41 protein-coding genes and 1 pseudogene (1 of these 42 only partly in view) are annotated in these 43,628 nt (G+C 60.8%); 20 read left to right on the top strand and 22 right to left on the bottom strand.

The window, feature by feature from the left end; all coding sequences use genetic code 11:
- Nucleotides 1-215: 215 nt before the first annotated feature.
- The 4 genes from KGA82_RS06550 (at nt 216) to KGA82_RS06535 (ending at nt 5,149) form a co-directional block, all read left to right on the top strand.
- Complete coding sequence (locus tag KGA82_RS06550; RefSeq protein WP_223449983.1) at nt 216-1,574, top strand: 8-oxoguanine deaminase; 1,359 nt, start codon at nt 216-218, stop codon at nt 1,572-1,574.
- 351 nt (nt 1,575-1,925) lie between these two features.
- Entirely contained in the window at nt 1,926-3,008 is a 1,083-nt protein-coding gene (locus KGA82_RS06545) for a BMP family ABC transporter substrate-binding protein (RefSeq protein WP_223449982.1), read from the top strand.
- A 140-nt stretch (nt 3,009-3,148) separates the two neighbouring features.
- Nucleotides 3,149-4,114 carry an isopenicillin N synthase family dioxygenase gene (locus KGA82_RS06540; protein WP_223449981.1) on the top strand — a complete coding sequence of 322 codons (966 nt, stop codon included), beginning with the start codon at nt 3,149-3,151 and terminating at the stop codon, nt 4,112-4,114.
- 81 nt (nt 4,115-4,195) lie between these two features.
- Nucleotides 4,196-5,149, top strand: coding sequence for an adenosine deaminase (locus KGA82_RS06535; protein WP_008031333.1), 954 nt, complete (start codon nt 4,196-4,198; stop codon nt 5,147-5,149).
- A gap of 118 nt (nt 5,150-5,267) precedes the next feature.
- Here the strand turns inward: KGA82_RS06535 and KGA82_RS06530 are convergent, their stop codons facing one another.
- Both KGA82_RS06530 and KGA82_RS06525 read right to left on the bottom strand, forming a co-directional pair.
- Complete coding sequence (locus KGA82_RS06530; protein WP_008038764.1) at nt 5,268-6,002, bottom strand: ArsR/SmtB family transcription factor; 735 nt, start codon at nt 6,000-6,002, stop codon at nt 5,268-5,270.
- A gap of 316 nt (nt 6,003-6,318) precedes the next feature.
- Complete coding sequence (locus KGA82_RS06525; RefSeq protein ID WP_008038763.1) at nt 6,319-7,248, bottom strand: LysR family transcriptional regulator; 930 nt, start codon at nt 7,246-7,248, stop codon at nt 6,319-6,321.
- Nucleotides 7,249-7,366: 118 nt separating this feature from the next.
- Between KGA82_RS06525 and KGA82_RS06520 the strand changes: the two genes are divergently transcribed.
- The 3 genes from KGA82_RS06520 to KGA82_RS06510 all read left to right on the top strand — a co-directional run bounded on the left by KGA82_RS06520 (nt 7,367) and on the right by KGA82_RS06510 (nt 9,008).
- On the top strand, nt 7,367-7,660 hold the full coding sequence (locus KGA82_RS06520; RefSeq protein ID WP_008038762.1) for a putative quinol monooxygenase: 294 nt from the start codon (nt 7,367-7,369) through the stop codon (nt 7,658-7,660).
- 29 nt (nt 7,661-7,689) lie between these two features.
- On the top strand, nt 7,690-8,703 hold the full coding sequence (locus tag KGA82_RS06515) for a zinc-binding alcohol dehydrogenase family protein (protein WP_008031324.1): 1,014 nt from the start codon (nt 7,690-7,692) through the stop codon (nt 8,701-8,703).
- A 134-nt stretch (nt 8,704-8,837) separates the two neighbouring features.
- Nucleotides 8,838-9,008, top strand: coding sequence for a hypothetical protein (locus KGA82_RS06510; RefSeq protein ID WP_008038760.1), 171 nt, complete (start codon nt 8,838-8,840; stop codon nt 9,006-9,008).
- A gap of 8 nt (nt 9,009-9,016) precedes the next feature.
- Here the strand turns inward: KGA82_RS06510 and KGA82_RS06505 are convergent, their stop codons facing one another.
- Both KGA82_RS06505 and KGA82_RS06500 read right to left on the bottom strand, forming a co-directional pair.
- Nucleotides 9,017-10,213, bottom strand: a complete 1,197-nt coding sequence (locus KGA82_RS06505) for a multidrug effflux MFS transporter (RefSeq protein WP_223449980.1) — start codon at nt 10,211-10,213, stop codon at nt 9,017-9,019.
- A 233-nt stretch (nt 10,214-10,446) separates the two neighbouring features.
- Nucleotides 10,447-10,644 carry a cation transporter gene (locus KGA82_RS06500; RefSeq protein WP_008031318.1) on the bottom strand — a complete coding sequence of 66 codons (198 nt, stop codon included), beginning with the start codon at nt 10,642-10,644 and terminating at the stop codon, nt 10,447-10,449.
- Nucleotides 10,645-10,791: 147 nt separating this feature from the next.
- Here KGA82_RS06500 and KGA82_RS06495 point away from each other — a divergent pair, with 147 nt between their 5' ends.
- From KGA82_RS06495 to cueR, 3 genes are all read left to right on the top strand, one after another.
- The gene (locus KGA82_RS06495) at nt 10,792-11,175 is read left to right on the top strand and encodes a hypothetical protein (RefSeq protein ID WP_008038759.1); all 384 of its coding nucleotides are present in this window, start codon (nt 10,792-10,794) and stop codon (nt 11,173-11,175) included.
- Between the two features lie 205 nt (nt 11,176-11,380).
- Entirely contained in the window at nt 11,381-13,774 is a 2,394-nt protein-coding gene (locus tag KGA82_RS06490) for a heavy metal translocating P-type ATPase (protein WP_223449979.1), read from the top strand.
- Complete coding sequence (gene cueR / locus KGA82_RS06485) at nt 13,771-14,184, top strand: Cu(I)-responsive transcriptional regulator (protein WP_008031313.1); 414 nt, start codon at nt 13,771-13,773, stop codon at nt 14,182-14,184. Before KGA82_RS06490 ends, cueR begins: the two co-directional genes overlap by 4 nt.
- Here the strand turns inward: cueR and KGA82_RS06480 are convergent.
- Entirely contained in the window at nt 14,138-15,388 is a 1,251-nt protein-coding gene (locus KGA82_RS06480) for an MFS transporter (protein WP_223449978.1), read from the bottom strand. The two genes, cueR and KGA82_RS06480, sit on opposite strands and share 47 nt — an antisense overlap.
- Nucleotides 15,389-15,562: 174 nt before the next feature.
- On the bottom strand, nt 15,563-16,456 hold the full coding sequence (locus KGA82_RS06475) for a PA4780 family RIO1-like protein kinase (RefSeq protein WP_008038756.1): 894 nt from the start codon (nt 16,454-16,456) through the stop codon (nt 15,563-15,565).
- A gap of 444 nt (nt 16,457-16,900) precedes the next feature.
- On the opposite strand from KGA82_RS06475, the pseudogene KGA82_RS29445 reads away from it, so the two are divergent.
- Both KGA82_RS29445 and KGA82_RS29440 read left to right on the top strand, forming a co-directional pair.
- A pseudogene (locus KGA82_RS29445) lies at nt 16,901-17,989 on the top strand (cache domain-containing protein); the annotation flags it as partial.
- Between the two features lie 90 nt (nt 17,990-18,079).
- Entirely contained in the window at nt 18,080-18,847 is a 768-nt protein-coding gene (locus KGA82_RS29440) for a methyl-accepting chemotaxis protein (RefSeq protein WP_390959830.1), read from the top strand.
- 105 nt (nt 18,848-18,952) lie between these two features.
- Here KGA82_RS29440 and KGA82_RS06465 read toward each other — a convergent pair whose 3' ends face one another.
- Both KGA82_RS06465 and KGA82_RS06460 read right to left on the bottom strand, forming a co-directional pair.
- The gene (locus KGA82_RS06465) at nt 18,953-19,744 is read right to left on the bottom strand and encodes an AraC family transcriptional regulator (RefSeq protein WP_192226990.1); all 792 of its coding nucleotides are present in this window, start codon (nt 19,742-19,744) and stop codon (nt 18,953-18,955) included.
- Between the two features lie 196 nt (nt 19,745-19,940).
- On the bottom strand, nt 19,941-21,218 hold the full coding sequence (locus KGA82_RS06460; protein WP_223449977.1) for an acetyl-CoA C-acetyltransferase: 1,278 nt from the start codon (nt 21,216-21,218) through the stop codon (nt 19,941-19,943).
- A gap of 261 nt (nt 21,219-21,479) precedes the next feature.
- On the opposite strand from KGA82_RS06460, the gene KGA82_RS06455 reads away from it, so the two are divergent.
- The 4 genes from KGA82_RS06455 (at nt 21,480) to KGA82_RS06440 (ending at nt 25,972) form a co-directional block, all read left to right on the top strand.
- A complete protein-coding gene (locus KGA82_RS06455; RefSeq protein ID WP_223449976.1) occupies nt 21,480-22,832 on the top strand; it encodes a 3-oxoacyl-ACP reductase in 1,353 nt (450 codons plus the stop codon).
- A gap of 2 nt (nt 22,833-22,834) precedes the next feature.
- Nucleotides 22,835-23,689 carry a MaoC family dehydratase gene (locus KGA82_RS06450; RefSeq protein WP_223449975.1) on the top strand — a complete coding sequence of 285 codons (855 nt, stop codon included), beginning with the start codon at nt 22,835-22,837 and terminating at the stop codon, nt 23,687-23,689.
- Between the two features lie 115 nt (nt 23,690-23,804).
- Nucleotides 23,805-23,987 carry a hypothetical protein gene (locus KGA82_RS06445; protein ID WP_223449974.1) on the top strand — a complete coding sequence of 61 codons (183 nt, stop codon included), beginning with the start codon at nt 23,805-23,807 and terminating at the stop codon, nt 23,985-23,987.
- Nucleotides 23,984-25,972 carry a sensor histidine kinase gene (locus KGA82_RS06440; RefSeq protein ID WP_223449973.1) on the top strand — a complete coding sequence of 663 codons (1,989 nt, stop codon included), beginning with the start codon at nt 23,984-23,986 and terminating at the stop codon, nt 25,970-25,972. Before KGA82_RS06445 ends, KGA82_RS06440 begins: the two co-directional genes overlap by 4 nt.
- Before the next feature lie 150 nt (nt 25,973-26,122).
- On the opposite strand, the gene KGA82_RS06435 is transcribed toward KGA82_RS06440, so the two are convergent.
- Genes KGA82_RS06435 through KGA82_RS06420 form a run of 4 tightly spaced genes read right to left on the bottom strand, consistent with a single transcriptional unit; the run spans nt 26,123 to nt 28,413 of the window.
- Entirely contained in the window at nt 26,123-26,680 is a 558-nt protein-coding gene (locus KGA82_RS06435; protein ID WP_008031292.1) for a DUF4136 domain-containing protein, read from the bottom strand.
- A 54-nt stretch (nt 26,681-26,734) separates the two neighbouring features.
- Complete coding sequence (locus KGA82_RS06430; protein ID WP_008038742.1) at nt 26,735-27,349, bottom strand: DUF4136 domain-containing protein; 615 nt, start codon at nt 27,347-27,349, stop codon at nt 26,735-26,737.
- Between the two features lie 12 nt (nt 27,350-27,361).
- On the bottom strand, nt 27,362-28,111 hold the full coding sequence (locus KGA82_RS06425; protein ID WP_008038741.1) for a methyltransferase domain-containing protein: 750 nt from the start codon (nt 28,109-28,111) through the stop codon (nt 27,362-27,364).
- On the bottom strand, nt 28,111-28,413 hold the full coding sequence (locus tag KGA82_RS06420; protein WP_223449972.1) for a MazG-like family protein: 303 nt from the start codon (nt 28,411-28,413) through the stop codon (nt 28,111-28,113). Before KGA82_RS06420 ends, KGA82_RS06425 begins: the two co-directional genes overlap by 1 nt.
- Nucleotides 28,414-28,682: 269 nt before the next feature.
- On the opposite strand from KGA82_RS06420, the gene KGA82_RS06415 reads away from it, so the two are divergent.
- Both KGA82_RS06415 and KGA82_RS06410 read left to right on the top strand, forming a co-directional pair.
- Nucleotides 28,683-28,976 (top strand): hypothetical protein, encoded by a 294-nt coding sequence (locus KGA82_RS06415; RefSeq protein ID WP_008031285.1) that lies wholly within the window; start codon nt 28,683-28,685, stop codon nt 28,974-28,976.
- Between the two features lie 165 nt (nt 28,977-29,141).
- Entirely contained in the window at nt 29,142-30,491 is a 1,350-nt protein-coding gene (locus KGA82_RS06410) for an MATE family efflux transporter (RefSeq protein ID WP_223449971.1), read from the top strand.
- Here KGA82_RS06410 and KGA82_RS06405 read toward each other — a convergent pair.
- From KGA82_RS06405 to KGA82_RS06360, 10 genes are all read right to left on the bottom strand, one after another.
- Nucleotides 30,485-31,270: a DUF4123 domain-containing protein gene (locus KGA82_RS06405; protein WP_223449970.1), complete on the bottom strand. Its 786-nt coding sequence runs from the start codon at nt 31,268-31,270 to the stop codon at nt 30,485-30,487. The genes KGA82_RS06410 and KGA82_RS06405 overlap by 7 nt on opposite strands.
- Nucleotides 31,267-32,583, bottom strand: a complete 1,317-nt coding sequence (locus KGA82_RS06400; RefSeq protein ID WP_223449969.1) for a contractile injection system protein, VgrG/Pvc8 family — start codon at nt 32,581-32,583, stop codon at nt 31,267-31,269. The genes KGA82_RS06405 and KGA82_RS06400 overlap by 4 nt, the downstream gene beginning before the upstream one ends.
- A gap of 233 nt (nt 32,584-32,816) precedes the next feature.
- Nucleotides 32,817-34,730: an arginine decarboxylase gene (speA, locus tag KGA82_RS06395; protein ID WP_008031279.1), complete on the bottom strand. Its 1,914-nt coding sequence runs from the start codon at nt 34,728-34,730 to the stop codon at nt 32,817-32,819.
- Nucleotides 34,731-34,947: 217 nt separating this feature from the next.
- Nucleotides 34,948-35,319: a translation initiation factor Sui1 gene (locus KGA82_RS06390; RefSeq protein ID WP_008031278.1), complete on the bottom strand. Its 372-nt coding sequence runs from the start codon at nt 35,317-35,319 to the stop codon at nt 34,948-34,950.
- Between the two features lie 291 nt (nt 35,320-35,610).
- The gene (locus KGA82_RS06385; protein ID WP_223449968.1) at nt 35,611-36,168 is read right to left on the bottom strand and encodes an NUDIX hydrolase; all 558 of its coding nucleotides are present in this window, start codon (nt 36,166-36,168) and stop codon (nt 35,611-35,613) included.
- Between the two features lie 3 nt (nt 36,169-36,171).
- A complete protein-coding gene (locus tag KGA82_RS06380; protein ID WP_008031276.1) occupies nt 36,172-37,239 on the bottom strand; it encodes a DUF2333 family protein in 1,068 nt (355 codons plus the stop codon).
- Nucleotides 37,240-37,392: 153 nt separating this feature from the next.
- On the bottom strand, nt 37,393-37,869 hold the full coding sequence (locus tag KGA82_RS06375; RefSeq protein ID WP_192226978.1) for a hypothetical protein: 477 nt from the start codon (nt 37,867-37,869) through the stop codon (nt 37,393-37,395).
- Entirely contained in the window at nt 37,866-38,372 is a 507-nt protein-coding gene (locus KGA82_RS06370) for an Hcp family type VI secretion system effector (protein ID WP_223449967.1), read from the bottom strand. Before KGA82_RS06370 ends, KGA82_RS06375 begins: the two co-directional genes overlap by 4 nt.
- A gap of 15 nt (nt 38,373-38,387) precedes the next feature.
- Nucleotides 38,388-39,071: a hypothetical protein gene (locus KGA82_RS06365; protein ID WP_223449966.1), complete on the bottom strand. Its 684-nt coding sequence runs from the start codon at nt 39,069-39,071 to the stop codon at nt 38,388-38,390.
- Nucleotides 39,068-40,219, bottom strand: coding sequence for a DUF2515 family protein (locus KGA82_RS06360; protein ID WP_223449965.1), 1,152 nt, complete (start codon nt 40,217-40,219; stop codon nt 39,068-39,070). Before KGA82_RS06360 ends, KGA82_RS06365 begins: the two co-directional genes overlap by 4 nt.
- Before the next feature lie 315 nt (nt 40,220-40,534).
- Between KGA82_RS06360 and gcbA the strand changes: the two genes are divergently transcribed.
- On the top strand, nt 40,535-42,205 hold the full coding sequence (gene gcbA / locus KGA82_RS06355; protein WP_008031270.1) for a diguanylate cyclase GcbA: 1,671 nt from the start codon (nt 40,535-40,537) through the stop codon (nt 42,203-42,205).
- 52 nt (nt 42,206-42,257) lie between these two features.
- Nucleotides 42,258-43,628, top strand: the 5' portion of a protein-coding gene (locus KGA82_RS06350; RefSeq protein WP_008038730.1) for a methyl-accepting chemotaxis protein. The gene runs 576 nt beyond the window's last position; 1,371 of the gene's 1,947 nt are visible here — the first part of the coding sequence; it begins with the start codon at nt 42,258-42,260; its stop codon lies beyond the right edge, outside the window.

The following is a 43,628-nucleotide window of genomic DNA, read 5'->3' as shown; positions in this document are numbered from 1 at the left end:
ATGCAGGCGCCTCGGTCTTTCAGTGATACCGAGGCGATGCTATCGCCAGCAAGCCGGCTCCTACAGATTATTCGTCGTCCTGTCGGGGTGGGCTTGCCCGCTGCACGGTTTTGTTTGAAACTGCGCACCTCGTCCTCGCGGCGACCCTGGATCAGCAGACAGGGTAATCACTGAGCTGGCTAACCTGAACCCAACTTTCAGAGGAGCCGGCCAACATGCCTGCGACCCGTACCTGGTTAAAAAACCCCCTCGCGATCTTCACTGCCAATGGCCTCGATGCCCGTGGCGGCCTGGTTGTGCAAGACGGCTTGATCGTCGAAGTGCTCGCCGCCGGCCAGCAACCGTCCGCCCCCTGTGGACAAGTATTCGATGCTCGCGAGCATGTGATCCTGCCGGGGCTGATCAACACTCATCACCACTTCTATCAAACCCTGACCCGCGCCTGGGCGCCGGTAGTCAATCAGCCGTTGTTCCCTTGGCTGAAAACCCTGTACCCGGTCTGGGCACGCCTCACCCCTGAAAAACTCGCCCTTGCCACGAAAGTCGCGCTGGCCGAGTTGCTGCTGTCCGGCTGCACCACCGCCGCCGATCACCATTATCTGTTCCCGAAAGGCCTGGAAAATGCCATCGACGTGCAAGTCGAAAGCGTCCGCGACCTTGGCATGCGCGCCATGCTGACGCGCGGTTCCATGAGCCTGGGCGAGAAGGACGGTGGCCTGCCCCCGCAGCAGACCGTACAGGAAGGTGAAGTGATCCTCGACGACAGTCAGCGCCTGATCGCCGAGTACCACGAGCGTGGCGCTGGCGCGCAAATCCAGATCGCCCTGGCGCCGTGCTCACCGTTTTCGGTGACCCCGGAGATCATGTCTGCCAGCGCCGAACTGGCAAACAAACTCGACGTGCGCCTGCACACGCACCTGGCGGAAACCCTCGACGAAGAAGACTTCTGCCTGCAACGCTTCGGCCTGCGCACCGTGGATTATCTGGACAGCGTCGGCTGGCTCGGCCCGCGCACCTGGCTGGCGCATGGCATCCACTTCAACCCGGATGAAATCACCCGCCTCGGCGCGGCCGGCACTGGCATTTGCCATTGCCCGAGCTCGAACATGCGCCTCGCGTCCGGCATCTGCCCGACGCTGGAGCTGACCGCCGCCGGCGCGTTGCTGGGCCTCGGCGTGGATGGCTCGGCGTCCAACGATGCGTCGAACATGATGCTCGAAACCCGTCAGGCGCTGTACATCCAGCGGCTGCGTTATGGCGCCGAGAAGATCACGCCGGAATTGGTGCTGGGGTGGGCGACCAAGGGTTCGGCGAGTTTGCTCGGGCGCACCGATATCGGTGAACTGGCGGTGGGCAAGCAGGCGGATCTGGCGTTGTTCAAGCTGGATGAGCTGCGGTTTTCCGGTAGCCATGACCCGGTTTCGGCATTGCTGTTATGTGGTGCGGATCGGGCGGATCGGGTGATGGTAGGAGGCAAGTGGCGAGTGATCGACGGGCAGGTTGAGGGGCTGGATCTCAAAGGCTTGATCGCCGATCACAGCCAGGCGGCCCGGCAGTTGATCGCAGGCGTCTGATCGGACGCCTTCGCCGGCAAGCCGGCTCCTACAGGTTATGCGCGATAACTGTAGGAGCCGGCTTGCCGGCGATGCTTTTTAAAGCCCCAATGGCGATGTTGACCACCGACTGACTGCGGGCGTTTCGTGACGCCTTAGCGCACCAGTGGATGGCAACCTTGCATGGCCATGCACTTTATTGGCCTTGTGGGCCTCTTCGCGGGCAAGCCTCGCTCCTACATGTCGGCGTTGCTTTTGTAGGAGCGAGGCTTGCCCGCGAAGGCCATCGTACGGCTTTGGATATTTGTTGTCCTGTTGGTCAGTAATTTGCATTACCCCCTCCAACCTCAAAAAAAAATGGAGTGGGAATTCATGCATAAACGTCCGTTGAAGAAGCTGCTGTGCGCCGTCGCTGCAACCCTCGGTCTGAGCGCCAGCCTGACCGTCAGCGCCGCTGACCCGCTGAAAGTCGGCTTCGTCTACATCGGCCCGATCGGTGATCATGGCTGGACGTATCAGCATGAACAGGGACGCAAGGCGCTGGCCGAAAAATTCGGCTCGCAGATCACCACCCAGTACGTGGAAAACGTCGCCGAAGGCGCCGACGCCGAGCGGGTGATCCGCAACATGGCCAAGGACAACTACGACCTGATCTTCACCACCTCCTTCGGCTACATGAACCCAACCCTGAAAGTCGCGAAACAGTTTCCCAAGGTGACCTTCGAACACGCCACCGGCTACAAGCAGGACAAGAACCTCGGCACCTACCTGGCGCGCACCTATGAAGGTCGCTACGTCGGTGGCTTCCTCGCGGCGAAAATGACCAAGACCAAAAAGATCGGCTACGTCGCCTCGTTCCCGATTCCGGAAGTGATCCGCGACATCAACGCCATTCAACTGGCCCTGAACAAATACAACCCCGGTACCGAGATCAAAGTGGTGTGGGTCAATTCCTGGTTCGACCCGGGCAAGGAAGCCGACGCCGCCAACGCGTTGATCGATCAAGGCGTGGATGTGGTGTTCCAGCACACCGATAGCCCGGCGCCGATCCAGGCCGCCGAGCGTCGCGGGGTGTATGCCGTGGGCTACGCTTCGGACATGGCGCACTTCGGGCCGAAAGCGGTGTTGACCTCGATCGTCAACGACTGGGCTCCGCACTACATTCAGGCGACCCAAAGCGTGATCGAGCATGCGTGGAAGTCGCAGGATTACTGGGGCGGTTTGAAGGAAGGCACGGTTGAATTACCGATCAGCGACCTCGTGCCGGCGCCGGTGAAAGCCGAGGCCGAACAGATCATCGCGGACATCAAGAGCGGTGCGCTGCATCCGTTTACCGGGCCGATCAAGGATCAGGCAGGCGTGGAGAAAATTGCGGCGGGCGCGACGGCGAGCAACGCGGAACTGGCCTCGATGAATTACTACGTTGAAGGCATGAAAGCCGAGATACCAAAGTAACCCTCAGCCCAACACAACCCCCTGTAGGAGCCGGCTTGCCGGCGATGAGGCCATAAAATTCAACATCAATGTTGAACAGGACGCCGCCATCGCTGGCAAGCCAGCTCCTACAAAAGCTCATTCCATCTCAGGAACGCAGTATGAACAGCCTCCCCATCATCGACATCGCCCCGCTCTACAGCGATGACCAGACCGCCTGGCAATCCGTCGCCACACACATCGACCAAGCCTGCCGCGAGTGGGGCTTTTTCTACATCAAGGGTCACCCGATCAGTGCCGCACGCATCGACGCCGTGCTTGATCACGCCCGACGCTTCTTCGCCCTGCCCACCGCCGAAAAGCTCAGCATCGACATCACCCAGACCCGACACCATCGCGGCTACGGCGCCATCGCCACCGAACAGCTCGACCCGAGCAAGCCCAGCGACCTGAAAGAAACCTTCGACATGGGCCTGCACCTGCCGGCCGATCACCCGCAAGTGCTGGCAGAAAAACCGCTGCGCGGCCCCAACCGTCATCCCTCGATGCCCGGTTGGGAAGCGCTGATGGAGCAGCACTACGTCGACATGCAGGCGCTGGCTCAAACCCTGTTGCGCGCAATGACGATGGCGCTGAACATCGAGCGCGACTTCTTTGACACGCGCTTCCATGAACCGGTCAGTGTGCTGCGGATGATCCACTACCCGCCGCGCCACACCGCCAGCTCCGCAGATCAGCAAGGCGCCGGCGCCCACACCGATTACGGCTGCATCACCCTGCTGTATCAGGACGCGGCCGGCGGCCTGCAAGTGCGTAACGTGCAAGGCGACTGGATCGACGCGCCGCCCATCGAAGGCACTTTCGTGGTCAACCTCGGCGACATGATGGCGCGCTGGAGCAACGACCGTTATCTGTCGACGCCGCACCGGGTGATCAGCCCGCTGGGTGTGGACCGTTACTCGATGCCATTCTTCGCCGAGCCGCACCCCGACACGCGCATCGAATGCCTGCCCGGTTGTCAGGATGCCCTTCACCCGGCGAAATACCCGGCCACCACCTGCGCCGAATTCCTGCTCTCACGCTTCGCCGACACCTATGCTTATCGGCGAGAGCAAGAGGCAGGGTAATGAACCTCTTGGTCAGGTTTTACCAATTGTTGCAGTCAGCACCTGTAGAATGCCGGCATTGCACCTGATGAGATTTCAACAATGTACGATTGGCTGAACGCCCTGCCCAAGGCAGAACTGCACTTGCACCTGGAGGGTTCGCTGGAGCCCGAGTTGCTGTTCGCCCTGGCCGAACGCAACAAGATCGCCCTGCCGTGGAGCGATGTCGAAACCCTGCGCAAGGCGTACGCCTTCAACAACCTGCAAGAGTTTCTCGACCTGTATTACCAGGGCGCCGACGTGCTGCGCACTTCGCAGGATTTCTACGACCTGACCTGGGCCTACCTGCTGCGTTGCAAGGCGCAGAACGTGATTCACACCGAACCGTTCTTCGACCCGCAGACCCACACCGACCGTGGCATCCCGTTCGAAGTGGTGCTCAACGGCATCGCCGCCGCACTGAAGGATGGCGAGCAGCAACTGGGCATCACCAGCGGTTTGATCCTGAGCTTCCTGCGTCACTTGAGCGAAGAACAAGCACAAAAAACCCTCGATCAGGCGCTGCCGTTCCGCGATGCGTTTGTGGCCGTCGGCCTGGACAGTTCGGAAATGGGTCACCCGCCGAGCAAGTTCCAGCGCGTGTTTGATCGCGCCCGCCACGAAGGCTTCCTGACCGTCGCCCACGCCGGTGAAGAAGGCCCGCCCGAGTACATCTGGGAAGCCCTCGACCTGCTGAAAATCCAGCGCATCGACCATGGCGTGCGCGCCATCGAAGACGAGCGCCTGATGCAGCGGATCATCGACGAGCAGATCCCGTTGACCGTCTGCCCGTTGTCGAACACCAAGCTCTGCGTGTTCGATCACATGTCCCAGCACAACATTCTCGACATGCTTGAGCGCGGCGTGAAAGTCACGGTGAACTCGGACGACCCGGCGTACTTCGGTGGGTATGTGACCGAGAACTTCCATGCGCTGTACACCGATCTGGGCATGACCCAGGATCAGGCCAAACGCCTGGCGCAAAACAGCCTGGATGCGCGGTTGGTCAAACCCTAAGCCTCAACGAAAAAACCTGTAGGAGCTGGCTTGCCGGCGATGGTCTGTCAGCCAAATTGATGTCGGCTGACACACCTTCGCTGGCAAGCCAGCTCCTACAGGGTCCACGTGCCGTGTACTACAACGCCATTTCCAGCTCGGTTTCCTTGGCAAAGCGATGGATTTCACGCTGCCCCGTCGCGGTGACGTGCAAGGCTCGCGAATCGTTCGGCAAACTCAGCCAACCGGACTGCATGAACAATTGCAGCAACGCCGCGCCGAGTGAACCGCCCATGTGCGGACGTCTTTCGCTCCAGTCGGGGCAAGCGCAAGCGGCTCGACGGGTGCTGTGCGCCAGCGCCTGGACGTACACACCGCGCTTGGCCAATTGCGTGGCGCCCTTGTGAGTGATCGACACCCGCTGCTCGAACTGTTCGATCCAGCCCGTATCCAGCAAACGCTGGTAAAGATCGGCGGCCAAAGTGCCCCCCAAATGATCGTCGCAGAGTCGTGCGCGCAACAACGACGAAGGTGCCGCCTGAGGTTTGGAGAGAGGTGCGGCGCGTTTGAAAACGTCCGGCATGCCCCGGGGCGTACTGGCAATCGTCGCACTGGCCAGTGCTTCTATCGCAGCGCCGACTTCAGGTGCGGCCAGGCGAAAAAACCGCTTGCGGCCACGGGTTTCGACTTTCAACAGACCTCCGGCGGACAAACGCCCCAGGTGTGCACTGGCCGAAGACGGTGACAGGCCGGCCAGCAAGGCCAACTCTTCGGTTTGTCGCGCTGAGCCGTCCATCAAGGCCCACATCATTGCGCTGCGCTTTGGGTCAGCCAGCAACGTGGCGATCTGGCTGATGCAAGGTGCATGTTCCATGTATTCACTCCCTGTTGAATCGTTTCGTCTACTGCTCAGAGACATCTTGACCAGTAATGTGTCGTCGGCCAAGACGCGGAAACCGCGACAACCCGGGCAAAGCCACCCACTCACACAAGCCATTGCCTTGAGGGTTTTGCAAAGGCTCGGCGATCGACTGCGGGCCTGGCCGACTCGAACGCGGACTCGCCAAGGCGAGATCGACCGTGCGTACCTGAGGCGAGCGCTAGTATATGCGTGTTAACCGTCGGTTCCTGCCCTCTGAAAACCCTTGGTGGTGATAGTTCCTGAGTGAAATTTCGCTTTTTACCTGCGACTAATGATCGGTGACCGCCAACACGGGAAATTGACTACTTAAACCGGCGCATCGGCTGGCGAGCATTTCCCGCAAAAGGTTCACCGGCTTACTCAATTGTGCGCGATGGGCGCACAGCAAATTCAGCGGTGCGCGCTCACAGATCAGCTCCGGCATCAGCACTTTCAAGCGACCGGCCAACACATCGGCGGCAACATCCAGCCAGGATTTGTAGGCGATCCCGGCACCCGCCACGGCCCACAGGCGCACCACATCGGCATCATCACTGAAACGGTCACCGCTGACGGTCAGGCTGACTTCGCGTTTGCCGTCGTGAAAACTCCAGTGATCGTGAACCCGGCTGCCAAGCATGAACAGCAGGCAATTGTGCTGCGCCAGTTGCTCCAGTTGCCGGGGCTCGCCGTGTCGGGCCAGATAGCTCGGCGCGGCACACAGCACGCGGCGGTTGTTCGGTGCGATGGGCAGCGCCACCAGGCTTGAGTCTTCCGGCTCGCCATAGCGCAGGGCAATGTCCACCGGCTGGCGGAACAGGTCGGCGATGCGGTCGCCCAGCAGCAGGCGCACCGTGAGCTTCGGATGCTCGCGCTGGAACTCGTCCAGCCACGGCAGCAACAGGTTGCGACCGAAATCCGACGGTGCCGACAGCTGCAACACTCCGCTGACCTGGTCCTGACCGCTGGCCAGCAAGCGGCGACCTTCATCGAGGTTGCTCAGGGCCGCCCGGGCGTATTCGAGAAACCCCTCGCCCTCGGCGGTCAGGCGCAGGCTGCGGGTGGAACGGGCGAGCAACCGCGCACCGAGTTGCTGTTCGATGCGCTTCAACGCCGCACTGGCCACCGCCGCCGACATGTCCATCCCCCGCGCCGCCGCCGACAGACTGCCCAGGTCCGCCGCCCGGACAAACAACTGCAAGTCATCGAAACGCAGCATTTCCAGCCTCGATTATCAAAAAAATATTGAAAGAGACTGCTCTTTTAGCGGGTTTTATCTTGCAGAGAAATAGCCAATCATCTGCCCCATCGAAATCACCCCGTTATCGGAGTCGAACATGTCCCAGCCGTTTACCGCCATTGCCACCCTGATCGCCAAAACCGGTCAGCAGGACGCCCTCGAACAGCACCTGCGTGCACTGCTGGAACCGACCCGCGCCGAAGCCGGTTGCAGTCAATACGATCTGCATCAGGACCTGGCCAATCCGCAGGCCTTCTACATGATCGAGCAGTGGAGCAGCGACGAAGCGCTGCAAGCCCATGACGCCAGTGCACACATCCAGCACTTTCGCGCCACGGCCGGCGACCTGATCGAGCATTTCGATCTCAAACGCCTGCGCGTCGTGGCCTGATTTTCTTAAATACTATTGCGGAGCCTTTCATGAAAGCCATTGCCTACTACGCCTCGTTGCCGATCAGCGACGCCAACTCCCTGCAAGACATCGAATTGCCAGAGCCGGTTGCCGGCCCACGCGACCTGTTGGTGGAAGTCAAAGCCATCTCGGTCAACCCGGTGGACACCAAAGTCCGCCAGAACGTGCAGCCTGAAGGTGGCGCGGCCAAAGTGCTGGGCTGGGACGTGGCCGGTGTGGTCAAGTCGGTCGGCAGTGAAGTGACGTTGTTCAAGGCCGGCGACAAGGTGTTCTACGCCGGCTCCATCGCCCGCGCTGGCGGGAATAGCGAGCTGCACGTGGTGGACGAACGGATCGTCGGCCACATGCCGAAAACCCTCGGTTTCGCCGAAGCCGCCGCGCTGCCGTTGACCGCGATCACCGCGTGGGAATTGTTGTTTGAACGCCTGCAAGTGCGCGAAGGCAACACCGATGAAGGCCAGAGTTTGCTGATCGTCGGTGCGGCCGGCGGTGTCGGTTCAATCCTTACGCAACTGGCCAGCCAGCTCACTGGGCTGAAGGTCATCGGCACCGCGTCCCGTGCGCAAACCCAGAGCTGGGTACGTGAGCTGGGCGCCGATCTGGTGATCGATCACAGCCAACCGCTGAGCGAAGAGCTCAAACGTGCAGGCGTGAACTCGGTGACCCACGTCGCCAGCCTGACCCAGACCGATCAGCATCTGGATCAATTGGTCGAGGCGTTGGCGCCGCAGGGCAAACTGGCGCTGATCGATGACCCGAAGGCGCTGGACGTGACCAAGCTCAAGCGCAAGAGCCTGTCGCTGCACTGGGAGTTCATGTACACCCGCTCGCTGTTCGAAACCGCGGACATGATCGAGCAACACAAACTGCTCAACCGCGTGGCAGCGCTGATCGATGCCGGGACACTGAAAACCACGGTGGGCGAGCACTTCGGAACGATCAACGCAGCGAATTTGCGGCGTGCGCATGAGCTGCTGGAGAGCGGCAAATCCAAGGGCAAGATTGTCCTCGAAGGCTTCTGAAACAGATTGATACAAGTGTCGTCCGAATGGACGACACCGTCAGTCCGAAGGTTGACCGCTGTCATCATTGTGGTCGTATTCGGGTCTACAATCGTGTCCTCTGCGATGCAATCTTTTAACCGAGGAGGTCAGCAATGAAGATCCTGATAAAAGAATTGGCAAAATCCCAGTGGCAGGTCCGCCTGGACCAACACGCGGTGACGTTCCGTAGCGAAGCCGAAGCGCGCGAGTTCACCCGAACCCTCGAAGCACGATTGCACGCCCCTCATCAGATTCCCGTCCAGCAGCAACGCGCTGCCGGCTGAGACCTTCCTCACACCTGGGCTTTCACCAATGCCCGGGCATTTTGCAGACGCCGGGTGAGCATCGCTATGCTCACCACCAGAACTCCGCACAGGCTGATGACCATGGCCATCGGCATGGCGCTGCCGTCGTACAAAATACCCACGAGCGACGCGGCTCCGGCGGCGACGCTGAATTGCAGGCAACCGAGCATTGCCGACGCACTGCCGGCGCGCGCGCCCTGCCCGTTCATGGCGCAAGCCGAGGCGTTGGGCAGGATGCAACCGAGGCTGGCGATGCAGATAAACAGCGGAATCAGCAGCGGCCACAATTGCTCGGTGTGCAGCGAACTGACCGCGAGCAGCGTCAGGCCCGCCGCGAGGTAGATCCATACGGTGCGCGCCAGCAGGAACGCCGGGCCACGCTTGGCCAGCAACCGTGCGTTGACCTGCGCCACCAGAATGAACCCCGCCGCATTGGTGCCGAACAACCAGCCGAAGTGCTCGGCCGGCACGCCGTAGAGTTTGATGAAGACGAACGGCGAACCGGCGATGTAGGCAAACATCCCGGCGATGGCGATGCCACCGGTCAGGGCGTGGCCGAGGTACACCGGGTCCGACAACAGCCGACCGTACTGACGCAGCGCGCCCGACAAGGGCTGACGCGGCACATTCGCCGGCATGCTTTCCGGCAAGCCGAGCGCCACGGCCAGCCCGGCCAGTGCACTGAAACCGGTCAGCACCAGGAAGATCGATTGCCAGCCCGTGGTGTTGACCAGCAACCCGCCGAGCATCGGCGCGAGAATCGGTGCCAGGCCCATGACCAGCATCAGTTGTGAAAAGACTTTCGCCGAGCCCACCGCATCGCATTTGTCACTGACGATCGCCCTTGAAATCACCATCCCCGCACAACCGCCCAGCGCCTGGACGAACCGCGCACCGAGCAGCCATTCCAGGTTCGGCGCATAGGCGCACGCCAGGGAAGCGACGGTGAACAGACCGACACCCGTCAGCAACGGAATACGCCGACCAAAACGATCCGCCACCGGGCCGTACATCAGCTGACCGATGGACAAACCGAGGAAATACGCCGCCAGCGTCAGTTGAACGTGCTGTTCATCGGTGCCGAACGCCAGCGCCATGGCCGGAAACGCCGGCAGATAGAAATCGATTGCCAGCGGGCCAAAAGCGCTAAGTGCGCCAAGAATCAAAATGGTACGGAAGTTCATCGGGTATCCAGTGGGACGGAGGTCGGCGGGCACACAGTCTAGCCGCGCATCGACGCCTTGAACATTCCGATAGCTCGCTAACTATTAAAAACCTAAAAAACGCCGGCCCTTGTAGGAGCAGAGCTTGCTCCGGGCGGCGTTCCGACGAAGGCGGTGGGTCAGCCACGTCAATGCCGTCTGACAAACCGCATTCGCGAGCAAGCTTCGCTCCTACAGTGGTTTTGCGTTTGGCCTTAAGCGACTTTCACTTCGTAGCCTTCTTCGCTGATCGCGGCGATTACTTGATCCGCGGTCAACGCACTTTCGACGCCGACTTCCTTTGCCGCCAGATCGACCCGCACGCTGGCCGCAGGATCCTTGGCTTGCAACGCTTGAGTGATGGCTTTGACGCAGTGACCGCAGGACATGCCTTGAACGTTGAACACTTGCATGGAATGACTCCTTTAGTGAGGTTGCGAACAGTCTCGAGCTTGCCACCATGGCAAGGTCAAGTTCTGAAATGAGCTGCCGGGCTGGCAATCGGCGTCGCGCTCGGCCAAGCTGCGTGCATCTATGACTCGATCTCAGGAGATTCAGCCATGCGCTGGTCAGCTCTCAGCCTGTTTGGCTTCCTCAGCCTTTTCGCCGCCGTGCCCTCGGTCAATGCTGCCGGGGAGGATTACGGCGTATTGATCATTTCCCGCGAGCGCCTGGAAGTGTCGACCAACTGCGAAATCGGCGTGTACATCCAGGATCAACTGTCGGCGCGGCTGTTTCAGGAACAAAGCACCTCCTTCAACCTGCCGCCAGGCAACGTTTCGCTGCGCCTGAAATTGCTACCGGGCCAGGCGCCGGGCTGCAACCCAGGCATGCTGGCGCCGGGCTCGCAGAACATCAGCCTCAAGGCCGGGGATGTGCTGAAGTTCCGGATTGCGATGACGCAGGAAGGCATGTACCTCAAGCCGACAGCCCTCGATTATTGACCCACCTCCAACCTGTAGGAGCGAGGCTTGCCCGCGAAGGCGGTATTTCAGACACATCCTTGTCAACTGATACGACGCCTTCGCGGGCAAGTCGGATCGCCGCACCGCTCGCTCCTACAGAGGATCACCACGCCAATCTTTGCGCTTGACCTTGCCAGCATGGCAAGGTTGATCCTGTAGCCATCTACTACAGGGAGTGCGACCGATGTCCGAATCCACCACGTTTGATCTGCCGATTGCCGGCATGACCTGCGCCAGTTGCGCCGGGCGTGTCGAGCGTGCCTTGAGCAAAGTCATCGGCGCCACGGCGGTCAGCGTTAACCTGGCCACCGAGCAGGCGCGGGTTCAAGCGCCCAGCGACAGCCTGCCGGCGTTGATGGACGCGGTGCAGCAGGCTGGTTACAGCGTGCCGCAGCAGAGTCTGGAATTGAGCATCGACGGCATGACCTGCGCGTCCTGCGTCGGTCGGGTCGAACGGGCGCTGGCCAAAGTGCCCGGCGTCAAAAGCGTCAGCGTCAACCTGGCCAACGAACGCGCCCACCTCGAACTGCTCGGGCAGATCGATCCGCAAACCCTGATCGCGGCCGTGACCAAGGCGGGTTACAACGCCAGCGTCTGGGAAGTCGAACACCCGTCAACCGACACGCAACATCAGCGCCTGCACCGCGAACGCTGGGTGTTGATCATGGCCATTGCCCTCGCCTTGCCGCTGGTATTGCCAATGCTGCTGCAACCGTTCGGCGTGCACTGGATGCTCCCGGCCTGGGTGCAATTCACCCTGGCCACACCGGTGCAATTCATCTTCGGTGCCCGTTTTTATGTGGCGGCATGGAAAGCCGTACGCGCCGGTGCCGGCAACATGGACTTGCTTGTAGCCCTCGGCACCAGCGCCGGTTATGGCTTGAGCCTCTACGAATGGGCCACCGCCGCCGGGCGCATGCCGCACCTGTATTTCGAAGCCTCTGCGGTCGTGATTGCGCTGGTGCTGCTGGGCAAATACCTCGAAAGCCGCGCCAAACGCCAGACCGCCAGCGCCATCCGCGCCCTCGAAGCCTTGCGCCCGGAGCGGGCGATTCAAGTCATCGACGGTCGCGAACAGGACGTGGCGATCAGCGCCCTACGCCTGAATGATCTGGTGCTGGTCAAACCCGGCGAACGTTTCCCGGTGGACGGCGAAGTGGTCGAAGGGCAAAGCCATGCCGACGAAGCTCTGATCAGCGGCGAAAGCCTGCCGGTGCCGAAACAACCCGGCGACAAGGTCACCGGCGGCGCCATCAACGGTGAAGGTCGCCTGTTGGTTCGCACCCAGGCCTTGGGTGCGGAAACCGTACTGGCGCGGATCATCCGCCTGGTCGAAGACGCGCAAGCGGCGAAAGCACCGATCCAGAAACTGGTGGATAAAGTCAGCCAGGTGTTCGTGCCGACGGTGCTGCTGATCGCACTGGCAACCCTGATCGGTTGGTGGCTGTATGGCGCACCGATGGAAACCGCGCTGATCAACGCCGTTGCGGTATTGGTGATCGCCTGCCCTTGCGCCCTCGGGTTGGCCACGCCAACGGCGATCATGGCTGGCACCGGTGTGGCGGCGCGCCACGGGATTCTGATCAAGGACGCCGAAGCACTGGAACGGGCCCATGAAGTCAGCGCGGTGGTGTTCGACAAGACCGGCACGCTGACCTCGGGTGCACCGCGTATCGCCCATTTGAACGCCATCGACGGTGACGAAGCCGCCCTGCTGCAAATGGCCGGCGCGCTGCAACGCGGCAGTGAGCATCCATTGGCCAAGGCGGTTCTGGATGCGTGCGCCGAACGCGGTTTGACCGTGGCCGATGTCAGCGACAGCCAGTCCCTGACCGGGCGCGGCATTGCCGGCAACCTTGAGGGTCGGCGCCTGGCGCTGGGCAATCGTCGCCTGCTGGAAGAAAACGGGTTGAGCGCGGGCCCATTGGCCGACGCTGCTACCGCATGGGAAACCGAAGGCCGGACCCTGTCCTGGTTGATCGAGCAAAACCCCACGCCGACCGTGCTGGGTTTGTTCGCCTTCGGTGACACCCTCAAATCAGGTGCGCTGCAAGCGGTGCAACAACTCAGCGCCCGCCACATCAGCAGCCACTTGCTGACCGGCGACAATCGCGGCAGCGCCAAAGTGGTCGCCGAGGCCTTGGGCATCACCGACGTGCACGCCGAAGTACTGCCGGCCGACAAAGCCGCCACCGTCGCCGAATTGAAAAAGACCGGCGTGGTAGCGATGGTCGGCGACGGCATCAACGACGCCCCGGCCCTGGCCGCCGCCGACATCGGCATTGCCATGGGCGGCGGCACCGACGTCGCCATGCACGCAGCCGGGATCACCCTGATGCGCGGCGATCCTCGACTGGTGCCGGCAGCGCTGGAGATCAGCCGCAAGACCTACGCGAAGATTCGTCAGAACCTGTTTTGGGCCTTCGTTTATAACCTGATCGGCATTCCGCTGGCCGCGTTCGGTTTCCTCAACCCGGTGCTGGCCGGCGCGGCGATGGCGTTGTCGAGCGTCAGCGTGGTGAGCAATGCGTTACTGTTGAAAACCTGGAAACCCAAGGATCTGGAGGACAACCGATGAACATCGGCCAAGCAGCCCGCCAAAGTGGCCTGAGCGCGAAGATGATCCGTTATTACGAGTCCATCGGCTTGCTCAAGGCGGCTCATCGCACCGACAGCGGTTACCGGGTTTACGGCGCTGACGACTTGCACACGCTGGCCTTTATCAAGCGATCGCGGGATTTGGGGTTTTCTCTGGAAGAGGTCGGCAAACTGCTGACCCTCTGGCAGGACCGCCAACGCGCCAGCGCCGATGTGAAAGCGCTGGCTCGTCAGCACATTGACGAGCTGAACCAGAAAATCCTCGAACTCGGTCAGTTGCGCGACACGTTGCAGGACCTGGTCGAGCACTGCCAGGGCGATCACCGCCCGGACTGCCCGATCCTCAAAAATCTTGAGTCGGGTTGCTGCGCCGTACCCGCTCACCCCTGATCGCGAGCACCTTCACCATCAACAAGGTGGTGAGGGGAATGCCGTGGAACAACAGCACCACCGCGCCGGGCGTCCACCATGAATAGAACGGCGCGGCGACCAGCATGCCAATGCCGAACCCGGTCATTTGCAGCAACGTCAGAAAGCTGAAAATCGGCAGGCGCAGGTTGTCCGGTTCACGTTGCAGACGCGACATCAGGCCGACTTCCGAGAAGCCGTCACCCAGCCCCGCCGGCAGTGAGAACAGCAACAAACCGTAGAGCGTTTGCTGCTGGAACATCAGGATGAAGCCGCAGGACATCAGCAACACGCCGAAGAAAAACCGTCGCTCCAGGTTCACGTTGTCCGAGCCTTTCAGGCGACTGGCAATCCGTGCGCCGATCAATTTTCCACTGGCCCAGACCGCCAGCATCAGGCCCAACGTGGTGCTGGCCGATTCGGGTGTCAGCAGTTTTGAAATGATCGGCAAACCGACGTTGTGTGCAGCGCTGCCCAGAGTGTCGGCCATGGTGACCGCGAGCATCGCAGCCACCACCGGTGTGGTGCGCAGACCTTGGCGCAGCGCTGACCATTCGCCTCGTTCATGATCGGGCCCGGCACTGGGAGACGGTCCGGCAAACCGCAGCGGCAGGATGAACAACGCGGCCAGCAGGTAAGTGACCACGTTCAGCGCAAAGACCGTTTCAAAGCCGAACGCCGCCACCAACAAGCCAGCCACCAGACTTCCGCCGACCATCGCCGCCGACGATGCGGAGGTGATCCAGGCGTTGGTCTTGAGCAACTGCTCGCCATCGATCAAGTGCGGCAACTGGCTGTTGAGGCCGATGGAGAACATTGAATTGCCCAAGCCCAGGCCAAAAGCGATCACCGGCAGCAAAAGCGCTTGCTGGCTGACTGGCAACACCAGCAGCAGGCCCAGCAATCCGGCGCGCAGCAGGTCGAACGCGATCAACGGCAAGCGCCCGGTCCAGCGGCGATAAAAACTCGTGCCGATCAGGCTGGCGAAAATCCCTCCGCCCACGCGACTGGCGAGGAAGATACCGACGCTCATGGCGCTGTTGCTGAGCAGGTAGACGTAGGTGGCCAGGGCGACCATGTTGAGGAACGCGCCGAAGTCCGAGACCAGACGGGCGGCAATGATCAGTCGGGCGTTGCGGGTGGAGGTGTTCACATTCAGTCCTTGAGTGTGGTGGGTATGACACATTTGGGTTGCCTGGGTTGACGTCTTCGCGGGCAAGCCTCGCTCCTACAAGGACAGCGTTGAACCTGTAGGAGCGAGCGGTGCGGCGATCCGACTTGCCCGCGAACCAAACGACGCGGTCCCGAGTCTTCATCCCGAACAAAAAACCCGGCCGAAGCCGGGTTTTTCGTCAACCGATCACTGCATCCACGGTGGAGGCGGTTCTTCGGTTTTGCTAGGTGGCGCATCGTCTGCTGCGCGTATCGCTTGTTTGCGTTCTTCATCCAGGCGTGCCGCCTCGATTTCGCGCATGATCCCGCCGACGTCAGCCAACTCTTCCGGTTCGTCGAACTCGCCGGTCAAGACACTGGCCGGGTGCAAGGTGCCCGCTTCGTACAGGGCCCACATTTCCTTGGCGTATTTGGTCTTTTTCAACTCCGGGGCAAACCGCCCGAAGTAGGACGCCATGTTGCCCACGTCACGCTCCAGCATGCTGAACGCGTGGTTGTTGCCCGCCGCGTCGACCGCTTGCGGCAAGTCGATGATGACCGGGCCGGTCGGCGTCAACAGTACGTTGAACTCGGACAGGTCACCGTGCACCAGGCCGGTACACAACATCAGCACGATCTGCGAAATCAGGAACGCGTGATATTCGCGCGCCTGGTCCGGCTCCAGCACCACGTCGTTCAGACGCGGCGCGGCATCGCCGTACTCGTCGGCCACCAGTTCCATCAGCAGCACACCTTCAAGGAAGTCGTAAGGCTGAGGAACCCGCACACCCGCACCGGCCAGACGAAACAGCGCCGCCACTTCGGCGTTCTGCCAGGCGTCTTCGGTTTCTTTCTTGCCGAACTTGGAGCCCTTGGCCATCGCCCGAGCCTGACGGCTGTTGCGTACCTTGCGACCTTCCTGGTACTCGGACGCCTGGCGGAAACTGCGTTTATTCGCCTCCTTGTAGACCTTCGCGCAACGCAACTCGTTGCCGCAGCGCACCACATAAACAGCTGCTTCTTTACCACTCATGAGTGGGCGCAGCACCTCGTCGACCAGACCGTCCTCGATCAGGGGTTCAATGCGTTTTGGAGTCTTCATCAGCTTTTATTGTGGGTCCTTTATTACCAAACACGCGAAAGTCATTCGTTATACGGCAATCCACTCATTCGGGGGAGGGGTTACCGACCTATGAACGTTGCGGATGCACACAATGTGCCGAAAAAACCCGGCAAACCCGCCGATGCTCATCGACCGCCAAGGATCATAGCCGAGCCGGCAGCACTTGTTGGAGAAGGGATGCGAGGGGATTTGCGACAGAATCCGACATACCGGTCCCTACCGTTCGCAAGATTTTTTTCAACAGCCCTCAATTTCCTCCTTTAGCAGCCGAAGTCATCTGTAACAAAGTGAATTGTCCGACGATCGTTCCGACAGAAAACGATGACGTGCCCAAGGGATCGGGTTCAACAAAACGTTTACGGCTGCCAATAATTCCGCGAGTCATCTGCACTGCGTGGGCCTACAAGAAAATCTGGAGCGCGGATGAACATCAAACAGAAGTTGACGTGGGCGTTTGCAATCATCGCCTGCCTGCCCGTGGTGCTGGTCGCCACCCTCGTTGTGTTGAACTTGCGCAGTGATGCCAAGGACGAGTTCGTCGACAACAGCGGTCGTGAAATCCGTCAGGTCAGCAATGCCATGCAACTGTTTTTCGACGGCATCAGCCAGAACGTCGAATACCTGGCCAAGCAACCGCTGATCACAAACTCCGACGACAGCCTCAAGACCTACATGAAGGCCGACGCCGCCAGCGTTCCCCAAGGCGAGGCGGACAAAAAAGTCTTCGGCTTCCTGCAGGACCTGGGCAACGCCCATCCGTCCTACGCCTACGCGATCCTCGGCACTGCGGCCGGCGGTTACGTGTCGTGGCCGGACGACGCCAAGCTGGCCAACTACGACCCGCGCCAGCGTCCGTGGTACAAGGCGGCCCAGGCCAAACCGGGCAAGCCGTTCCGTACCGAGGCCTATTACTGGGCCGAAAATGATACGTCCTACGTCAGCACCGTACGCACCATCGACAACAAGCTGGGCACCAACGGCGGCGTGGTCAGCATCGACGTGTCGCTCAAACAGCTCACCGAACTGGTTAAACAGATCAAGCTCGGCGAAACCGGCTACCTGATGCTGCTGGAAAACTCCGGCACCGTACTGGTCGATCCGAAACAACCGGAACACAACTTCAAGGCACTGGGCAGCCTCGGCGAGGGTTATGCGCAACTGGCCAAGGCCGGCAAAGGCCTGGTCGAAGTCGAGCTCAATGGCGAGCGCTACATGGCTAACGTCTGGCCGTCCGAGCAATTGGGCTGGACCTTCATCGGCCTGATCAAACAAAGCGATGTGATGAGCACCGCGACCCAACTGACCTGGTTGATCGCAATCATCGCCGCCGTGCTGGCAGTGGTCTTCGCCGTCGTCGGCGCCAGTTTCGCCAGCGTCATCGTGCGTCCGATCCGCAGTGTGGCCGATGGCCTGGAAGGCATTGCCCAAGGTGAAGGCGACCTGACCAAGAACCTGCAAATCCGTGGCAGCGACGAAACCGCGCAACTGGCCAACTGGTTCAACCAGTTCCTGGCGGCGATTCGCAACCTGATTCAAAGCATCGGCGGCGCCGCGACCAAAATACTCGCCACCTCCAAGAGCTCGACCCAGGTCTCCAGCGACATGGCCGAAGCGGCCGGACGCCAACGTGAAGCCGTGGACATGGTGTCGACCGCGTTCCACGAAATGGTCGCCACCGCCAACGAAGTCGCGCGCTCGTGCAGCCAGGCGGCCGAGTCGGCCGACAGCGGCCAGCGCCAGGCGCGCGAAGGTCAGCAACAGATTGATGCCGCCGTGACCAGCGTTGATCGCCTGAGCCAGGAAATAGAACAGTCGGCGCAGTCGATGCAACAACTTGAGCGCGACAGCAACGACATTCAGTCGATCCTCGGGACCATTCGTTCAATCGCCGAACAGACCAACCTGCTGGCGCTGAACGCTGCTATCGAGGCCGCACGGGCCGGTGAACAAGGTCGCGGTTTTGCGGTGGTGGCGGACGAAGTGCGGGCCTTGGCCAAGCGCACCGCCGACTCCACAGCGGAAATCGACGGCCTGCTTGGCAACCTCGCCAAGCGCACCAGCCAGGTGACTCAGCAGATGCATGCGAGCCTGGAAGTGTCGCAGCAGTCGGTGACTCGCATCGGTGAGGCGCGCAGCAGCTTCGGGCAGATCCGTGAATCGGTGGACGTGATCCGCGACATGAACACCCAGATCGCCACAGCGGCTGAACAGCAGCATCAGGTGGCCGAAGACATCAATCGGCACATCAGCCAGATTCATGGCGATGCGCAGTTGGTGGCAGAACTGGCGAACTCGGCGCGGTTGGACTCGCAGAGCCTGGCCGGGTTGTCGAATGAACTGGATGGGTTGGTTCGCCGTTTCCGTACCTGATCCAAAAATCCCGGTGGCCGCTTCGCGGCCATTCGCGGGCAAGCCTCGCTCCTACAGGGTTTTGCGCTGTTTTTGTAGGAGCGAGGCTTGCCCGCGAAGGCATCATCACTGCCGAAACAACTCTCCCGGCGTAAACCCGAACAACCCCTTGAACGCCGCAATAAACGCCGACGTCGAGTCATACCCACACGCCAACGCCGCATTCGTCACGCTGTCCCCCGCCTCCAGCAAATTCAACGACGACAGCAGCCGCATCCGCTGCCGCCAGCCACGAAAACTCAACCCCGTTTCACGCTGGAACAAGCGCATCAGGGTCTTCTCCGACGTACCCAATCGTTGTGCCCATTCCTGCAAGGTCACGTTGTGTTCCGGGTTTTCGATCAATTCGTTGCACAAGCCCAGCAAGCGTTCATGGCGCGGCAGGGGCAGCGAGAAACCGACCTCCGGCAAATTCGCCAGTTGATCCAGCAGCACATTCACCAGCCGCGCCTCCGGGCTGTCGCCCTGTGGATATTCCACCGGCAGCGCACAAAAACTCTTGATCAGCTCCCGGGCCAGCGGCGTCACTTCCAGCACCCGGCAACGCCCGTCCGCCCATTGGCAATCCTCGCGACGCACGTAAAGGCTGCGCATTTCGGCGCGCATCGAGGTCACGACCTGATGTTCGAGATCCGCCGGAATCCAGATCCCCCACTGCGGCGGCGCAAAAAAACTGCCCTCGGCGGTGTGCACACCGAGGACGCCGCTGATGGCGTAGGAGAATTGCACCCAGTCGTGGCGGTGAGACGGCGTCCATGAACCGGCGTTGAGGCTTTCGGCACGTGCGTACAACGGACGCGGCAACACGGTCAGGGCCGGGATGGTCCGTTCGAGGGATTGTTGTCCGTTAGTCGGCATTGACTGGCCTTGTGTCGCGGGATTGCTGAAGAGACGACGTTAGGCCATGTCACTCATCTATTCAATATCGGTGATCCCCTGTGGGAGCGAGCCTGCTCGCGATAGGGCCAGCACATTCAACATCTCTACTGCCTGATACACCGCTATCGCGGGCAAGCCCGCTCCCACAGGTTCCCGGTTTTATTCAGTTAAATCTTCAACGTTCGATGATTGCGGTGACGCCCTGCCCACCCGCCGCGCAAATCGAGATCAACCCCCGGCCCTTGCCTGCGGCGTCGAGCAGCTTGGCCAGATTGGCGACAATGCGCCCGCCCGTCGCTGCAAACGGATGCCCCGCCGCCAGTGAACTGCCTTTGACGTTGAGCCGGCTGCGGTCGATGGAGCCCAGTGGCGCGTCCAGGCCGAGGCGGGTTTTGCAGTACTCAGGGTCTTCCCAGGCCTTCAAGGTGCAGAGCACTTGAGCGGCGAAAGCTTCGTGGATTTCGTAGTAATCGAAGTCCTGCAAGGTCAGGCCATTGCGCCCCAGCAAACGCGGCACCGCGTACACCGGCGCCATCAACAGCCCTTCGGCACCGTTGACGAAATCCACCGCCGCCGCCTCGCCATCGCGCAAATACGCAAGGATCGGCAAGCCGCGTTCCTTCGCCCATTCTTCACTGCCCAGCAGCACCAGCGACGCGCCGTCGGTGAGCGGCGTCGAGTTGCCGGCGGTCAGCGTGCCTTTGGCGCTTTTCTCGAACGCCGGTTTCAGCGACGCGAGTTTTTCCAGGGTCAGGTCCGGGCGCAGGTTGTTGTCGCGGGTCAGGCCGAGGAACGGCGTCATCAGGTCGTTGTGCCAGCCTTCGGTGTAGGAGGCCGCCATTTTCTGATGACTTTCCAGCGCCAGTTGATCCTGCTCGGCGCGCGCAATGTTCCAGGTCTGCGCCATCAGTTCGCAGTGTTCGCCCATCGACAGGCCGGTACGGGGTTCGCCGTTGCGCGGAAATTCAGGGACGAGATGACCCGGTCGCAGCTGCAAAAAGGTTTTCAGTTTGTCGGCCGTGGTCTTGGCGCGGTTGGCTTGCAGGAGGATTTTGCGCAAACCTTCGTTGATGCCGATGGGCGCGTCGGACGTGGTGTCGACGCCGCCGGCAATGCCGCACTCGATCTGGCCCAGGGCGATTTTATTCGCCACCAGCAACGCTGCTTCCAGCCCGGTGCCGCACGCTTGCTGAATGTCATAGGCCGGCGTGGTCGGCGACAGCCGTGAGCCGAGTACGCATTCGCGGGTCAGGTTGAAGTCCCGGGAATGCTTGAGCACCGCGCCCGCCGCCACTTCACCCATGCGCAAACCGTGCAGGTTGAAACGCTCGATCAATCCCTCGAGTGCGGCGGTGAGCATCGCCTGGTTACTCGCGGTGGCGTACGGCCCGTTGGAGCGTGCGAAGGGAATCCGGTTACCGCCGATGATCGCGACGCGGCGCAGCTGAGTCATGAAAAAGCTCCTGATGAAAATCCAAATGCGCGCCACCCCTGTAGGAGCGAAGCTTGCTCGCGAAGGCGTTGGGTCAGTCGGCACCCATGTAGCTGATATACCGCCTTCGCGAGCAAGCTTCGCTCCTACAAGGATCGCGCCATAAAAATCCCGGGATAAAACCAATCTGCAATGTCCAAGCGTAGGCCTTATCTCGTGGATCGAACGACTGATTGCCATTCGTGGTCCACACTTTGAACCCCAGCTGCTGGAGCGCGTTCCATGTCTGACCGCTATATCGACTTCGCCAATTCATCCATCGGCCATCGTCTGGTCGGGGCCTTGGGGCTGCCGTCGCCGGTTCGGCTGGAACGCTGGCAGGCGGGCCGGCTACGGCCTGTCGAGGGAGCGCTGCTGATCGGCGGCGGGCCGCTGGCGGAAAAAGTCAGCGCCTTCGCCAACCGCCTGACCGATGCGATTTACAGCTACGGCAGCGAGCCTTCGATCGCCACCGCGTGGATTCCCGGCCACGGCCCGAAACTCAAGGCGGTGGTGTTCGACGCCAGTCATCTGGTGCAAACCGATCAACTCAAGCAACTGCGCGAGTTCTTTCAGCCGCTGATGAAAAACCTCGATCACTGTGCGCACCTGGTCATTCTCGGGCGCACGCCGCAGACGTTGAGCGATCCGTTTGCCGCCAGCGCCCAGCGCGCCCTGGAAGGCTTCAGTCGTTCGCTGGCCAAGGAACTGCGCAGTGGCGGCACCTTGCAACTAATCCAAGTCGGCGAAGGCGCCGAGGATCAACTGGAAGGCCCGCTGCGGTTTTTCCTTTCGCCCAAAAGTGCGTTCGTCTCCGGGCAAGTGATTCACCTGAACCCCTGCGCCACGCCCGTGACGGACTGGACGCGCCCGTTGTCGGGGCGCAAGGCGCTGGTCACCGGCGCGGCGCGGGGCATCGGTGCATCGATTGCCGAAACCCTGGCCCGTGACGGCGCCGACGTGATCCTGCTCGACGTGCCACCGGCGAAAACCGATCTCGACGCCCTCGCCGCACGCCTCGGCGGACGCAGCATCACCCTGGACATCTGCGCCGAAGGCGCCGCCACGCAGTTGATCGAGCAATTGCCTGACGGCGTCGATATCGTGGTGCACAACGCCGGCATCACCCGCGATAAAACCCTGGCCAACATGACCCCGGAATTCTGGGACGCGGTGCTCGCGGTCAATCTCAATGCACCACAAGTGCTGACCAAGGCTCTGCTCGACAGCGGCACCTTGCACGATGACGGTCGGGTGATTCTGCTGGCGTCCATCAGCGGCATCGCCGGCAATCGTGGGCAAACCAATTACGCGGCGAGCAAGGCGGGTTTGATCGGTCTGGCCCAAGCCTGGGCGCCGTTGCTCAATGAGCGGGGCATCAGCATCAACGCGGTGGCACCGGGATTCATCGAAACACAGATGACCGCACACATTCCCTTTGGCTTGCGTGAGGCCGGCCGGCGCATGAGTTCGCTGGGCCAGGGCGGCTTGCCGCAGGACGTTGCCGAAGCGGTGGCCTGGCTGGCGCAACCTGGCACCGGCGCGTTCACCGGGCAAGCGCTGCGGGTCTGTGGACAAAGTGTCTTGGGGGCTTAGCGATGATCACCGATTGGCACACACTCAACCGCGAACCGAGCCTGCCAGGGTTGTATGTGCAGGCCGCTACGCGCCGCAAGATCACCGGCACCACGCTGCCCGATTCGGGTTTGCGTTGCTGGGTCGATGTTGACCCGAAACGCCTGGCGGCCTATCGCAACGTCTGCGGGTTTGCCGACAACGGTTTGTTGCCGCCGACTTATCCACACATCCTGGCGTTCGCGCTGCAGATGCAACTGCTGACCGCCAGGGATTTTCCGTTTCCGCTGCTGGGGTTGATTCACCTGAGCAACCGCATTCGCGTCTTGCGGCCCATGGGCGGCGTGAACCGCGCGCGCATCAGCGTGCAGGTGCAGCATCTGCAACCCCATGCGAAGGGCGCGACGTTCGAGCTGCTGACAACGCTCGATGATCAGTTGGGGCCGTTGTGGGAGGCTGAAAGCCGGATGCTCTGTCGCGGGGTCAAACTCGAAGGCGAACCGGTCGAGGAAGTGCTGACCCCGACGTTGCCGTTGAGCGAAGTCACCCGCTGGAAAGCGCCGGCGGACATCGGTCGGCAATACGCCAAAGTCTCCGGCGACTACAACCCGATTCACCTGAGTGCGGTGAGCGCCAAACTGTTCGGCTTCCCGACGGCCATTGCCCATGGGTTATGGAACAAGGCGCGAACGCTGGCTGCGCTTGCCGATCATTTGCCCACGGCGAACGTCGAGATTGCCGTGCAGTTTCGCAAACCGGTACGTCTGCCCGGCGAGGTGACACTGCTCGCCAGTGCGGCGGGGTCCAGTGGAGATTTCCAGCTGCTGGGCGCAGGTGATCTGGAGCATATGATCGGGCATTGGCGACCGGTTGCCTGATCGTTCGCATCAGCCAGATCAGTAGGACAAAGTTCTGCATCCGGTAAAAAACGTCCGTTTTGGCTGAATGATTCTATGCTGACATTACATAGTGATAGTCAGGGTAGACGCACTCATGAAAACAAACCTCCCCCGCAAGCAAACAAATGCCGTGGCCTCCACGGAACCGAGCCGGCAATTGGACTGGATTCCCGCCGGGCTGAATTTCAATGTTGTCAGCGCCACTTATGTGGGCGGGATATTGAAGCTCCCTGATCTGCCGGCGCCCCTTTCCGCCCGTTCGAGCCTGCAACTTTGAGTTCCGGGGACAAGCTGTTCGGGCGTCTGCTCAACCGCCATCCACCACCGCCACCGGAAGTCCCCAGCGCCCTGAGCGTGCCCGGTGTCGGCTTACAGATGCGCCTGGACGCCGAAGGCCGGGTCATTCATCTGGCGGGCCCGCTGCGCCATGGCCTGGCCCAGCAGCACCCCGCCGCGCAGGCGCCGCTTCTACACGATTACCTCATGCCGCACAGCGGCCTCGCCGTCCAAGGCTCACCGGCCGACTGGCAAGGACAAAGTCTGGATCTGGACTTTTTCAGCCTCAGCGGGCAACCCCTGCACCTGCGCGGCTGGGTGCAGCCGTTGGCCGATGCCTGGCTGTTGCAGTTACTGGACATCGGCGATTTGTTGTACGAACGCCGGCAAGCGCGCAGCCGCGAACTCTGCCAGTTGCTCGCGACACAGATCGGCGACCAGTTGCGCCTGTGCAGCCTGGCGCGCCTGCCCGACGTACTGCTGGAACAACTGCAACATCTGGCGCGGCGTTTTCAAATCCCGTGCATGGCCGTGGCGTTGCTGGATGAACAGGAAGACGGCTGGCAAATCCATCAACATTACGCGGCCTTTGATGCGCCCCGGCTGTGGCAAAACGGTCAACGCCTGGGCACCGGGCTCGACAGTTTGAACGGTTCCGCCCCGCAGCATTTGACCCTCGGCGAGCACCCGCGCCTGCACAGCCTCTTCGGTAATGCCGAAGGGCTTGCGGTGCCTTACCACGATGCGCAAGGCGTGGTCGCGTGGTTGCTCTGTGGTTTTTACCCGGTGCAACAACGTGCACCCGACGTCGGAGAGCGCGACTGGTTGCAGCTCGCCGCCGCGCTCGCCGGGCCATTGCTGGAGCGTTTGCGTGAGCATCAGCACCATCTGCAACTGGAGCGACTGGAATCGCTGCAAGCCTTGCTCGGCAGCGGATGGTGGGAAATTTTCAGCGACAGCGCCGAGGTGCAATTGGCGTCGTCGCTGGCCAACACACTGAACCTGATCAGCACACGCATGCCGCTGCACGCCTGGCTCGAGCAAGTCCACCCTGCCGACCGCAAAGCGCTGCGCAGTCGCCTGCAAGACTTGCAGGACGACGGCACACCTTTATTGCTCTGCGTGCGCCTGCATCACCCCGACACGCCGACCTGGTATCGCCTGCAAGGGCAAGCCATGGGCGTCGGCAAAGACCGGCGGCTGGTGGGTTTCATGCTCGACATCAGCGACATCAAAAACCAGCAACAGGACGCTGCGACGGCCCAGAGCGCGAAAATGGCCACCCTTGGCGAAATGGCCACGGGCCTGGCGCATGAAATCAGCCAGCCGCTGAACGTGATGCGTCTGGCCATCGTCAACGTGCTCAAGCACTTGAACAACGGTGATGTGCAGGTCGACTACCTGATCGACAAACTCAACCGCATCGATGCCCAGGTCCAGCGTGCGGCGCGGGTGGTGGATCACATGCGGGTGTTCGGCCGCCGCTCGGAGGCCGAGCAGCATCCCTTCAATCCGGTTGACGCCATCGCGGGCACGCTGTCGCTGCTGGCCGAGGAGTTGCGAGGCAAAGGCGTCGAGCTCAGGGTCAGCGAGACCGGTTTCCAGGTTCAGGTGCGTGGCAATGTCGATCAGCTGGAACAGGTGCTGATTAACCTGATGGTCAACGCGCGGGATGCATTGCTGAGCAAATGCGAAACGGATGGGGATTTCAAGCCGTGGATTTCGCTGCACACCGAACGTGACGAGCATTCAATGCGACTGTGGGTCGAGGACAACGGTGGCGGTATCGATCCGCAGTTGCTGGAGCGGATTTTCGAACCGTTTTTCACCACTAAACCGGTGGGTGTGGGTACGGGGCTGGGGTTGTCGGTGAGCGTTGGCATCGTCGAGAACATGGGGGGAACACTGCGTGCGAGCAACTCGGCCGAGGGCGCTCGGTTCTGTATCGAGTTGCCGATTGCAGTGGACGATCAAGTCGCCCGATAGGCTTTGCCTTTCTGGCTGCCAACCGCCAGCCCAGACAATAAAAACCCCTGTAGGAGCGAGGCTTGCCCGCGAATGAGGCGACTCGGTCTAACTGAATGACCGAAGCGACTCCTTCGCGGGCAAGCCTCGCTCCTACAGGGGATGTGGTGTTTATTTGGGTGGGTAATTGGCGAGTATCCGCCCGACCGTCTCACGTATCGCTGTGCTGCGGTCCGACGGGTTCGGGGTGCGGCTGAGGATTTGTTCGTCACTGCCGCGCCACACCAGTTTGCCGTCCTTGCCGTCGAGCAGGTCGATCTGGATGATCGCCACTTTGTAGCTGATGTTACGGGTTTCGTTGTACATCGGCCCGCCCCAGTAGCCATTCCACGGGTTACCCCAAGCGCCGCCGTAGTTGGTGGTCACTTGTTGCTGACGGTCTTCGACGATCAGGTAGGTTTGCACGCTCACATCACCCTTTTTGCCCGCAGCGGCAGGACGAAGGCCACGCTGGTCCAGCTGATCGGCCACCGATTGGCGGATGCGCTGTTCGGTCAGGTCGCTCTTGATCCGTGGGTCATCGGGGCGATATTGCAGGGCGGGGTCTTTCCAGCTCCAGCTGCGATAGGCGGCAAAATCGCGGCTGGCGTCGAAGTCATGATTGACCTGGTTGGCGGCGCAGGCTGTCAGGAGCGCGGCCACTGCCAGTAAAACGAGACGGCGGAACATGATGATTCTCCGATTGAAGACATGAACCTGTGAAACGCTTCTTTTTTGCAGAAGCTAACTAGGAGGATACGCCGACATGGCCTTTTCCACAGCCTCCCGAATGGCATCGGCGCGTGCACTCTGGCTGCCTTTGTTGCTGGTTTCGGCGCTCGAACTCCAGACGGGTTGACCGCTTTGAGCATCGAACATGTCCACCTGTACCACCACGACCTGTTCCGAATAGGTGCGAACGATCGGCACCGTGTTGTACATGCCATAACCGCTGCCGTAGCGGTTGTAGCCGCCATACCCGCCGCCGTAGTAACCGTAGTCGTCCTGAACCTGCCGCAAGCGGGTTTCCAGATGCAGATTGGCGCTGACGAACAGGTCCGCCGGACGATTGTCGTGCAGCGGGCGCAAGCCGCGCTGATCGAGGGCGTTGCTCACGGCTTCGGCGACTTGCGCCGAGTCCGCCCACGCCGAACCCGGCGGCAGTTGCCCATTGAGCCAGGCCCAACTGCGGTAGCGGCCATAGTCACGCGGCGGGGCCGGATAGGCGCTGCGGTCGAACGTGTTGGCGGCCTCGGGCGGTGCCGGCGGCAAGGGGTTGGACGTCGCCACATAAGGGTTGCTGCCCTGGCAGGCAGCTAATCCCAGACAGATCACCAGTAACCCGGTACGACGTTTCATTTCGCGCTCCGATCAGACCGGCCGACAGATCCAGTGCAGGTAGCGTCCAAGCCCGGCAAAACTTGGGTGACGCCGGTGGGCCAGTTCCATTTCGAGCAAGTCCACCAGTTCGGCGCGGGCCTGAAACTCCACTGGCATGTAGTCGTGAAAAACCCGAACCCCGCTCTGGGTTTCGACCTGCCACAGACCTTCAAGTTGCACCGCCAATTCACGCGGATCAAGGGGTTGTTGCGGCGTCAGGCTTTGCTTTTCGCCGGCCATGTCGTTCTTGCGCATTTTGCGGAAGTGGCCCTTGAGCAGGTTGCGGTAGATCAGTGCATCGCGGTTGTAAAACGCCAGGGACAACCAGCCGTCCTGCTTCGTCAGTTGATGCAGTACCGGCAGAATCGCGTGGGGTTCGGCCAGCCATTCCAGTACGGCATGGCACAGCACCAGGTCATAGGGTTCGGTGAGCTGACCGAGCAGGTCCTGCCACGGCGCCTGAATAAAAGTGGCCGTCTGGCCTGCATCGGCAAAGCGTTGGCGCGCCCCTTCAAGCATGGGTTCGGCAGGTTCGGCCAGTGTCACATCATGCCCGCGCTGGGCCAGCCACAACGACATGTGGCCCAGGCCGGCGCCGATGTCGAGTACGCGCAAGGGGCGGTCCGGCAGGGTTTCCGCCAGGTCGGCCTGAAGCACCGCCAGACGGATCGCACCTTTGGCGCCACCGTAAATCTTTTCGGCGAAGCGGGTCGCCAGTTGATCGAAATGACGGTCGCTCATCAGCTGAACCTCCGTTCACTGTCCGCGAGTTTGCTGCGCACCACTTCATTCATGTCCAACCCCAACTCGCTGCACAGCAGCAGTAGATAGAGCACGATGTCACCGACTTCCTGCCCGGCATGGGCGAGTTTGTCCGCCGACAACTGGCGCGACTGGTCTTCGGTCAGCCACTGGAAGATCTCCACCAGCTCGGACATTTCCACGCTCGCGGCCATGGCCAGGTTTTTCGGGCTGTGAAATTGCCGCCAGTCATTGCGGTCACGGATGGCGTGCAGGCGTTCGGTCAGTTCAACAAGGTTCATCGGGCTCTCCTGAAGGCGTATAGCTTCGGGGGGATGGCCGGGGATGGCAAGTGGCGTTAGCTCCTGTAGGAGCTGAGCTTGCTCGCGATGGCGGTGTAAAGGCAGCATTTATGTTGGATGTTCCACCGCTTTCGCGAGCAAGCTCTGCTCCTACAAGTGCATCAACGAAGCAGAATCTTGCGTCATACTCATACGATTGCCGTATCGGGGAACTCGGCGCTGCGATGACTGGCCCAAGGCTCAACCACTTACATCAGGACGTTAACGACATGCAGGTAGACAGTTTTTTCGAATGGCTCGGCCAGGCGCTCGGCTCGGTCATCCGTTTTATCGTTGACGCCCTCAGCGGCCTGTTCAATCAGTTGAGCAACGCCGGCAGTAACTTCGTCGAAGGGTTGTCCAGCGCGCTGGGCATGGACACGTCGATCATCAGCATCATTGCGCTGATCCTGGGGCTGATGCTGTTGTGGTCGGCGATCCGGGCGTTCATGAATGCGTCGATCATCATGGGGATCATCTGGTTGCTGCTGGGGTTGTGGTTGCTTAGCTGGATAATCCACTGACACCACCAATCTCCTGTAGGAGCGAGACCGGCTTGCCGGCGATGGTGTGTCAGCTACGCAGGTGTCGGCTGACACACCATCGCCGGCAAGCCGGTCTCGCTCCCACAATGGATCGGCGCAGATGCCGGATGTATCGCTACAATGCCCGCTCCCCAAGGAGCCTGCATGTCCAACCTGATTGCCGACTGGCGCGACCGCCCGACCCATCGCCGGGTCTGGGCGCTCGCCGCGCCCATGATTCTTTCGAACATTTCCGTGCCGCTGGTGGCGCTGGTCGACAGTACGGTGATCGGTCACTTGCCCCACGCCCATCAGTTGGGCGCCGTCGCGGTCGGGGCCAGTCTGTACACCTTTCTCGCATGGGCCATGGGCTTTCTGCGCATGGGCTCCACCGGGTTTGCCGCCCAGGCCGCCGGACGCGGGGATGGCGCGGCGTTGCGGCAGATCCTGTTGCAAGGCCTGTTGCTGGCCATGGGACTGGCCATTGCCTTGGGTGCGCTGGGCATTCCGTTGAGCGGTGTCGCGCTGCACTTCATGCAACCTTCGGCGGAACTGGATCAACTGACCCGCGAATTCTTCCACACGCGATTGTTCGGTCTGCCTGCGGCGCTGGCCAGTTACGCGTTGGTCGGCTGGTTCCTCGGCACGCAAAACGCCCGGGCGCCGCTGGCGATTTTACTGAGCACCAACCTGGTCAACATTGCACTGAACCTGTGGTTCGTCCTCGGCCTGGAATGGGGCGTGGTCGGTGCGGCCCGGGCCTCGGTGATCGCCGAATGGACCGGCGCGCTGATCGGCCTGCTGATGACCCGCAAGGCACTGCGCGCCTACCCCGGTCACATCGCCTGGGCCGCGTTGGCGCTGTGGCAGAGTTGGCGACCGCTCCTGGCCGTGAATCGCGACATCTTCATCCGCAGCCTGTTGCTGCAATCGGTGTTTTTCCTGATCACCGTGCAAGGTGCGCGGCTGGGTGACGCCACGGTCGCCGCCAACGCGTTGCTGCTCAATGGTTTGCTGCTGACGGCCCACGCGCTCGACGGGTTGGCCCATGCCGTGGAAGCGCTGTGCGGGCACGCGATTGGCGCCCGCGACCGGGACGCCCTGCGTCGTTCATTGGTCGTCGCTTGCGGATGGTCGTTGTTGGCGAGCCTGGGGTTTGCCGTGTTGTTCCTGTTTGCCGGGCACTTGTTCATCGAGATGCAGACCGACATTCAGAACGTACGCGACACGGCGTTCATCTACCTGCCCTACCTCGCCGCCCTGCCATTGATCGCGGTCTGGAGCTACTTGCTCGACGGGCTGTTCATCGGCGCGACCCGCGCTCGGGAGATGCGCAACGGCATGCTGTTGACCGTGATCCTGTTGCTGCCGTTCGCCTGGGGGCTGCAAGGTTTGGGTAACCACGGGCTGTGGATAACTTTCCTGTTGTTCATGGTGTTGCGCAGCGCGACCCTCGGCGCAATCGCCTGGGTGCTGCGCAACAACGATGGCTGGTTTTCGGGCCGGGTTCATTGAGGCTGATTGTTCTGCCAGCATTTGCGCAGGCTATCGAGACGCTCCTGTTGCGTAAGCCCCGACAACGGCTGCACCAGCGAAGCTCGGGGGTGCTGCAAGCGCAGCCATAACCAGCCATCAAGCACCGGCCGCTCGCTGAAACCCAGCGCCAGCCCTTCCTGCACATGGGACCACAGGCGGCTGAAATCGGCCCCGATGGATTGGCTCCAGTGCCAGGCATGCTGCTCCAGCAGGCAGGTTTGCAGGGTTTCGCGCTGACGTGAACTGAGGCTTTCTTCGACCGCCAGCGGGCTGACGGCGAGCCCCGGGTTGAGCAACTGCTGCCAGCCCTCGCTGCCGATCGCCCGATCGGCCCAGGACCCGCCGAACCAGTGCAACTGGCTGATCGGGCCCAGCCAGCGACTCAATTCCCGGGCATCACAGGCATCGAAAAAGTAACTGGCCGTGTTCGGGTTGTAATAACTCAACAAGGCTCGATGGTGCAGCCCGCAAGAGACGATGAGCATGCGGCGCAAATGCTCCAGCAACTCTGAGGACGACACCTCGCTGACGATCAGCAAGCCACGCCAGACCTGCGTTTGGCTGTAGCACAACTCGGCCAGTGCCGGGCACGTTCGAAGGTCAATGAGTACCGGGCCGTCTTCGCGCAGCGCCTGCAATTCGGTGCCCTCGAACAACCAGAACCACTGGGCCTGCGCGAACACCTGATGCAGTGCTGCGCTCGCTTGGGCTGCACTCTGGACATCCAGCAACAGCCATTGCGGGGTTGCGCCAATCATGCCGCACCGCTCTGGCCAAACAGCGTCGCCGCCCGACAGGTGCAAAGCGCCTGCGGGCAGTGACTGAAGCTGCCGCCGCCGGGCAACAGGCACAACAACACCAAGGGCTCGCCCGAGCGCAGGAGTTCCAGCAAGCCGTCATGGGGTGATCCATCCTCAGGCGGGCTGGATTCCTCAACCTCTTCGAGCGACGACGGCGCGTGAAGAAATCCGCAAATCAGCGGCTGATCCGGATCGCCCTCGATAAAGCTCACCACCACCTCGGTCCCTTCGCTCAGTGGCGAGGCGGTCGGCCCTTCCAGCTCAGCCGCCAACGGCAGCCAACAATGACTGGGCGTCGCGCCTTCGCCCTGATAGAGCCAGTCAAACTGCACAGCAATCGGTCTGGAAGGATCGGGCCGTGGCTCATCCACGTCGACCACCCAGGCTCGTTGCAGGCTGTGCATCCGTGGTTTCACCGCGCAATGCGGCGAGACGAAAGGCAACTCCCAGTGAATCGCACGGATCTGGTTGCTGTACGGGACCAATGGATCCTGACTGCCCTGATGGTCGACATGGGTCAGCAACCACAGATGATTCCAATCGGCGACCGGATGGCCAGACAAGGGCATCAACTGACCGCTGCGCAGCGTCGGCAGGTCCGTGCAACCTTCGGCACTTTGCGCGGTGCGTTGCTCTGCCTGAAGCTGAAACCGGCGCACCGCAGGAGAAGCTTGCCCGACCGCGAACACCGCGGTTTCGCCGAGACGAAAATGCCCGTGGCCGTCACCGAACACCACGCAATGCCCATCGCTCTGATGCTCGAAATGGTAGTGAAGACGTTCCTGGGCACACAGGCGCTGGAGAAACTGCAGATCCGATTCCCGATACTGCGTGCAGAAATCACGGGGCGGGTAATCGCCGGTCAATTCGAAGCGTCGGTCCTTGCCGGTAATGCCGTGTTCCTTGAGCACCTGGCTGAGGATCTCGGGCACCGACAGCGCGCTGAAAATCCGCTGGCTGAAACGCTGGGACAGACACGTCAGCTTCGGCCCCAGACGCACGTGGCAAAGCCTGACGCTCGGGCCATGGTCACGCTGGACCAGTTCATGCAGTTGGCCATGGAAAGCGCAGCCCTCTGGCCCGAAATGCAAAACGGCCGGTCGGTACAGCAGGCTCGCGAGGTCCAGCTTCGGGTCATTGATCAGCAGATCCACATCGAACACAAAGGGCTCGCTGATCGCTTCTCTACCGGTAAAGGCCAGGACTTCGAAAGGGTCGGGCAGACCGGCTACATCCAGACGAAATGAAGGTTCGTTGACTGGATCGAACATCGGCGATTCTCTACAGGAGGGGCGGCCGGGGATTCTCGCCGAGAGACATGGCCGAGTAGAGTGCCGAAGTACAACTTAGGAAATGGCCTACGCGAAAAGAAGACCATATGGCTTTGATAGCCGGGAGTGTGGGACGTTTCGCTTGAAAACAGAGAACCGCCGCACCAGGTCATCCGAAATTTCCGCAGCGTGCGGAACATTTTCAGACAACCTGGCGAGAACGGCGGCTTACCTCAGGAAGACAGGTAAGACGAACGGGTCAGGCCCAGACGCAGGGCGTCGAGGAACTGGGTGCGCTCGGCCGCGCTGATGCGCGCACTGGCGCACTTGTCGCGGTAGTGGGTCATCAGCTCTTCCGGCGACAAATGCACGTAACGCAGCATGTCTTCGATGGTGTCGTGGGTTTCGATACCCGCGTGGTACACGCTGCCGTCGGCATTCTGGTAGATGTTCACCGAGTCGGTGTCACCAAACAGGTTGTGCATGTCGCCAAGAATTTCCTGGTAAGCGCCGACCAGGAAGATCCCCAGCAGATAGTCTTCACCCTCATTCAGAGCGTGCACCGGCAGGCTGGTCTCGATGCTCTGCTCGTCGACGTATTGCTTGATCTTGCCGTCGGAGTCGCAGGTCAGGTCTTGCAGCACCGCGCGGCGCAGCGGCTCTTCGTCGAGACGGTGCAGCGGCAGGATCGGCAGGACCTGGCCGATGGCCCAGGTATCCGGCAGGCTCTGGAATACCGAGAAGTTGCAGATGTACTTGTCGGCCAGCTTGTCGTTGAGTTCGTCGAGCACCTGACGGTGCGAACGCTGACGTGCCTTCAACGAGTTGTGCAAGCGACGGCACACGGCGAAGTAGCATTGCTCGGCCAGGGCTTTTTGCGCCAGGGTCAGCTTGCCGTCGGCGTACTGGGTGGCCACGTCGCTCATGTAGTGAGTGGCGCGCCAGTAGGTTTCGGTGACCATTTCGATGTCGGTCGGGCCGAGCAGGTCAACCAGCCACTGCACGGTTTCCGGCAGCTCTTCCTTGTTGTCGATCTTCGGCACGTCGTCGTTGTGTTTCTCGACGTCGGTGACTTGCACTACCAGCATGGCATGGTGCGCGGTCAGGGAACGGCCGCTTTCGGAGAAAATGTTCGGGTGCGGCAGGCTCTGCGCGTCGCAGAACTCTTTGAGCATCCCGACCACGACACCGGCGTAATCGTCCATGTCGTAGTTGATCGAGCTGGCGTTACGCGAGTGCGTGCCGTCGTAGTCGACGCCCAGACCGCCACCGACGTCGATGTGGTCAACCGGCAGGCCGAGGTTGCGCAGTTCGCCGTAGTAACGAATCGCTTCCTTGAAACCGTGCTGGTAGTCCGCCAGGTTGGCAATCTGCGAACCCATGTGGAAGTGCAGCAGACGAATGCCCTGGTCCAGACCCGCCGCGCGGAAACGCTCGACCACCGACAGCAGTTGCGCCGCCGACAGACCGAACTTGGATTTCTCGCCACCGGTGTCCGCCCACTTGCTCGAAGCCAGGGACGACAGGCGCACGCGCAAGCCGACCTGCGGCTTGACCTTCAGCGAGGCGGCTTCTTCGATCACCAGGCCGACTTCGGATTCTTTCTCGATCACGATGAACACGTTGTGGCCAAGCTTCTGGCCCATCAGCGCCAGTCGAATGAACTCGCGGTCCTTGTAACCGTTGCACACGATGGTGCCGCCCTTCGGCGCCAGTGCAAGCACGGCCAGCAGCTCAGGTTTGGAGCCGGCTTCCAGGCCGATGGACACGTTCTGCGTGGCGATGATGTTTTCGATCACCGCTTCTTGCTGGTTCACCTTGATCGGGTACAGCGCGGTGTACTTGCTCTGGTATTCCAGGCGCTCGATGTTGGCATCGAAGGCGCCGGTCAGCTGACGCACGCGGTCTTGCAGAATGTCCGGGAAACGCACCAGCAGAGGCAAGGACAAGCCGCTTTTACGCAGCTGGTCGACTTGCTCGAACAGGTCGATAGGCGAACTGGCCGGACCGTTCGGACGAACCTCGACGCGACCGGCGTCATTGATCGCGAAATACCCGGCCCCCCAATGGCGAATCCCGTAAACACTGCGGCTGTCCGCAACTGTCCATTGGCTGCCATCGTCTTTGCGTGTGCGTCGTACGGACATTGAAGTCCCCTATAAAGAAGTCATAGAGCGTCGCCTGGGTTCAGGCCGGCGCAGTCTAAAGGATGAAAATGACGGTTCGTCAACGAGGGGATAGACCTCGCTGACCGCAGTGAGTTTAGAAACCGGTCAGAACAGGCTCTGTGAAAACCATGTAGGCGACGCCAGGCCAGAAGAAATCAGGACAGGGTCAAGCCGAGGGTGGTTTTCACAGAGGCTGCTAGCCGCCGGACTTCTTTGCCTTGAAACCGAGTTTGATCAGCTCGCCCAACAACAGCTCGACATGATCGCCCTGGATCTCAATGATTCCGTCTTTCAACGCCCCACCGGTGCCACAGCGTTTCTTCAACGTGGTGGCCAGGTCCTTGAGCGCGTCTTCAGCCAACGGCACGCCGGTGATGGTGGTCACCGTCTTGCCGCCACGGCCCTTGCTTTCGCGACGCACGCGAGCGATGCCGTCGCCGGCCGGGATAACGGTCTGTTTGCAGATACAGGCGTCCACCGGCTTACTGCAATCCGGGCAATGACGACCTGCGTCGGTGGAAAATACCAGGCCACCAAGGGCGGCGAAGGATGCGGCTTTTTTGGCCACCGGCAATCCTCTTGGGAGGACAAAGACTGGTCGCGGCAACCTGGGCAGGTGCCATCGACCGCGAAGCCCCACTCAGGCAGGGGCAGCGCTACTGAACCGAAACAACCCTGTAGGAGCGAAGCTTGCTCGCGAAGAACGCAAGGACGATGCGTACAATCTGGATGCACGCGTTATCGTTAACGTCCATCGCGAGCAAGCTTCGCTCCTACAAAGAGCAATACGGTTCAGCTTGAAAAGGTCGCGCAGTGTAACGGCAAAAAGCCGACTTGCTAAGAGCCAATCGGCGCCAATTTATGCCTCTTTTGCGACGTCCCCGCCACGAGCCCGGAGATAGCGCTTCAACGCGGCCAGAGAGTCCGGGCAGTAAGGCTTTTCGTCGATTTCCCGAAGCACTTCATCGATTGGCAAAAAGCGCGCTTCGAGCACCTCTTCCGGTTGCAGGATCAACGGGCCGTCCCACACCGCCGAAAACGCCGAACACCACAAACGATTGCCGGTGTCTTCGAAGAAAAAATGATCATGGGCAGTGAGTTCCACCCCGCTCACGCCCAACTCTTCTTCAAGCTCGCGGGCGGCCGATTCGGCGTAGGTTTCGCTGACGAGCACCATGCCCCCCGCCGCCACGTCCCAGTAACCCGGATAAATCGCTTTGCTCAGGGTGCGCCGGTGAACGCAGAGTTCGCCAGCCGAATTGAACAGCATGATGTAGGTGCCGCGCCCGATCAGCCCGCGCTCGCGCAGGTCCGAGCGGACCAGAGCGCCGAGCAGGTTGTCCTGCTCGTCGACCCAGGCGATCTGTTCGGCATCCGAGGCCGCGCGGTGGGCGGCCTCTCTGGCGTTATCGACCATGACTCAGCCCTGATTGAGCAGTTGACGCAAATCGATCACTGCGGCGTTGGCCCGGGAAATGTAATTGGCCATGACCAGCGAGTGGTTGGCCAGTACGCCGAAGCCGCTACCATTGAGAATCATCGGGCTCCAGACCGGTTCCTGCGACGCTTCCAGTTCACGAATGATCTGGCGCACGCTGACGGTCGCGTTCTTCTTCGCCAGCACATCGGCGAAGTCGACTTCGATGGCACGCAGCAAGTGGGACAAGGCCCAGGCCTGACCGCGAGCTTCATAGAACACGTTGTCGATCTGCATCCACGGGGTTTCGACGATTTCCTCGTCAACCTGTGGCACCTGACCCGGCGCGACCACTTCGGTCTTCAGCGCGGTGTTCAGTTTGACCCGGCCAACGCTGGCCGACAGGCGTTGCGACAGCGAACCCAAACGGGTGCCCACATCGCCCAGCCAGTTGTTCAGGTTGTCGGCGCGAGCATAAAACAGCGCGTTTTTCTGCAAAGGATCGGACAGGCGCGCCTGATAGCGGCTCAGGGAATTGATGCCTTCCTGATACTCGGACTCGCTGGAGGGCAGCACCCAGCTTTTATTGTCAAAGTTGAAACGCGGCTCGGCTTTCGCCAGATCAGCGTCTTCGGCCGATTGCGACTGCGAACGGGCGAAGTCTTTGCGCAGCGCCCGCGTCAGATCGCGGACCTGGACCAGCACGCCATATTCCCAGCTCGGCGTGTTGTCCATCCACAGGCCCGGCGGGAAACGGTCGTTGGAGATGTAGCCGCCCGGTTTGGTCAGCAAGGTATCGGCGACGGTCTTGAGCGTTTCGACCGTGGTGTAGCCGATGACCATTTGCTTGCCTTCTTTCTCGGCCGCCACTTGAGCATTCTGTTGGACCGGGAACAGCGCCGGCTCCTGGCTCCAATACCAGCCAAGCACAAAGGCCACAATCAGATAGAGGCCGATCAGCGTGGCCAGCGCCCGACTGAACAAAAGGCCACCGATGTAACTGCGGGTAGCCGATTTCGGTTCAGCGGCACGTTCAGGCGCGCTGCCCGCGCGGTTCTTCCAGTCCAGCATGGCGATATCCTTTCAATCACTTGAGTTCATCGGTTCGACCACAACCATACAACAACGTGCCTTTGCCCGGCACCCGTCGTCGGGTTATCCGCAGAAATTAGCGTCAGGTCTGTGACAACCGAGCGCCGATGAATTCTAGTCGCCCTGCCAGGGTTAAACGCCAATGACCTTCATTGAAATTTGCTGCCACCCCGTTGATGTAAACAGATGAGCAATGCCCTTGCCGTCGGTCCTGCGTGGCGCCGTGTCCCCATCCACCGTCGCAATGTAGTCATGCAGCGCCAGCGGCTCACCGGTTGCGCTGTCCAGGAGGCGAAAGACCCTTGGCGTTCTCGACGGCTGAACAGGCGGATTTTGCATCAGCTCCATTACCTTTGGATCAAAGGTCCGCTCCGGCATTACCCAGTCAGCGTAATCGGCTTCAGGCCTGACCAACCGCCATTCTCCCCGCTCGATCGGGTCGAGCACCTCGCTCTCGATATCAATCAACAGGCCGGCACGCAACTCGTCCATTCCATCGATAAGCTGCCGATCTTGCAGCGCCTGGCGCACAAGCTCCAGCGCTTGCTCACTGGGCCAGGCATGTTGACGCTCCCACTCGGACAGATCGAGCTCGTTGACCAACCTCATCCCTGCACCTCGGTGTTCCACTCATCGGAGCCCATGGTTCGGCTGATTTCATGCCGCCAATAGATTCGCCGGTAACTGAAATGAACCTTTTCCAGTTGAGTGAGGTAAGCGGTGTCGGGGTCCTGACAGTGGGGCATGAGCACATCGGCACCGATGATGACCGCGTCTTCCAGTTCCATCGTATAAAAGTGTTCCTGGGTTCCCTTAGCCGAGGTGCGATACCACTCGACGCGGCATATTTTTAGCAATTCTCCAGAACATAAAGCGTTGTTGATCAGCGGTGTCGCTTTGTCGATGGCCTTGGTGACGATCAAGGGCTTGTGCATCCGCTGCCCGGCGCCTGAGCCTTTGGGCACGAAAATGCCGTGGCTCAGGGCTTGAATCATGATCTGGTCCTCGCGCCCCAATTGGTAAACGTTACCCACCGATGCTTCGGTGAAGGCGCCTGCGCTGATCAAGCCTTGTTGTTTACCGTGGAGGGTCATGAAGGCGGGAGTTGGCATGGTGGGGCTCCTTTTTTATTTGGGTTGTGGGGCGGGGAAGTGCGAGGGTTCGTCGTACATGTCTTCGATTTCGTCGAAGGGCCTCCAGGCTTTACCGAGGTCCAAGGTGATGAGGTAGCGTTCCTGACTCGGATTTCGATAATCCTCGAAACGTCCCAATATCAGCATGGCCTGATACTTGTCGCCCGCCTGCCAATAGGATCGCCCGGAGAGAATTCCTTTACTCAAGTAGGCCCGCCACTCAGGGGTATCGTCGATCGTGGGATTGTTTCGCAGCCCCTTTGCCACCCAACCTTTTTCGCGCCATTGGTCTTGCAGGTCGAGAACTACCTTGAGGGCATCATCGATCAGTAGTGGCTCTATCTGCGGAGACATGCGGATACTGCTAACGATATTGTCATCAAATACAACAGTGAAAAAGCGCGCTCTCGGTGTGACGAATTCGTACTGCGGATCGATGAATCGAAGGCGCGCATCTGTCTTGGGAAGGCCCATCCAGACGTGCCCGGGGACCATCGGACTGAAGGGAACTGAAGAATGTTTGCGCAAGGTTTCGTAGGTACCGCCCATTTCCAATGCGATGACCGGCTCTTGCGATAGAGACTCGACTAACTGATTCGTAGCCATCCATAGCAGGACAGCCAGAAACAGCCAACCCGCCCCAAGCCGCCAGCGGTCGATACCTGGCCGCAGACTCATGGGATTACCTGCCCAGACGCAATCTCGATGATCGACTGCTCAAGTACACTTCGGTTTGTGTCGTCAAGCATCTGATCAAAGCGCGCTGCAGCGCGAAGTACGAAAGGCATTCGCTGCTGGATATCCGACAAGTCCGCCAGCGGGTTGTTACTGAAACCAATGGTGCGCTCGTCTTCGACGCGCTCACATTGACTGGTGAGGGTCAGCTCAATCGCCTGGGCAACGCCTGAAGGAAACCCAGTGACGTAGGATGCGTGGTTGGCACGCAGTAAGCTGACCAACTGCCGATCCTTGTAAATAGTTGGCTGGAGAATGTTCTGTTGCTCATGCCAAGCCAAATGCTCAACGCTACCGGCAATATCTCCATCCTCTATCGCCTCAAAACCCAGCAAAATCTCGGTGTAATCCAGCCCGAATTCCAGCTTTTCCTTCCCCACTGGCCACAGCACCGGAAACCTCTGATGCCCAAATATTCCCGCCCGTGCTCCCAAACACTTTTTCAACTCTCTGAACCCACGCTTCGCATAAAACTCATGCAACGGAAAAACATCCAGAAACAGCGTGGTATTCCCCAGCGCCATCATGTCGTGCACATGCCTGAACTGCTGCTGCACCAGCGACAGCTCCTCACCCGTTGAATGAAAATCCACAGAGGGCACCGGATTTCGCGCATCCGCTTCCTTATATTCACGCAACTCATCCGCCTGCCCGGCCATCCTGTCAGGCGTCAGCAAACCATGCTCTCGGCGGCTATCACGCATACGGTCCCGCGACTCATGCTCATCGCGAATGAGATCGATACTGTCCGCCGCATGAAGCAATCCGCAGCCAACCTGCTTGGAGGCAAACGCCGCCAGCCCGGCCCATTGAAACCTGGAATCGTGCAACCAGAGTCGAGCGTACGCAGCGTTGATAACGCGGTTGCGCTCAACAGGGTCGGCAATCAATACCCCTCCAGGTGCGACGATGTCCTCCGCCTCCCGCTGGTAGTGTCGCCATAGGCACGCGCACGTCAGAATCGGGACGTCGGTAACAAACGTCTTGCTCCCATAGAGCAGTTCCTCTTTGCATTCACAATCAGCAACGGGCGTGCTGTTGTGATTCAGGCGCTGCTCGTCGCAGGGATGTTCTTTGAAACACTGGGTCATGATGGGCCGATGGCATCTAAGGGTTTCCCTGACACCCTACCAGCCGAAAATCCGGTTCAAGTCTGCCGGCGAAAAATCAGAACTCCCTGACAAGTAACGCTCGCCGGGATGACAGACGATTCGCGAAAACAGGCAGGAGAGGCCCTGATCATGGGTAATACCAGATCACCGACACACATTTTCAGACCCGCCAGTCAGAAACTGAATGACGTCGCATTGCAGATTATTGACATACGACACTCATGCGACTGAAAAGAGGTGCTAGCATAGAGCCACCAGTCGATCTCAGCATGCACCCTAACTAGTAGTCAGGATATGACCGAGCCAGAAGACCCCAGCCGTGAGCGCCTCAAGCACCACTTTGCCCAGCGGGTAATTCATCAGGCACGTCAAATTCTTGAGATCTGGCAGCGCCTGCAACGCAGTGAGTGGTCCACCACCGACTTATCGGAACTGAGTGAAGCCAACCTGCGCCTGCTGCGTTTCGCCGAGCGCTTCGAACAACCGGAACACACGCAACTGGCACGCCACATCGGCCAGTCGCTGGAGGCTGTCGACGCCAATCGCGGACGCCTCAGCAGCGGCCTGATCACTGACCTCAATCGCTTGATGCAGCGCCTGTCGCGTACCGGCCTGCGCCATGGCGATCAGCTCGAACAAACCTTCCTGCCGCCGTTGCGCAAGCCGATCTACGTGATGCTGCAGGATCACGACCGTGCCGAGCGACTGGCCAAACAACTGGAATTTTTCGGCCTCAGCGCCCAGTCCCTCGACAGCGTGTCGGCGTTTCGCTCCTCGATGGTCGAGCGTTTGCCTGCCGCGATTGTCATGGACGTGGACTTCAGCGGCCCCGGCGTCGGCCTGAAACTGGCCGCCGAAGCCCAGGTCGGCCTGGATGAACCGTTGCCGTTGCTGTTTTTCAGCCTGCTCGAAACCGACACCCCGACCCGCCTCGCCGCCGTGCGTGCCGGTGGCCAGGAGTTTCTCACCGGCACCCTCGAAGCCTCGAGCCTGCTGGAGAAAATCGAAGTCCTGACCTGCGTCGCGCAGTACGAACCTTATAAAGTACTGATCATCGACGATTCCCGCGCACAGGCCTTGCACACCGAGCGCCTGCTCAACAGCGCCGGGATCGTCACGCGCACCTTGATCGAGCCGATCCAGGCCATGGCCGAACTGGCGGATTTCCAGCCCGACCTGATCATTCTCGACATGTACATGCCGGCCTGCACCGGTACGGAACTGGCCAAAGTGATCCGCCACAATGACCGCTATGTCAGCGTGCCGATCATTTACCTGTCGGCCGAAGACGACCTGGACAAGCAGCTCGACGCCATGAGCGAGGGCGGCGACGACTTCCTGACCAAACCGATCAAGCCCCGGCACCTGATCACCACCGTGCGCAACCGCGCGGCGCGGGCGCGCAATCTGAAAGCGCGGATGGTCCGCGACAGCCTCACCGGGCTGTACAACCACACGCACATCCTGCAATTGCTCGAAGACTGCAGCTTCCGCGCCCGCCGCGAGAGCAAGCCGCTGAGCTTTGCGATGCTCGACATCGACCACTTCAAACGTGTCAACGACAGCCACGGCCACCCCATGGGCGACCGTGTGATCAAGAGCCTGGCGCTGTTCCTCAAGCAACGATTGCGCAAGACCGATTTCATCGGCCGCTACGGCGGCGAAGAATTTGCCATCGTCATGCCGGACACCGATATCGAAGCGGCCTGCAAAGTCCTCGACGAAATCCGTCAGCGCTTCGCCGAAATCCATTACCCCGCTCAACCCCAGGACCTCTGGTGCACGTTCAGCGCCGGGGTGGTCGAGCTGTGCGAAGACTCCGACGGCCTGATGATGGCCAGCCAGGCGGACGAGGCGCTGTACCGTGCCAAGCATGCCGGACGCAACCGTGTACAAGCCGCACGGACGTCAAAGCAAAGTGCCACTTTTTCATCGGAATCGACCCATTCAGTCATAACCCTGTAACAGAAACGCAATAACTTCAGGCACTTACCATTTCGCCGTTGGTAGTCCCTTGATGCGCCTGAAGCTGCTGACCAATCTCAACACCCTCCTTTTAGTCGCCGTGTGCGTGGCCCTCGGCGCCACGCTTTGGTGGTCGCAAAAAGCCCTGGAGCGCCCCTATCTATTGATGGAGCGCTACCTCGGGTTGTCCCAGCAATTCCAAAATGAAGTGGCGCGCAACATCGAGGACTACCTGGCCAGCGGCGATGCGCTGCGCCTGAGCAGCGCCAGCCAAGCCATCGACGGCCTGCAAAAGGAACTCGCCGAGTTACCGCCGACGTTGGCCGACAGCTTGCGCCCGAGCCTGTCGAACCTGGATGAATTCAGCAAAACCGACCTGCTGGCCGCCGGCAAACTCGCGGGCGATCCTCAGGCGCTGTTGCTGCAAGCCGAACGCGAACTTGGCGCCAGCCTCGACCAGCTGAGTCAATACGCCAGCAGCAACGCGAACTATCTGACGCCATTGCTCGCAGCCTCTCAACACCTGGGCAAACTCTCCCTGGCGCGGGACAAACTGGTCAGCAGCGGCCGCAGCGAACTGGCCGCCGATGTCGAGCGCGAAGTCACCAACATCCGCACGCAAGCCGAGCTTCTGAACGCCTTGCCGCTCTTGGGCGTGACCAGTAAAAGTGAATCGGGCACCGACGATTTCGCTGCAATGATGGGCCTGGAGAACACCGAAAAAACCGTTGCGGAAGATGCCGGCGTCGGCCTCAAGCGCGAGCTCAACGGCCTGCTCACGCGCTATCCCGCAGAGCTGGCGCGCACCCGCGAGCAGATCCAGAAACGCGCCGACCTCAGCGCCGCGACTCACCAGAAAATCGCTGCCGTGCAACAGTCCATCGCCGGGCTGGAACCGGTAGTCCGTGCCCAGCACGGGCAGATCCAGAGCGAAGTGCGGCTGATGCAAGGGGTGATGATCGGCTTGATTTTGCTGATCGCATTACTCATCGACACCCTGCAGCGGCGCCTGGCCCGAACGCTGACCAACCTCGCGCCGGCACTCTCGACCTGGGCCGAAGGCGACTTCAGTCGCGACATCGAATTGGGCAAGACCAATCGCGAACTGCATGACATCCAGGCCTCGCTCAATCGACTGCGCGCCTACCTCGTTGATCTGGTCGGAACCATTCGCCTCAACGCCGAGCAGGTTGCCGGCAGCAGCCGCACCCTGGCCGAGTTGAGCAATGATTTGCACAGCGGCGCCGAACATCAGGCGGGTGACACCGCGCTGATCCGCGACTCCCTCGGCGAGCTGGAAGCGACCATTCAACAAGTCGCCGGCGATGCCAGCCAGGCTGCCGACGCCAGCCGCCATGCTGGATTGGCGGTGGAACATGGACAGAAAGTCATCGGTTTGAGCCTCACCGGGCTGCATGCGCTG

The organism is Pseudomonas sp. BF-RE-22, assembly GCF_019956155.1.
Lineage (GTDB): Bacteria > Pseudomonadota > Gammaproteobacteria > Pseudomonadales > Pseudomonadaceae > Aquipseudomonas > Aquipseudomonas migulae.
The sequence above is the reverse complement of the archived record's forward strand: the minus strand, read 5'-3'. Positions and strand labels throughout refer to the sequence as shown.

What these genes read in the sequence shown, in the direction of transcription:
- KGA82_RS06550 (WP_223449983.1), top strand. Translation starts at nt 216, where the DNA reads ATGCCTGCGACCCGTACCTGGTTAAAAAACCCCCTCGCGATCTTCACT.
- KGA82_RS06535 (WP_008031333.1), top strand. Translation starts at nt 4,196, where the DNA reads ATGTACGATTGGCTGAACGCCCTGCCCAAGGCAGAACTGCACTTGCAC.
- cueR (WP_008031313.1), top strand. Translation starts at nt 13,771, where the DNA reads ATGAACATCGGCCAAGCAGCCCGCCAAAGTGGCCTGAGCGCGAAGATG.
- KGA82_RS06490 (WP_223449979.1), top strand. Translation starts at nt 11,381, where the DNA reads ATGTCCGAATCCACCACGTTTGATCTGCCGATTGCCGGCATGACCTGC.
- KGA82_RS06475 (WP_008038756.1), bottom strand. Translation starts at nt 16,456, where the DNA reads ATGAAGACTCCAAAACGCATTGAACCCCTGATCGAGGACGGTCTGGTC.
- KGA82_RS06370 (WP_223449967.1), bottom strand. Translation starts at nt 38,372, where the DNA reads ATGCCAACTCCCGCCTTCATGACCCTCCACGGTAAACAACAAGGCTTG.
- KGA82_RS06460 (WP_223449977.1), bottom strand. Translation starts at nt 21,218, where the DNA reads ATGACTCAGCTGCGCCGCGTCGCGATCATCGGCGGTAACCGGATTCCC.
- KGA82_RS06360 (WP_223449965.1), bottom strand. Translation starts at nt 40,219, where the DNA reads ATGACCCAGTGTTTCAAAGAACATCCCTGCGACGAGCAGCGCCTGAAT.
- KGA82_RS06465 (WP_192226990.1), bottom strand. Translation starts at nt 19,744, where the DNA reads ATGCCGACTAACGGACAACAATCCCTCGAACGGACCATCCCGGCCCTG.
- KGA82_RS06425 (WP_008038741.1), bottom strand. Translation starts at nt 28,111, where the DNA reads ATGAGCGACCGTCATTTCGATCAACTGGCGACCCGCTTCGCCGAAAAG.
- KGA82_RS06445 (WP_223449974.1), top strand. Translation starts at nt 23,805, where the DNA reads ATGAAAACAAACCTCCCCCGCAAGCAAACAAATGCCGTGGCCTCCACG.
- KGA82_RS06480 (WP_223449978.1), bottom strand. Translation starts at nt 15,388, where the DNA reads ATGTGTCATACCCACCACACTCAAGGACTGAATGTGAACACCTCCACC.
- speA (WP_008031279.1), bottom strand. Translation starts at nt 34,730, where the DNA reads ATGTCCGTACGACGCACACGCAAAGACGATGGCAGCCAATGGACAGTT.
- KGA82_RS06510 (WP_008038760.1), top strand. Translation starts at nt 8,838, where the DNA reads ATGAAGATCCTGATAAAAGAATTGGCAAAATCCCAGTGGCAGGTCCGC.
- KGA82_RS29440 (WP_390959830.1), top strand. Translation starts at nt 18,080, where the DNA reads ATGGCCGAAGCGGCCGGACGCCAACGTGAAGCCGTGGACATGGTGTCG.
- KGA82_RS06375 (WP_192226978.1), bottom strand. Translation starts at nt 37,869, where the DNA reads ATGAGGTTGGTCAACGAGCTCGATCTGTCCGAGTGGGAGCGTCAACAT.
- KGA82_RS06435 (WP_008031292.1), bottom strand. Translation starts at nt 26,680, where the DNA reads ATGTTCCGCCGTCTCGTTTTACTGGCAGTGGCCGCGCTCCTGACAGCC.
- gcbA (WP_008031270.1), top strand. Translation starts at nt 40,535, where the DNA reads ATGACCGAGCCAGAAGACCCCAGCCGTGAGCGCCTCAAGCACCACTTT.
- KGA82_RS06410 (WP_223449971.1), top strand. Translation starts at nt 29,142, where the DNA reads ATGTCCAACCTGATTGCCGACTGGCGCGACCGCCCGACCCATCGCCGG.
- KGA82_RS06495 (WP_008038759.1), top strand. Translation starts at nt 10,792, where the DNA reads ATGCGCTGGTCAGCTCTCAGCCTGTTTGGCTTCCTCAGCCTTTTCGCC.
- KGA82_RS06515 (WP_008031324.1), top strand. Translation starts at nt 7,690, where the DNA reads ATGAAAGCCATTGCCTACTACGCCTCGTTGCCGATCAGCGACGCCAAC.
- KGA82_RS06415 (WP_008031285.1), top strand. Translation starts at nt 28,683, where the DNA reads ATGCAGGTAGACAGTTTTTTCGAATGGCTCGGCCAGGCGCTCGGCTCG.
- KGA82_RS06540 (WP_223449981.1), top strand. Translation starts at nt 3,149, where the DNA reads ATGAACAGCCTCCCCATCATCGACATCGCCCCGCTCTACAGCGATGAC.
- KGA82_RS06530 (WP_008038764.1), bottom strand. Translation starts at nt 6,002, where the DNA reads ATGGAACATGCACCTTGCATCAGCCAGATCGCCACGTTGCTGGCTGAC.
- KGA82_RS06365 (WP_223449966.1), bottom strand. Translation starts at nt 39,071, where the DNA reads ATGAGTCTGCGGCCAGGTATCGACCGCTGGCGGCTTGGGGCGGGTTGG.
- KGA82_RS06430 (WP_008038742.1), bottom strand. Translation starts at nt 27,349, where the DNA reads ATGAAACGTCGTACCGGGTTACTGGTGATCTGTCTGGGATTAGCTGCC.
- KGA82_RS06545 (WP_223449982.1), top strand. Translation starts at nt 1,926, where the DNA reads ATGCATAAACGTCCGTTGAAGAAGCTGCTGTGCGCCGTCGCTGCAACC.
- KGA82_RS06450 (WP_223449975.1), top strand. Translation starts at nt 22,835, where the DNA reads ATGATCACCGATTGGCACACACTCAACCGCGAACCGAGCCTGCCAGGG.
- KGA82_RS06525 (WP_008038763.1), bottom strand. Translation starts at nt 7,248, where the DNA reads ATGCTGCGTTTCGATGACTTGCAGTTGTTTGTCCGGGCGGCGGACCTG.
- KGA82_RS06420 (WP_223449972.1), bottom strand. Translation starts at nt 28,413, where the DNA reads ATGAACCTTGTTGAACTGACCGAACGCCTGCACGCCATCCGTGACCGC.
- KGA82_RS06520 (WP_008038762.1), top strand. Translation starts at nt 7,367, where the DNA reads ATGTCCCAGCCGTTTACCGCCATTGCCACCCTGATCGCCAAAACCGGT.
- KGA82_RS06380 (WP_008031276.1), bottom strand. Translation starts at nt 37,239, where the DNA reads ATGCTGGACTGGAAGAACCGCGCGGGCAGCGCGCCTGAACGTGCCGCT.
- KGA82_RS06405 (WP_223449970.1), bottom strand. Translation starts at nt 31,270, where the DNA reads ATGATTGGCGCAACCCCGCAATGGCTGTTGCTGGATGTCCAGAGTGCA.
- KGA82_RS06385 (WP_223449968.1), bottom strand. Translation starts at nt 36,168, where the DNA reads ATGGTCGATAACGCCAGAGAGGCCGCCCACCGCGCGGCCTCGGATGCC.
- KGA82_RS06505 (WP_223449980.1), bottom strand. Translation starts at nt 10,213, where the DNA reads ATGAACTTCCGTACCATTTTGATTCTTGGCGCACTTAGCGCTTTTGGC.
- KGA82_RS06400 (WP_223449969.1), bottom strand. Translation starts at nt 32,583, where the DNA reads ATGTTCGATCCAGTCAACGAACCTTCATTTCGTCTGGATGTAGCCGGT.
- KGA82_RS06455 (WP_223449976.1), top strand. Translation starts at nt 21,480, where the DNA reads ATGTCTGACCGCTATATCGACTTCGCCAATTCATCCATCGGCCATCGT.
- KGA82_RS06500 (WP_008031318.1), bottom strand. Translation starts at nt 10,644, where the DNA reads ATGCAAGTGTTCAACGTTCAAGGCATGTCCTGCGGTCACTGCGTCAAA.